This is a genomic window from Sphingomonas sp. ABOLG (assembly GCF_003950435.1).
GTDB lineage: Bacteria > Pseudomonadota > Alphaproteobacteria > Sphingomonadales > Sphingomonadaceae > Sphingomonas > Sphingomonas panaciterrae.
The window spans coordinates 57,672-115,342 of sequence record NZ_QQWW01000003.1 but is presented as its reverse complement, the minus strand read 5'-3'; the positions used below and the strand labels follow the sequence as shown (position 1 = coordinate 115,342).

Here is a 57,671-nt window from a genome sequence, read left to right as displayed (position 1 = left end):
CTGAAGTCATCGCTCCAGGTGGCGGCATCGGGATGGAAGTGGATGTGCCCGCGCGGCGCCATGACAATGTCACGCGGCTGAAGGAACCACCAGCGCCGGCGCCGGACCTCCACGCGATCAAGGTCGATCGCATCGGCAAAGATGGATCGGGCGAGTGCGCGTTCGCCGATCGTCAGGCTGCGGCTGCTCATCGCCTTCAACGTAGGAAGCGGCGCGGCATGATCCAGCCGAAGCGAACGGCTTCTAGCAAGCGGGGGTGTAGAGAACCCAGTCGCTGCGATCCGCGGCCACCGTCCAGCGCTGACCATCCTCGAACGCGCTTCGGTTGAGCGGGTTGACGTAAACGATCACCACCGGATCACCCTGCGCGGCGCGCGTCTCCAGGCGGCTCAACACTTCGCGTAGGATCACAGTGCCGAAGCTGTTGTAGATATAGGCGAAGATCGGGCCGGTCGGGGGTTCGTAGCTGCCCGCGTCGCCGAGGATGAACTCGCAGCGTGTGCTGGATCCGCCCGCGGACTTGAAACGGCGGCCATTTGCGAGTGCGATGTCATGCAATTCGGGCGCGAATTCGACGCCGATCGCGCGCTGGAAGCCCCGCGCGGCGGCGATCATGACGGCCCGGCCCTTGCCCGAGCCATAATCGATGAAGCTGTAGCGCGCCGGATCGATGCCGGCCCTCGTGACGGCTTCGTCCAGTGCCACACCATTGCTGGCCTGGTAGCCGAAGCCGAGCAGCGCCCGGTCCCGCGCGACGCTGAGTGCCGATAGATTGACCGTGCCACTCGTGTCGGTGCCCCAGCGGCGGTCAAAAGCCTGATCGGCGCGGCGCGCGCGTGCAGCGGCCGGGCTGATGCCGCGGGCGGTATGACGCACCGTCTTCAGCGTCAGTGAGACTACTTCGGCCGGCGTACGTCCGTGCAATCGGCGTTTTACATCGTCGATGATCGAGGAGAGCTTGGGCATAGCTTTGCCCATAGACGTTCAAAGGTTACGGAGGCGTGAGTTAAATCTTTCCAATCAATGCTGGCGCTTCATGACTGTGGAAGGTCAGCTCTCCCGTCAGTTTTAGCTGCCGGCAGGCACCGGATCTGCGGGGCCAACGACCCGCGCCTTCTGCTCGACACGGTTGCCGTCCGAGAAGGTGAAGGCAAAGGTCAGCGTCCCGCCCGGCTTAACATTCGGCGATACTTCGAACAGCATTGCGTGCTTTCCGCCAGGCGCGAATACAACACGTTGGCCAGCCGGCACCGGAACGGAGGAGAGCGAATCCATCGCCATGCCGCCACTTTGGGTCATACGGCTTTCGTGCAGTTCGGTACGAGCGGCCTCGGTCGTGGACACGCTGGTCAGCGCCGTATCGTTGCCGCCGCCCTGAATGGTAAAATAGCCTGCGGCAGGACGGCCATCGACAGCAGCCAGGCGAACCCATGCGTCGGTGACCTGCAGCGGCTTCTGCTGCGCGCATCCCGCGATGGCCACCGAAGCGAAAACAAGCGTGGCAGCGACGCGGAACATGGGCCTTCTCTCCAACCGAAACGATGCATGCCCGCTACTTCGGCCGGTGCCTTGCGGCAAGCGGAGCGTCACCTATATCGCGAAGCGTCAACGCTGTTCCGTCGCCGTAACGGGGCGTGACAGCACATCTTTTTGGTTTTTTGTTCAAGCAGGGGCTGGAAGAGCACTCATGGCAAAAGTTATCGGTATCGATCTCGGCACCACCAATAGCTGCGTGGCAGTGATGGAGGGCGGCAAGCCCAAGGTGATCGAGAACTCGGAAGGCGCGCGCACGACGCCGTCGATCGTCGCCTTCGCCAAGGATGGCGAGCGACTGGTGGGGCAGCCGGCGAAGCGTCAGGCCGTCACCAATGGCGATAACACCATCTTCGCGGTGAAGCGTCTGATCGGCCGCCGTTTCGACGATCCGGTGACGAAGAAGGACACCGAGCTGGTCCCCTATCACATCGTGAAGGGCGCCAATGGCGACGCCTGGGTTCAGGCCGGCGGCAAGGATTATTCGCCGTCGCAGATCAGCGCCTTCACCCTGCAGAAGATGAAGGAAACCGCCGAGAGCTATCTCGGTGAGACCGTCACGCAGGCCGTGATCACGGTGCCGGCGTACTTCAACGACGCGCAGCGCCAGGCGACCAAGGACGCCGGCCAGATCGCGGGCCTCGAAGTGCTGCGCATCATCAACGAGCCGACCGCTGCTGCGCTGGCCTATGGCCTGGACAAGCAGGACGGCAAGACGATCGCGGTGTATGACCTTGGCGGCGGCACGTTCGACGTCTCGATCCTCGAGATCGGCGACGGCGTGTTCGAAGTGAAGTCGACCAACGGCGACACGTTCCTCGGCGGCGAAGACTTCGACAACAAGCTGGTCGATTTCCTGGCGGAGAGCTTCAAGAAGGATGAGGGCATCGACCTCACCAAGGACAAGCTCGCGCTGCAGCGCCTGAAGGAAGCCGCCGAGAAGGCGAAGATCGAGCTGTCCTCGGCTGCCTCGACCGAGGTGAACCTGCCGTTCATCACGGCCGACCAGAACGGCCCGAAGCACCTCGTCAAGACGATCAGCCGCGCGGACCTCGAGCGTCTCGTCGACAGCCTCATCCAGCGCACGATCGAGCCGATGAAGAAGGCACTCGCCGATGCCGGCCTCAAGGCCAGCGACATTTCGGAAGTGGTGCTGGTCGGCGGCATGACCCGCATGCCCAAGGTGCGCGAAGCGGTGAAGAACTTCTTCGGCAAGGATCCGCACACCGGCGTGAACCCGGACGAAGTCGTCGCAATGGGCGCAGCGATCCAGGCCGGCGTGCTGCAGGGGGACGTCAAGGACGTGCTGCTGCTCGACGTGACCCCGCTGTCGCTGGGCATCGAGACGCTCGGCGGCGTCTTCACCCGCATGATCGATCGCAACACCACGATCCCGACCAAGAAGTCGCAGACCTATTCGACCGCCGATGACAATCAGCAGGCGGTGACGATCCGCGTCTTCCAGGGCGAGCGCGAGATGGCGGCCGATAACAAGCTGCTCGGTCAGTTCGATCTCGTCGGCATCCCGCCGGCGCCGCGCGGCGTGCCGCAGATCGAGGTGACGTTCGACATCGACGCCAATGGCATCGTCAACGTCTCCGCGAAGGACAAGGGCACCGGCAAGGAGCAGCAGATCCGCATCCAGGCATCGGGCGGTCTGTCCGATACCGATATCGAGAAGATGGTGCAGGAAGCCGAGCAGTTCGCCGAGGAAGACAAGAAGCGCAAGGCAGGCGCCGAGGCGAAGAACAATGCCGAGAGCCTGATCCACACCACGGAGCGCCAACTCGCTGACAATGGCGACAAGGTGGACGAGGCGCTGAAGGGCGAGATCCAGTCCGCGATCGATGCCGCCAAGGCAGCGGTCGAGGGCGGTGACGTCGATCAGATGAACGAGAAGAGCCAGGCGCTGGCACAGGTCGCGATGAAGCTTGGCCAGGCGATCTACGAGAAGCAGCAGCAGGCGGAAGCGTCGCCGGCTGCCGACGCCGGTACGGCGCCGAAGGACGATGATGTGGTCGACGCCGAATTCTCGGAAGTCGACGACAACCACAAGGCGTAAGCGATGATCGAGCCGCCATTTGCTTCGGCGAGTGGCGGCTCGTTCTGTCGTTGCGCGGGGGCGCTGAATGACTGAAGTCGATTTTTACGAACTGCTTGAGGTCGACCGTTCGGCCGATGCCGGCACCATCAAGTCGGCATACCGCAAGCTTGCGATGAAGTATCACCCGGACAAGAACGCCGGGTGCAAGGATTCCGAAGCGAAGTTCAAGGCGGTGAGCGAGGCATATGAATGCCTCAAGGATCCGCAGAAGCGGGCGGCCTACGACCGCTTTGGTCATGCCGCGTTCCGCAATGGCGGCGCCGGGGGCGGCCATTCGCAGGACTTCTCCGGCTTTTCCGATATCTTCGAGAGCGTGTTCGGTGAATTCATGGGCGGCCGCGGTGGCGGGCGCCAGCAGGTGCGCCGCGGCGCGGACCTGCGCTATGATATGGAGATCACGCTGGAGGAGGCCTATCATGGCAAATCAGCGGAAATCACCATCGACGTCACCGCGGTGTGCGATACCTGCGAGGGCAGTGGCGCACGTGCCGGCAGCCATCCGCACACCTGCAACACCTGTGCCGGCCACGGCAAGGTGCGCGCCCAGCAGGGCTTCTTCGTGGTCGAGCGCGCCTGTCCGGTCTGCAACGGCTCGGGTCAGGTGATCGACGATCCGTGCCCGGACTGCCGCGGGGACGGACGGGTCGAGCGCACCAAGACGTTGAGCGTGGAGATACCGCCCGGCGTCGATGAAGGCACGCGGGTGCGCATGACGGGCGAGGGTGAGGCGGGTGCTCGTGGTGCCCCTCCCGGTGACCTCTACATCTTCCTTCACGTGAAGCGGCACAATCTGTTCGAACGTGAAGGCACAACGTTGTTCGCGCGCGCACCGATCAGCTTCACCACCGCTGCGCTTGGAGGATCGCTGACGATCCCGGGCCTTGACGGCCGCAGTCACGAACTTCGCATTCCGGCCGGTATTCAGTCCGGCAAGCAGCTGCGCCAGCGCGGGGCAGGGATGCCGGTACTGCAGGGACGCGGTTTTGGTGACTTGGTGGTCCAGATCGACGTCGAGACGCCGACCCGCCTCAGCACGCGTCAGCGCGCCCTGCTGGAGGAGTTTCGCGAAACCGAGACGGGTGAGGAATGTCCTGAAAGCCAGGGCTTCTTCGCGCGGCTAAAGAACGCGTTCGCAGGAGATTGATCCGGCGCGGAGCCGGGACTGCAAAGGAGAAGGATCATGCGTTTGCTCTTTCCGGCCGCCTTGGCATTGGCAGTGGCGGCAGCTCCAGGGGCGGCGCGCGATCGCAATGCCGTTCCGGCTGCGACCCCGGCGGGGAAGCCGCAATCGTGCATTCCACTCCGCAACATCCGCGAGACGCTGGTGCGCAACGACCAAGTCATCGATTTCCGGATGACGGGTGGCCGCTATTATCGCGTCACCCTCGACCAGCCTTGTCCTCAATTGGGGTTTGAACGGCGCTTCAGCTACGCGACGTCGCTAAGCCAATTGTGCCAGCAGGACATCATCACCGTGTTGGTGGGTACGACGGCAATGCCGGGCGCGAGTTGCGGCCTGGCGCCATTTCAGCCTGTCACGCTGGCAAAGTAGCGCCGCTAACGAAAATCGCTGGCGCCCTCGATCCGCCCCTGCTAGGCGCATCGCTCCCAGCACCCGTAGCTCAGCTGGATAGAGCGCTGCCCTCCGAAGGCAGAGGCCACAGGTTCGAATCCTGTCGGGTGCGCCAGCTTCCCTTGCCGAGATTTCGGCGGTGAATGCCACAGGCTCGGGCAAAACTTTCCTTTCAAAAGTGTGCTAGATAGCCGCCGTCGACGGCTAGGACTTGTCCGGTCACATAGGATGCGGCTGGCGAGGCGAAGAAGAGGACGGCGCCCACAATCTCTTCCGGGCGGCCCCAACGGCCGAGCGATGTGCGGCGCTGTAGATGTTCGGCAATGGCTGGATCGGCAATCATGGCCGCATTGGCTTCGGTGGCGAAGTAGCCGGGCGCGACCGCGTTGACGGTGATCTGGGCGGGGCCGAGTTCGGCGGCGAGCGCACGTGTCAGTGCCTCCAGACCACCTTTCGACATGGTGTAGGCAGCGTCGCCGGACCGGGCTATTTGGCCGGCGATTGAACTGATGTTGATGATGCGTCCGCCGGGTTGCATCCCGGCGCTGAAGCGACGGGCGAGGTCGAAGGGTGCGACGAGATTTGTCTCTAGCAAATCTCTGACCGACGCTCGATCGATCATCTGCAGCGCGCGGCGGTCGCGCTGGCCGGCATTGTTGACCAAAATATCGACCGCGCCGTGGTGAGCGAGCAGCGTCGAGGCCGCATCATCCGCGCGAAGGTCTACCGCCGCAACGGCTGCCGATCCACCCAGCGTCGTCAATGTCTCGCCCAGAGCGGTAAGCCGATCCAGATTGCGTCCTTGGAGGATGACATGGGCGCCCGCCCAGCAGAGGCCGCGCGCGATCTCTGCGCCCAGTCCGCCGCTTGCGCCCGTCACCAATGCGACCTTGCCGTCCAGCTGGAACACGACTCTTCCCGTAATTGCGCCGACCGTCGGCGCCCGGCTGGAGTGGCCGCAATCCACATCCCTTGCAACGCGTCTGCCTGATATCGGGCGCAGCGTTTGTGAGAAGCTCTGCTCGTCGTGATCACCGATGTGCAGGGGAATGGGAGGGGCTGCCCTTCCCAATCCCGTACGCTCGGCGATGCGAGCGTGCGGGATTGAGGGAGCCAGATCAGGCAAGCATCCGGATCGCAGGCTCCCGGTCGTAGAAGCGGCGTTTGGCCGCCGACACGAAGCTGCCGTCCGGCGTGGTCACACCTTCGTCCTTCTGCACGCCAGCCTTGTCCAGCAGTGGCTGCGCCTCCGCGCTGGCGCCGATCGCCTTGAGGTGCCCGAACGCATCCATGACAAACTGAACAGCGGCGGCTTCCTTCAACAGCGCTGCACAGCCGTCTTCCGAGACCACTACCGCAACCGCGTCGAACAATTGGGAGGGCGTTCCGGCCAATTGTCCATCGGCCTTTCTTTTGCTGCCGTCTGACAGGGGGGCGCCATTTACCTTTGGAGAGACCAGTACCGCTTTGCCGCCTTCCGCTTCAACAGCGGCGACCAGGCTATCGAGTGTCGATGCGTCGCTTCCTTCTGCGAAGAGGATGCCGACGGCGCGCCCGTCGAGGGTTTCCTTCATGTTCTTGTGGATCGACAGAGCGCCGGAGGATGGCAGGTCCACTGGCTCACGTGCGGCTGGTGCCTTTTCCGGAAGGTCGATTCCGAGCCCGTCCGCGACACGCCTCGCCAGATCTTCGTCAACGTTGCGAAGGTTGGCGACCATGCGGGGCGGTACCTGATCAAGCAGGCCGACCTTCGACAGTTCGAACACGAATGATGAGGCTATATGCGCCTGCTCGGCTGGCGTCTGCGAGCGGTAGAATAGCCGGGCCTGGCTGTAATGGTCGGCGAACAGCTCGGCCCGGACGCGCAGCTTCTCTCCCTGTTCGTCGCTGCCGGATGGCGCAGTGACGGTGCGAAAGCCACGATCCCGGGATTCGCGAGGACCACCTTCCTCTCCATGCGCTGCCAGGCTGTTTGGCTCGTAATTGGCGCGGCCCCTGGGGACCTGTGTCTGCATCTTTCCGTCCCGCTGGAAATTGCCGAAGGGGCAGCGGGGCGCGTTGATCGGAATTTGATGGAAGTTTGTGGTGCCGAGGCGCGAGTTTTGCGTGTCGAGGTAGCTGAACAGACGTCCTTGGAGCAGCGGATCATTCGTGAAATCGATGCCGGGGACGATGTTCGTTGGCAGGAAAGCCACCTGCTCGGTTTCCGCAAAAAAGTTGTCGGGGTTTCGGTTCAGCGTCAGCGTACCGACGATCCGGACGGGAACATCCTCTTCCGGGATCAGCTTCGTTGCATCAAGAACGTCGTAGGGCTGCGCTTCGGCGAAGGCTTGGTCGAACACCTGGATTCCAAGATCCCATTGCGGGAATGCCCCCGTGTCGATCGCTTCCCACAGATCGCGGCGCTGATAATCATTGTCTGCCGCCTGCAACTTCAAAGCCTCGTCCCAGATCGTCGATTGCAGGCCCAGTCGAGGTTTCCAGTGGAATTTGACGAAGCTGGCGTGTCCGTCGGCGTTGACGAGCTTGAACGTGTGGACGCCGAAGCCCTCCATCATCCGGAAGGAGCGGGGAAGGGTGCGGTCCGACATAGCCCACATCAGCATGTGGGTGGATTCGGGCATCAACGACGCCCAGTCCCAGAATGTATCGTGCGCGCTTCCGGCCTGTGGATAGGCGCGATCGGCCTCCATCTTTACCGCATGCACCAAGTCCGGGAACTTGATGGCATCCTGTATGAAGAAAACGGGTATGTTGTTGCCGACCAGATCCCAATTGCCTTCGGTGGTGTAGAACTTCACCGCAAAGCCACGCACGTCGCGCGGGGTGTCGACCGACCCTGCGCCGCCGGCGACAGTCGAAAAGCGAACGAACACCTCGGTTTTTTCGCCCTTCTTGAACACTGCTGCCTTGCTCAGTTCGCTGATATCGGCAGTGGCCTCGAAGAACCCATGCGCGCCGGAGCCACGAGCGTGTACGATGCGCTCAGGGATGCGTTCGTGATCGAAGTGGAATATCTTCTCCCGAAGGACGAAATCCTCGAGAAGGGTAGGTCCGCGCCGCCCGGACTTCAGACTGTTCTGGTTGTCGCTGACAGGCACGCCATGGTTGGTGGTGAGCACCTGCTCGTCACCGCTAGCCTGCTGGTGCGGCTCGCCACCGGCACCGTGGTTCGTTGCGCCGTTGCTCATTACCGTTTCCTTGCCTCAATTACCTGGATCAAGGCTGCAAACGAATGGGGCCGCGAAACGGTGCTGGCTGACGCGGTTATTCTTTGAAGGAAATGACGTCCAAAGGGCCGTGTGGGCTCCCGCCGCTCAGACAAAAAAATAGCGGCCCGAAAGCCGCTATTTCATCATCCTGAGTCGAGACTCAGTTGCTGTCGGAGTCGTCGTCCGAGTCAGCGATGATCACGATGCCGGCGATCACTGCAGCAGCAGCGAGAACGGCAACGATCACGCCGCCGCCAGCAGCCTTGTCGGCCTTGGCGGTGGAGGTGCTGGCGCGAGCAGCCTTGGCAACCGACAGGCTGGATGCCGAGGTCGGAGCCGCAACAGCAGGAGCTGCAGCCAGCGAAGCAGCGGCAACAGCCGCGAGGTAACCACGAACCTTCATCACGAACTCCCTTTTTTGTCCGTCACGGCCATCTGACAGAGTTTGCAGTGCAGCGCAATCTCATATGTTGGTCAACAGCGCTCAGAACGCTTTCCAATCAAGGCATTTCCGCAACACTTTAGCGGAAATGTGATGAACCTCACGTGCCACTTTCATGATGATCAACAGTATCGATGATCCAACGGTGCTCGCCCTCGATTCCAAGCGCGGTTAGCCGGCCCGTTCGGTAGGCGCCCGTATCTATACCGATTCGGTTGACCCGCTCATCTACCCCATCCGTGATGGTGTGGCCGTGGACGACGTACTTTCCGTGATGACCGCCATGTTCGAGGAAGGGCTGCCTTATCCAGCGCAGGTCGCGGGAGGTCTGCTGTTCCAGCGGTAGCCCCGGGCGTATGCCAGCGTGAACGAACAGATAATCTCCTTCCAGGAGATAGTCGTCGAGAGACCGGAGGAAGGCGATCTGCTCTGCCGGTATGTCTCGGGCCATCATGTCGACGAGTTCGGGTATGGTGGCCTGATCGATGGCAGCTGCTTTCATGCCGTAGCTGAGCAGCGTTTCGTGCCCGCCTGCCCGGAGCAGGAGGCGAACGAGGTCCGGATCCCCGTCATAGGCGCCGAGGAAAATTTCCTCATGATTGCCGCAAAGGCATCGCACGTCCTGTCGACTGGCGCACATCTGCCGAACGCGCTCCACCACACCAGCGGAATCAGGCCCGCGATCCACGAGATCGCCGAGCAGGATGATTCCTGTTTGCGCTCCGCCGCGCGACGCGTCGTCAGCGTCGATGCGCCGTAGTAGTTCGTCAAGAAGATCAAGTCGGCCGTGCACGTCGCCAATCGCATAGAGGCGCCGGCCCGCCGGAAGCTGGGCAGGTGGTGCACTCGGACGACGGCGTGAAAGCAAACGCGATAACATGGCAGGCAGATCTTTGTGCAAAGAGCCGACCAACTAGCCGAGCGGGTCAGCCCCCGCAACAACGCCGATCAGCTTGTCCGTCGTCCTAGTCGAGCGTCCGAACGTAGCGGCGGTTGGTCGGGCCAGATGCCGCGGGTATCCAGAACGCGCTTGTCGGCGCGTTCCTCGAGCGGAATCGATCGGAATACGTCATGGTCGACGAGGACGATCATGATTGGACACGTTTCGATTGCCGCATCCACGTCAATTAGCCGCGCACCGGTTGCCGCGAAGGCGTTCGGCAGACTCCGGGCATAGGGTTCGACAATTTTGATCTGGTCGGGGAATTGCCGCGCCAGCGCCAATGCCACTTTCAGCGCAGGGCTTTCGCGGAAATCGTCGATGTTTGCCTTGAAGGCGAGCCCCATGCACGCGACGGGTACACCGGGGTTGGTGGCTATCATGGCCGCCGCTGCTGCGATCACGTGGTCTGTCTTGCCGTCATTCACCTCGCGCGCCGTCCGGATCAACGGCGTATTCTTCGGGTCCGCTGCGACCAGAAACCACGGATCGACGGCGATGCAATGACCCCCTACGCCCGGTCCGGGCTGAAGGATGTTGACACGCGGGTGACGATTGGCGAGCCGGATGACCTCCCAGACGTCAACGCCCATCGTGTCGGCAACCAGGCTCAGTTCGTTGGCAAAGGCGATATTCACGTCGCGGAACGCGTTTTCGGTGAGCTTCGTCATCTCCGCTGCCCGAGCGCTGGTCGTGATACATGCGCCTCGAACAAAACGGCGGTAGAAGGTGAGCGCCTTGCGCGCACAACGGGGTGTGATCCCGCCGATGACCCGATCATTGTCGATCAATTCGACGAGAATGCGACCAGGCAACACCCGTTCTGGGCAGTAGGCGACCGCATAGTCCGAGCTTTCGCTGATGCCCGGCGCACGTAGCTCGGGGCGCAGCTCAGCGAGCAAATCGCGCACGTGCTCGGTGGTGCCGACGGGGGAGGTTGATTCAAGGATCACCGTGTCTCCAGCCTTCAAGACGGAGGCGACCGCGCGCGCCGCCTCGAGGACAAAGCCCGTGTCGGGTCTGCGATCCTCGGCGAAGGGCGTGGGAACGGCGATGACGAACACGTCCGCCGGCTCCAGCACGGTCGATGCGCGAAGGTAACCGCGTCCGACCACGCCCGAGACAAGCCCGTCCAAGTCCACTTCCTCGATGTGGACCTTGCCCGAGTTGACCGTGTCGACCACGTTCTGATGAACATCAATGCCAAGCACGCTCGCGCCAGTGCGAGCAATCACTGCCGCCGTCGGAAGGCCGATGTACCCGAGCCCGAGAACCGCGACCTTTAGCTCGTTATCTGACAGCATTGGCAATGATCTCCGCGATCCGTTCACTCGCACGGCCGTCGCCAAACGGATTGTGGGCGCGGGCCATTGCTGCGTAGGCGCGCTTGTCGTCGAGAAGCGTGAAAACTTCGGAAACGATCCGCTCCTCGGCAGTGCCCACCAGTTTAGCGGTCCCAGCCACTACACCCTCAGGTCGTTCCGTCGTGTCTCGCATCACCAGCACGGGTTTGCCGAGCGCGGGCGCCTCCTCCTGAACCCCGCCGGAATCGGTGAGCACCAAGGTGCAGGCGTTCAGCGCTCGGATAAAATGGGGGTAATCAAGCGGTTCGATGCGCGCCACTTTATCGCGAGCGCCAAGCGTCTTTTCCATGACGGAGACGACGTTCGGGTTCGGGTGCATCGGGAACAGCACTGCAGCGTCCCGATCCTCGGCGATGCGGGCGATCGCGCGTGCAATCGCCGCCATACCGTCGCCGAAGTTTTCTCGCCGGTGAGTGGTGACCAGCACAATCCGGCGATCAGCAAAGCGGCTCAGGACGGGGTCCAATCCCGCGGCGAGCGAAGGATCATGTGAGATCCGGTCGTTCGTCCAATGAAGGGCGTCGATCACGGTGTTCCCCGTGACATGGACGCCCGACAGGATGTTCTCACGCGCGAGCGCCTCTGCTGCGGTCGCGGTGGGTGCGAAATGAAGATCTGCGATTGGCGCAACGATGCGGCGATTCACTTCTTCTGGCCACGGATGGTAGATGTTGCTCGAGCGAAGGCCCGCCTCCACATGAGCAACGGGAATCTTGCGGTAATAGGCGGCCAGAGCGGCTGTCATCGCGGTCGTGGTGTCGCCCTGCACGATGACGCGGTCGGGCTGCTCGCGATCGAGCACCTCGCCAATACCTGCCAGCAATCGGCCGGTCAGCCGGTCGAGGGTCTGGCCAGGCTCCATGAGGTCGAGATCGATGTCCGGTGAAAGCCCGGCGATCGCCAACACCTGATCGAGTAAGCCGCGATGCTGGGCGGTGACGCAGGTGCGAACCTGAATGCCTTGCTTCGCCTCTAACGCCCGCACCACGGGAAACAATTTGATAGCTTCTGGCCGGGTGCCGAAAATCACCAAGGTCTTCATGGCGACCACCTAGCACATGGCGCGTTAAGAGCAGACTAAATCCAAAATTGCGTCAGCGGCTTTGCCCTTCACCGCAGCCTCGCTAAAGCGCACCGCAACTATCGGGAGAAAACAGCGATGTCCTCTTTCAAGCCGGTGCGTAAGGCCATTTTTCCTGTGGCCGGGCTTGGGACGCGCTTCCTTCCGGCCACCAAGGCGATGCCGAAGGAGATGCTGACCGTCGTCGACAAGCCGCTGATCCAATATGCGGTAGAGGAGGCTCGAGAAGCTGGGATCGAGCAGATCATCTTCGTCACAGGCCGTGGCAAGGGGATGCTCGAGGATCATTTCGATGTGTCCTTCGAGCTAGAGGCGACGATGAAGGACCGCGGCAAGGGACTGGAATTGATCGATAATATCCGGCAGGCGCCGGGTTCTCCCGTCTATGTCCGCCAGCAGGAACCCTTGGGTCTGGGCCACGCCGTCTGGTGTGCGCGTGAGATTGTGGGCGATGAGCCTTTTGCCGTTCTGCTGCCGGACGAACTGATGGTCGGCACCCCGGGCTTTCTGGCGCAGATGGTGGAGGCGTATGAGCGCGTCGGCGGCAATCTGATCGGCGCGCTCGAGGTTTCCCCCAGCGAGACTCACAACTACGGGATTATCACTCCTGGTGCCGTCGACGGGCCCCTGACGGAGGTTCTGGAAGTTATCGAGAAGCCCGCACCGGGAACTGCCAAGTCAAACCTGATGACACCGGGCCGATATATCTTGCAACCGGAAGTGATGAAGATCCTCGATACGCCGGTGAAGGGGGCTGGCGGCGAGATACAGCTGACCGATGCCATGGCGCAATTGATCGGCAAACAGCCATTTCACGGCTACACCTTTTCGGGGCGTCGGTTCGATTGCGGGGGAAAGTCCGGCTTCATCAAGGCGAATCTTGCCTTGGCACTTGAGCGGGACGACATCGGGCCCGAGGTGCGCGCCTTTGCGGAAGCGCTACTCGCCTGAGCGTGGAGAACAGGCAGGGCAGGCCGGATCCTTCGGCACACGGATGGTACGAAAGCGACAGTCCAGCAGGTCGATCAGCGTCAGCCTGCCCGCGGGATCGGCGCCGAAAGGGGTAATGGCGCGGATCGTTTCCAGTGCCGCCATGCTGCCGAGAACACCGGTGACCGGGCCAAGAATGCCCTGTTCTGAGCAGGTTGCCTCGTCGCGATCGGGTGCGCTGCCGACGAGGCAGCGGTAGCAGGGGAGGTCAGCTTCCCAACCGCGGTATACGGCCAATTGCCCCTCGAACTGGCCGACTGCAGCGGAGACGAGGGGGATTCGGAGTTGTAGCGCGGCATCAGCAACGATGAGGCGGGTCGCGAAATTGTCGCAGCCGTCCAGAATGACGTCGGCCCCGCGCAGCAGTTCTTCCGCATTGCCGGCGTTGATCCGGCGAACAATGGCCGCGGCTGTCACGAAGGGGTTGCGGCATTCGGCCGCTTTTGCAGCCTGTTCGGCCTTGAACGCGCCGGTGTCGGCCACGTCGAACAGAATCTGGCGTTGAAGGTTGGAAATGTCGATGCGATCGTCGTCGACGATGCGAATTTCGCCAAGCCCGGCACCCGCGAGATAGGCGATCGCCGGCGCGCCAATCCCGCCAGCGCCGATCACCGCGACCGTAGCCCCCTTCAACCGTCGCTGACCCGAGCCGCCGATTTCGCGCAGGATGATCTGGCGCGCGTAGCGCTCGCGCTCTTCCGGCCCGATTGTTACTGCCACTGGAACAGCAGGGATGTGCGGAACCAGCGGGTCTCGCCGACCGGCAGAAGGTTGGCGCGCGCCATGCTGAGCATCACGCCGGACGCATATTGTTCGACGGTGGGGCAGCCGATCGCTTGCGGATGGATCCGGCGCAACTGGCCGTCCTCCGCGACAAGCACTGCAAGATTGACCCGCAACCTTTTGTCGGCCGCCTCGCAGCGCCGCGCCGCGACCTCATCCCGGACGAAGGAGGAGAGGGCGGGCGGCATCGTGCGCCGGCGACGAAACTTCAGTTCGGGAAGACCGGACAGGTCGCCCGGGACGCTGGCGGCGCTTTCCTGCGTCGCAGCCACAGTCAGCGCCGGCGGGGCCTCCTCGCCCTCTGACCGGGACACGAACGCCGTCACCTGCGCCGCTTGCGCGAGTGCCAGGAGGATGACGCTCACCGCCCCGTCGACCCGAAGCCGCCACCGCCGCGATCCGTCTCGTCCAGGTCCGCGCTTTCGATCAGCGAAGCCCGCGTGACCTGCGCCGGGACAAGCTGCGCGATGCGATCGCCACGTTTGACCTCGAACGGCGAGTCACCAAGGTTGGCGAGGATCACCTTCACCTCGCCCCGATAATCGGAATCGATCGTGCCGGGGGTGTTGAGGCAGGTTATTCCATGCTTGAGCGCAAGGCCGGAGCGGGGGCGCACCTGAACCTCGAAACCTTCCGGAATCGCGATCGCAAACCCCGTCGCCACCGCATGCCGTGCGCCGGATGCAAGGGTGACATCCTCCGCGGCGACCACGTCCATGCCGGCCGCGCCCGAGGTTGCATAAGCAGGAAGGGGGAGGTCGGCACCATGCGGCAAACGGCGAAGGCTGATGGTGATCACGACACATTCTCCAGAGCGTCAGCAATGCGTGCGGCGAGACGATCCGCCACGGCCTGCTTCGGCATATGTTCCCACGTTTCTACTGCGTCCGCGGACACGAGGTGGACCGCATTGGCCTCGCCGCCCATGACGTCTCCCGAGACGTCATTGGCGACGATCCAGTCGGCGCCCTTTCGCGCGAGCTTGGCCTGGGCGTGAGGAACGACATTCTCGGTTTCAGCGGCAAATCCGATCAGGAGACGTGGACGCTGTGAGCCACGACCAAGCCCGGCGAGGATATCGGGATTCTCCACGAGACGCAGATCCGGAAGCGTCCCCGTGCCGTCTTTCTTTATCTTCTGCTCGGCCGCGCCGGCCGAACGCCAGTCCGCGACCGCCGCCACCAGCACCGCGGCATCGGCGGGGAGGGCGGCGTCGACTGCGGCGTGCATCTCGCGCGCGGTCTCGACATCGATACGGCTCACACCAGGTGGGGTCGGCAGTGACACCGGGCCGGCAACGAGCGTCACGCGAGCGCCAAGCGCCGCCAGTGCGCCGGCGATCGCGAAGCCCTGTTTGCCGGAGGAGCGATTGGCGATGTACCGCACCGGATCGATCGGCTCATGTGTCGGACCGGCGGTGACCAGCACATGCTTGCCGGCAAGGCGAGCGCCCGGTGCCGTGATCTGACCGACGGCATCTGCGGGCGCCGGCGCCAGGCCAAGCTGTCGCTCCACCTCGGCGACGATCGCTGCCGGCTCCGGCAGTCTGCCGGGTCCGAATTCGCCGCACGCCATCGCCCCTTCATCGGGGGCCATGATCCGGACTCCGTCGGCGCGCAGCCGCGCGACGTTGCGCTGGGTTGCGGGGTGCTGCCACATGCGCACGTTCATCGCAGGCGCGGCAAGCACGGGCTTGTCCGTGGCGAGCAGGAGCGTGGTGGCGAGATCGTTCGCCAGTCCGCCGGCCATGCGGGCGAGCAGGTCTGCGGTGGCCGGCGCGACGAGCACCAGATCGGCCTGCCGGCTGAGCTGGATATGGCCCATCTCCGCCTCGTCCTTCAGGTCCCACAGCGTGGTGTGGACTTCCTGTTCCGACAAGGCGGCCAGCGTCATGGGCGTGACAAAGTGGCTGCCGCCCTCGGTAAGGACGCAGCGGACACTGTGCCCGCCCTTGCGGAGCAAGCGGATGATCTCACACGCCTTATATGCGGCAATTCCGCCACCGACGATCAGGAGGATGCGGCTCATGAAGCCGTTCTTGTCACGGTGATGCGGCGTCTGTCGAGCGCTGCGCGCAGCAGATCGCGCAGCGCATCGGGGATGAAGATGAGCCCGATCAGCGAAACAGGCGCAACAAGATAGGCAAGGCCCGACAGGTCCGTCGGCGCCACGAGCGACAGGAAGAGGAGATATCCGACGAGCGTCGCCAGCACGCGCGCGGCGAGCGGATCGCGCCAGGCGGACCATCCGGCAATCGCCAGACCCATCGCCATAGCCGCGAGGGACAAGGGCGCGATCGACAGGAGCGTCGCCGTGATAAGCGCGCGAACCGCAAAGCCGAAGCCTAGGATGCCGGGCCACCCGATCCACGGCTGATCCAGCGGTCCGGTGACGGCGCCGACGGCGCGGGCATGGAACCAGAGCGCGGCGGCAAAGACGATGGCCGCGATGGCCCAGCCCAGCATCTCGCGCCCATTGCGTTCCGCCAGCGCGAATGCAGCCATGATGATGGCAAACAGCGCCGCGCCCTCATGAATCAGCATCGCGCACAGGCCGATCGCGACCGACGCCATGGTGCGTCCCGGTAAGCGAGTGGCCAGTGACAGGGCGATCAACAGCCCTGCCCATAGTTCGTGTTCCGTGACCTGCTGCCCGAGCAGCGCCGTCCCCATGCCACCCGCCGCCAACAGCGTCGCGGCGAGGCGGGGGATCGGGCGCGGCAGAATGTCGCGAAGGCGGCGCCACCATGACGCGAGCGTCAGCAGGGCAAGCGCGTAGAGCAGAAGCGCCGCCGCAACGGGGCTGACGCCGGCCTGGATCACCGACAGCGTGGGAAGCCGCACCGCGACCCAGGGCGGGACCGGTTGGTCGCCCGCACGCAGCGCGTCGATGACCGCGGAATAATAATCCGCGCCGTGGCGCAGCGCGTCGACTGTCGAGCCATAAACGATCGCACTCGCCTGATCGTCGACCGGGGCTGCGGCCTGTTGCAGCGACGGCGTGCCGAGCGCCGTCAGCGAGGCGAGCAGAAGCAGCGCCAGGAGCGCCAGGAACAGGCGCGCGCGCGGTCGCGGCAATCCCGCAAAGCGGGACGGCGCGGCGAGCAGGAGAGGGCGGCCGACGGCCGTACGCATGTCAGCCGATCATCGTCCAGGTTGCCGCAATCCCGGCGAGCGCGCTGGCGAGGCCAACCGCGGCATAGCGCCAGCCACCGCCGATACGCACGACCTCAATCTCGCGCAGCGGGGGCGCCGGCGGCGCGCCACCGGGCGGCGGGAAGCGTGCCTCGATGCGGCGGACCAGTTCGGGCAGGCGGTACAGCGTCTTCACGTCCGAGACGATGCGGTCGGCGATCGCCGCCTCCGGGCCCAATTCGGTGCGGATCCACTCCTCCACCAGCGGGCCGGCGGTCTCCCAAAGGTTGATGTCGGGATCGAGCGCGGTGGCGACACCTTCGACCATCACCATCGTCTTCTGCAGCAGCAGAAGATGCGGCTGGGTGACCATGTCGAAGTCGCGGGTGATCGAGAACAGCCCGTCGAGCATCATCCCGATCGACATTTCCTTCACCGGGAGGCCGCGCATCGGCTCCCCGACGGCGCGCAGCGCGGTGGCGAACTCGGCGACGTCATGGTGCGGCGGGACGTAACCCGCCTCAAAGTGAATCTCGGCGACGCGCCGGTAATTGCCGGTAATCAGCCCGTAGAGGATTTCGGCGAGCCAGATTCGCGCCCGCCGATCGATCCGGCCCATGATGCCGAAATCGACCGCCGCGATGCGGTTGCCGGGCAAGGCGAAGAGATTGCCCTGATGCAGGTCGGCGTGGAAGAACCCCTCGGCGATCGCCTGGCGCAAAAAGGCGTGGATCAACGTCTGGGCGAGCAGCGGAAGGTCGAAGCCGGCAGCCGCGAGCGCGTCGCGGTTCGACAGCTTGATGCCATCGATCCATTCGAGCGTGAGCACCTTGCCCGATGTGCGTGCCCAGTCGATCGCCGGCACGTGGAAATTGGGCTCCGAGGCCATGCCCTCGGCCAGTTCGCTGGCGGAGGCGGCTTCGCGGCGGAAATCGAGTTCGCGCGCGGTCCAGCGCTTGAAGGTGGCGATGACGAGTCGCGGCTGGAGCCGGGTGATCTCGCCGCCGCCGTTGCGATCCGCGGCCTCAAGCTGAGCCGCGGCCCATTCATAGGTGTCGATCGCTTCGGCGAAATCAGACTCGACGCCGGGGCGCTGCACTTTGACCGCGACGGAACGACCGTCGATAGTGACGGCGCGGTGGACCTGCGCGATCGACGCGGCGCCGACTGGGGTTTCGTCGAAGCTGGCGAAGAGGGTTTCCAGCGGGCGGCCGAGGCTCTTCTCAATCTGCGGCTTGATGACGCTGAACGGTAGGGGCGGGAGCGCGTCCTGCAGGCGCAGGAGGTCGAGCGCCGCCTCGTCGCCGACGATGTCGGGACGGGTGGCGAGCGTCTGGCCGAGCTTGATCGCGGCGGGGCCGATCGCCTCGAACGCATCGGCATAGCCCGGCTGCGCGGGCACGCGCGCGCCGAAGCGGGCGAGGCGCAGCATCCGCCGCACGCGGGGCGGCGTGTTCGGATCCTGCTCCAGGCCGCGTAGCGCACCGTGACGGGCGAGCGTGCGGCCCCATTTGAGCAGGCGCCAGCTATGGACGATCGAACTGGTCACTTACCTCTCCCGCGCCGGGGAGAGGGGACGGGCAGCGATCATATCTTCCAGCCGCTGTGGATCGCGACCAGCCCGCCGAGCAGCGGCTCCACCTTCGTCTGGGTGAAACCGGCGTCGCGGATCATGCCCTCGAACGTCGGCATGTCGGGGAAACGGCGGATCGATTCGATGAGGTAGCGGTAGCTGTCGGCGTCCTGCGCCAGCAGCTGGCCCAGCTTCGGCACCATCTTGTGCGAATAGGTGTCGTACACCTCCTTGAACCCCGGCCAGGTGGTGGTCGAGAACTCAAGGCAGAAGAAGCGGCCGCCGCGGCGGAGCACGCGACGTGCCTCGCGAAGGGCGGCGGGAATGTCGGTGACGTTCCGGATGCCGAAGGCGATGGTGTAGGCATCGAAGAAACGATCCGGAAAGGTCAGCGATTCGGCGTTCGCCTCCGTCCAGACCAGGCCGTCGATGCCGCGGTCCTGCGCCCGCTTCATGCCGACCTCAAGCATCGCGGGGTTGATGTCAGCGACGGTGATCGATGCGCCGGATGTCGCGAGCCGGAAGGCGATGTCGCCGGTGCCGCCGGCCATGTCGAGGATCTGCTCCCCGGCGCGCGGCTTCACGCGGCGCACGAAGCGGTCCTTCCACAAACGGTGCATGCCGCCTGACATGGCATCGTTCATCAGATCGTAGCGGCTGGCGACGTTGGTGAAGACGCCGCCGACGCGGGCGGTCTTCTCCGTGGCGGGGATGTCCTCGTAGCCGAAGGAGACGGTTTCGCTCATGGTCGCGGCTCTAGCCCGGTGCAGCGCAGCGGGCTAGGGGGCGCAGGTGCCGGAATTACCTGAAGTCGAAACCACGGTGAGAGGGCTGCGCCCCGTGCTGGAAGGCGCGCGGGTCGTCTCGCTGGAGCTGCGCCGGCCCGATCTGCGCCGGCCCTTCCCGGATGACCTGAGGCAGGTAATGACCGGCGCGACGATCACGAGCCTCGGGCGACGGGCGAAATATGGCCTGATCAATACCGATCGCGACCAGGCGATGATCTTTCACCTGGGCATGTCGGGGCGGTGGCGGGTCGATCCGCAGGAGCTGCTGCCGCACGACCACCTGGTGATCGAGACCGACGCAGGGCGCCGTGTCGCGCTGAACGATCCGCGCCGATTTGGCTCGGTGGACCTGTGGCCGAGCTCGGACATCGGGTCGTTTCCGGCGTTCATCGGCCTGGGTCCGGAACCACTTGGCCCCGAACTGACCGCCGCCGGCCTTAAACAGGCGCTGCATGGCCGGCGGGCATCGATCAAGCTGATGCTGCTCGACCAGCGCATCGTCGCGGGCCTCGGCAATATCTATGTCTGCGAGGCGCTGTACCTGGCGCGCATTTCCCCCAAGCGCGCGGCGGGGCGAATATCGCTGGCGCGACTCGAGCGACTCGTCGAGGCGATTCGGGCGGTTCTGCTGTCGGCGATCGAAGCGGGCGGATCGTCGCTGCGCGATTATGCCCGGCCGGACGGCGAACTGGGGTATTTTTCCAAGCAATTCGCGGTTTATGGCCGCGAAGGGCAGCCGTGCGCTTGCGGCGGAACGGTGCAGCGTTATGCAGAGGGCGGACGTTCCACCTTCTGGTGTCCGACGTGCCAGCGCGGTTGACCAAGACGAGCGATATCGTTAAGGGCAGCGGCTTCCAGGGCGATGGGTGTTCCCGCCGCCCTTTTTTCATCGACCGATATTTCGAGGACTGTAAATGGCGAACACGCCGCAAGCGAAGAAGCGCATCCGCCGCAACCAGCGCCGGGCCGAAATCAATGGTGCGCGCGTGAGCCGCATCCGCACCTTCGTGAAGAAGGTCGAGGCAGCGCTCGCAGCGGGTGACAAGACGGCCGCATCGGCAGCCCTTGCAGCGGTTCAGCCGGAACTGCAGCGTGGCGTCGCGCGTGGCGTGCTCCACCGCAACACTGCCAGCCGCAAGTTCTCGCGTCTGACCAAGCGCCTGTCGGCGCTCGCCTGATCCAGCGGGCCTTCCCGGAAAAGGGGAGGCCGAGGATAGCGAAAAGGCCGGGTGGCTTTGGTGCCACCCGGCCTTTTGCCGTGCGCGCTCCTCGCGTCGCGACTCGCCCGATCAGAGGAAGGCGCGGCCGCCGGTGACCGGGATGGTCGCGCCGGTGATGTAGCTGGCCTCATCGCTGGCGAGCCAGACATAGGGCGGCGCCACCTCTGCCGGCTGGCCGGCGCGGCCGATCGGCGTGTCGCTGCCGAAGTTCTTCACCTTTTCGACCGGCATCGTGGACGGGATCAGCGGCGTCCAGATCGGGCCCGGCGCGACCGCGTTCACGCGGATCTTGCGATCGGCCAGCATCTTCCCGAGCCCGGCAGTGAAATTGTAGATCGCGCCCTTCGTCGTCGCATAGGCGAGCAGTTGCTCGCTGGGATCCTCGGCATTGATCGAGCTGGTGTTGATGATCGAACTGCCCGGCTTCATGTGCGCGACGGCGGCCTTCGCCAGATAGAACATAGAATGGATGTTGGTGGCGAAGGTCACCTGCCATTCTTCGTCGGAGATATCCTCCAGCCGGGCGAAGGTGGCCTGATGGGCAGCATTGTTGACGAGGATGTCGATCCGCCCGAACCCCTCTGCCGTCTGGGCGACGATGGCGCGGGCATGGGCGGGATCGCTGATGTCGCCGGGCAGCAGGATTGCGCGACGGCCAGCGTCCTCCACCAGCCGCTTGGTCTCCTCGGCATCCTCATGTTCGTCGAGATAGCTGATCGCCACATCGGCGCCTTCACGCGCATAAGCGATCGCCACCGCGCGGCCGATGCCGCTGTCGGCGCCGGTGATCAGCGCGCGGCGATCCAGCAGTCGGCCGTGACCGACATAGCTGTCCTCGCCATGATCGGGCCGGGGATTCATCGCGGCGGTCCTGCCGGGCATCGGCTGCTGCTGTTCGGGATAGGGCGGTTCGGGGCGGCGGGGCATGGCATTCCTCATGTTGGGGGGTGCCCTCAACAAGTCCCGGCGGCGCCGCGCGTTCCGCCACCAGCGGCCGCTGCAAACACAGATCAGCCCATCCGGTCGCTGCGCATCGGTTGATGCTGGCAGCGACCGGCGGGGCGGGATCGCGCGCTAGCGAATGGACCGGTTGCCGAAGTTGACCCGGGTATAGACCATGAAGCTTTTCAGCCCATCGTCGCCGTAGAAGGGCTTCAGCGCGTCGGGATAGGCATAGGCACTGGCGAGGCCACCGAAGGCGAGGCGCACGTCGCGGGTGACCGGCACTTCGACCTGATAGCCAAGGCTGAGCTTGTTCACCGTGAAGATGTCATGGTGAAGCGGGTTATCCTCCCCGAACAGCTCGCCCTGATCGTTGCGTTCTGCGCGGGCGTAGACGGTGTGCTTGTCGTCCCAGCGAATGAGGCTTTCGGCGAGCCAGGCGTTGAGCACCGGGCCGGGCTGCAGATCCTTGCGGCTCCACGCGACGGTCGTGGCCCAGTTCGCGCCCGGCCCGAGCGGCTTGTTCCACGTCGTCGAGGCGGTGGTGCGCTGCTCGTTTTCGTCAGGGTGCAATTGTTCGGGCGATTTCAGGAAGCCGGTGGACGCCTGGAGCGACAGATTGGCGGTCGGGTTCCAGAACGCACGGACCGACCAGCTGTCGAGCCGTGGTGTTTCGATGTCCCAGCGCTTTTCGTCCGGCTCGCGGCCCTTGAAGGCGCTGGCCTCGATCTTCCAGGTGCGGGTGGAGAAACCCGCCGTGATGACGCCCCAGGTGATGTGGGTCGAATCGAACCAATGGTGGCCGAGCGGCGCCTCCGGATTATCGAGACCGGAGAGGCGGTGCATGAAGGTGGGCGGGCCCAGCGCGGGCTCACCGGGGAGGCCGGCATAAAGGAACGCCGCGCGGCCATCGCCCAGATCGTGGGAATAGCTGACCGCAAGCTCCATGAAGAGATCGTGCGGGTGCTGGCGATCGACCAGCTTGTTCACGCCGTCCGCCGTTTCGCCAACCGCGAACAGCAAGGGATAGCCGCGGCGACCCATCAAGGGATCGAGCGACAACATGCCGCGAAGGCCCAGCCGGCCATGCTCACCGATCGGGCGGTTGGCCATGACCATCGCCATCGATTCGACGAAATTGTGCCGTTCGCCGCGCGGGCCGCCCTGGTCGGAATGAACCAGCGTCGCATTGCCCTGCGCCATGCCCATCCAGTCGCCGGCGTGGAACATGGTGGCGAGCACCGGCGAGCTATCCGGCTGCCACGCCGTTCCCGATGCCTCGCGGCTCATCCCATAGGGGCCAAGCATCGCCGGCATCTGATGATCCGCGCCATGGTTCATCGCGGCGGCGCCATGGGCGGCATGATCCATCATGGGCGCGTCGTGTTGCGGTTGCTGGCCGTGGCTGCTGTGGGCGGCGTGCGCGCCCGCCTGAGGCGTTACGGCCTTGCCCATCTCGTGCCCGGCGTGGGGGGCGCCCTGCGCGGCCGGGGTGGCGGGTGAGGGCGGTGCTGCCGGCGTGGCAGGGCCGGTGTGATGATGGCCATGGCCTTGTGCCGTATGGGCCGCGGCGGCGGCGGCCTGCGCTGGCTCCTGCGCACGGGCGGCCGCCGGGAGGGCGATCGCAGCGCCGGCGACCAACGTCATCATCGTCTTCATCGTACAAGCATCCAGATCGCCATCCCAAGCATGAAGAGGTTTTCGGTAAGAGAGACAAAGCCAAGCGGCACGTTGCTCGACCCGCCGACACAGGCGCATTTCAGCGTGCGCCGATCGATATAGACCGCCTTGAACACCGACACCGCGCCGACGCCGCCGAGCAGCAGCGCGAGCGGGATCGAGATCCAGTCGAGCACGCCCGCCGTCATCAGCACCCCGGCCAGCGCCTCCCCGAAGGGATACAGATAGGCATAGGGCACCCAGCGCCGGGCGAGCAGGTCGTAGGAGAGGAACATGGTCGAGAACCGTTCCACGTCCTGCAGCTTCAGCAGCGCCAGCACGCACATCGACAGGCTGACGAACCACATCGCCGCCTGTTCGGTAAAGGGACTGCCGAAGGCGGCGAGGCTGGCGGCAAGCGCCATCAGTGCCGTCATCGCAAAGACCGCGATCACCGGGCGGTAGCTGGTCTCTCCCGGCGCGGGCATCCGCTCGCCCAGGAAGCGTGTCAGATCGTCGTTGCCGCCGATGCGCTGCCCGTCGATGAAGGTCTGCGGCGTGGTCTGTACGCCGTGCGCCGCCTTGAACGCGTCCACCTCCGCGCGGGTGCGCAGCGGGCGATCCTCGACGACATAGCCATGACGTTCCAGCCGCCATTTCGACTTCAGGCCGGAGGGGCACAGATGGTCGGGCAGCACCATCCGGTATAGAACGGCTGTCTTGTCGCGCCGCATGGTCATTGAAGCTCCTTACGCGCCGGTCCTTGTTCGGTGCGTTCGGAGGCCGATATAGGTTCTGTACTATGGTACGGAGTCAATGGGGTGGCAGGCATGGGATCGATGACGATTGCCGGACTGGCGCGCGAGGGCGGCGTCGGGGTCGAGACGATCCGTTATTATCAGCGCCGCGGACTGCTGAGCGAGCCCGAGCGGCCCGCCAACGGCGTGCGACGCTATGACGGCGAAGATGTGCGGCGATTGCGCTTCATTCGCGCGGCGCAGGGTGCCGGTTTCTCACTGGAGCAGATCGGGGAATTGCTGGCGTTGGACGCTGCACAGGACCGGGCGCGTGCCCGGGCGCTGGCGGAGGAGCGGATTGCCGAGTTGGATCGCCGGATCGCGGACCTGCAGGCGGCGCGCAACTGGCTGAGCGAGTTGGAGCGCGACTGCGCCTCGGGCAATGCCGGGCCGTGCCCGATCCTGAAGGCGTTTGCGGGGTAGCGGGCGCACGTTCTGGTGCGCTCGCCGACAAGGAAATGAAGGGCGCTGACGCGCGCCGCCGGGCGTCAGCGAATGGCGATCAGTGACTTGGTCAGCCCCATAACGCGTTCGCGCTCGATGACGGCATCGGGAAAGAGATGCTGCATTTGTCGTGCGGTCAGGAGGTTGACGGACTGCACGTTCGCGATCGCTGCACCCACGTTGTCCTGGCGGGCGCGAAAGCCAAAGCCGCGGCGCATCAGCAGTTCCATTCGCAACGCCTCCGGCAACCAGTGAAACCCGAGGGTGCGGAAATGCGGCTCCAGCGGGAACCACATGTTCGGGGTTTGAACAAAATAGTGTGGGGCGAGGCGGCGGACTTCCGCAGCCATTGCCGTCATCTCGCGCCAGTGACCGACATGCTCGATCACGCTGTTCGAATGGACGATGTCGAACGTGTTCGCGGGATGATCTGCCATGTGGCAGGCGTCGCCGGGGCGCAGGTGATAACATCCGTCATCCAGTGTCGGGGCGCCTAGGTTGACGATGGTGATATCGAGATCGAGCCGTTCCCAGACTGGTCTGGTCGTCTGCCAATAGGCCTTTGACCCGCCCAGATCGAGCACCCGGATCTGTCGCCCATCCGTCAGACAGTGCCGTTCCATATGATCGACAAAGCGCTGGAGCCGCCTTCGCCGGTAGGATGAGCCATCGATCTCTGCCTCGATCTCCTTGTCGGCGCGGGTCGTGGGCGCAGCGAGACTCACCATCGCCGACTCGCGCATAGACCACGGGCGCCGAGGGCAGCGAACAGCTTGTCGGGGTAGGCGGGATTATTCCTCCCAGTCGTTTCGTCGCGCGCGCCTAGCCACCGCATGAAGTCCCCCCTTGGTCAATCGCCGCCGGGTTGCAGCACGGTCACCTGCGGTCGGCAAGGTTGCAGGTCGGTCTTCTCGTCCGATACGGATGAGAAAATCCGGCGAGCTCTGTTGGATACCGCTTGCGGCGGGAGACGCCGTGATGCGGTTGATCTTGATCGGCGGCGGGAGACGCCTTGCACCGGCAGCGTGGCACGCCCGGAGGCTGTGCGCTGGTGACCCCTACGGGAGGTGGATGCAATTGCTTCATCCTAGCAAAATCAGATACTTAAAAGGCTCGCCCACAATCGATCGTAGTGGTTTCGTAGCACGTTGCCGTTCCACCTCAAAGGCCGAACGTCCTTCGCCAGGACCAGATCGGTGAGGTTGGTGATCATGCAAATTTCTTACGTGCGTGAATTCTCGTCCCTATCAATGTGAGGTGCCTCGCCGCTGCCGATCGCCCAATATGAGCGCAGCTTGACGTCCGCCAGCTGTCACGCCGGACTGCGGGTCTTGGAACTGATCAACCAATGGCCGGCCGATATCCCGTGCTTCTCGCCCATGGATGAACTGGCAAGGTTTTGGAAGAACGGCTATTTCTCGGTGGCCGCAAGCGATGTCTGCAATTTGGTCACTCGGCATGAGAAAGGCAGCCGAGGGGTATCGGCTGCCTTTCCATTTGCCCTGTGACGCGTCAGCAGTGCCGTTTGCGCCTCGCGCGGACGCCAGCGGCTGCTGCATCGCGCGCGATGTCGTCGAGGGCTGTTGCCACCGCAACCGCGCCTGTCTGGTAGCCGAGCAGCACGATCGCACCGATCTGCTCGAAGTTGCGATCGGCGTCGAACCAGGTGCAGAAGCGCTGGCGGGCGGCGGCGGACGTGAAGCGGTGCTGATGCAGCACGTCCTGCCGCGTGCCGTTTGAACCGTCGAGCACCTTGCCGAGCAGGATCTCGCAAGGATCCTCAGCGATATGCACGAACGTCCCGCTAACCGTCTCGAACGGTTCAGCGGCGATGAGCGCCCGCATGTGGCGGTCGAACGTGGCGTGGCCGACAGCCTTTGCAAGGGCGCCCCAAGCCTGCCAGCGGTCGCGGCGCCGGGCGAACCAGCGGACCGCCGCTTCGAGGGTGCGCCGATCCGCCATCTCGCCCACCCAGTGCGGCGTGAACGACCGGCCCAGTCCGACCTCGTGCGTATCGGCGAAGAGAAGGTAGAAGCCGTTGCGATCATCGATGAGCACCTGATGGCGGTCGTGCGCATCGATCGTTTGAAGAAACATGGTAGTATCCTTGGCGTAAGCTCGGCGTTGGCAGCCGCTGCCGAATTTCATCCGTCGAATGACCTTCGAGAGCACCGCTCCAACCGCTTCCGCATCGTCGCCTGCTGGCGACGCGGGCACGTCCCTCGTGCCTGTGAGCCCTATCACGCTGTTAACGACGAACTCGTCTTGACAGCTATCTGGGGCTCGATACAATCGGCCTTCGCCGCTCTTGATTTCATCCTTAGGATTACATTCATTCGAGCGTACGAAGTCCTCTTCAACCGTCGCTTATGCGACGGCCATAGAGCGCTAGCATTCTTGCCTTTCGGATCCGGACAAAGTCTATCGGCACCGGCCATCTATCCGACATGCTAGCACGCCGACATCAGCGGCGTTTTGCGCCCTTACCAGGCCTCCTTGCGCCGGTTCCGAAAACCTTCGTGTACGCCAGCACGATCTCTCCCTGGGAAAGGCTGCGCGGGCCCGAGACATTCTGGTAGAAGGGCGAGAAGTCGAGACTCGCTATTCTGCTGCGGACCCGTCCACGAATGAAGTAATAGCCCTTCGGCTTCGCGAGGTCCTTGTCACACACGCGACCGGCATGAAAGCCGTTGCGCCGGATCGCGAAGTTCGCATTCGCCTGGCCGGTGAAGCAGAAATCCGGATGGGTCTTTGGCAGGATGCGGACCGCGCGGGGCGTCGCTTTGCGCTCCCAGATCTGGAAGACGGTCGGTACATCGTGATCCTGGCCCCGGAAAATGTACGAATTCGCCGGCAGGCGTTGATCGCACACGAGATCGAAGTTGGCGTCGATGCGATTCTGGATTCCAGCCTTGCGGATCGAGAGCGGCAGGATGAATGCGATCACTTCGACGTCGGGGCAGCACGCGGCATGTTGGATGAATTTGAGGGCCATGCTGGCGGCGTGCCCGAATGGCGGGTTACCGATAACCGCGACCGGCTTGCCGGGATCAAGCCGTGAGGACAGATTCCGCTCGAGGAAATCGGCAGCGAAAACACCCGGATACTTCGGGTCGAGATCGATACCAAGCCTGCCGAATGGCATGAGCGAATAGAAAGCTCCATTGCCCGCGCACGGATCGATCATCTGATGCCGCTGGGTGCCGTAGCGGGTGCGAAAGGCGCAGTAGCAAAGCTCCGCGATATCGGCTTTCGTGTAGAATTGATCCAGCTCGTCGCTGCGGTCGACATTGTCGTTGGTCGCGATACGACAGGACGGGCTGAGGTAGCGGTGACGAAAGAAGCCGGGAACAACCAGCTGATCGTTTGCCGCCCACGCAGTGACACGGCAGTCCGCGTAAGCGTGCCGATAGGCGCTGGGCTGGGTGCAGCCATCGACGACCTCCTGCCCCGGGATCGAGACGCTGGTCATCGCATCGGATCGCTCGGGTCGCAGACAGTGGCGTGCGCTGATGTTGCCGGTCGCGGCAGTGGTGTCACCACTATGACCGCGGACACAGGTCCACATCGTCCGACCGTTGCCGGACGTATCGCATTCGCTGATGATGCTCGCTGCCTGCCCCATGGTCTTCCCCGTTCCCCGTCATGATGGATGGGCGATCTGCGCCCTTGCTTTCCGATGCTAGTCCGGGGGGCTTGCACACGGCAGTAGCTTGGGCAAAACTGTCGCATGGCCCACAGAAATAGTTTGACGCCGCGTGCCGCCCGACCGGACGACCTGCACCAGCAGGTGTCCTCCACGCGGAAGGGGCAAGACTTGAGCAAGGCGACACTTGCAACTAGGGCGCGCGTCTCGCTGCGCACGGTACAACGGCTCGAAGCGGGGAAGGCGGTTTCGGCGGACAAGATCCTGCGGATCGAGCAGGCACTAGGACTCGGCCGTGGCACGCTGGTACCGGGATGGGATACCCGAGCGACGGTGCTCTCCGATGCAATCGGGCCACGTGTCCGCGAACTGCGACGTGACCACGGGCAGACGTTGCTGGAGCTGGCCACTATGCTCGGAACCACCGTGTCGACGCTGTCGCGCATCGAAAACGGACTGCTCGGTGACGTCGACCGCTGGCCTCTCCCCATCGCGAAGGAACTGGCGTCCCTGTTCTTCTCGACCCGGCGGCATTTCGATGACTGGGTGGAGGGTCACGGCCCGACCCCGCGACCCCGACGACCGTAAGGTGTGTGGCTTGATACGGGTAGTTGCCCGGAACCATAACCGGGTCAGCGGTCGGAAGGGAACGCGGTGCGGCGACCTGTCCACCCCGGTATTCGATCTCACGCAGCGTCGATCTTCGGCATGTCCGGGCGGTTGGCGCGGCACCAGTCCTGCCATGCCTTCTTGCCGGCACCTTCGTCGCGGGGCGTGCACCATTGATGCCGCAGCGAGTGCCACAGCTGCTCGGAGCGAGGCGTCGGAATACCAAACTGGCAGTTGAGGCTGTCCTGCTCGTTCCTCTCCGCCTTGGTCCGCCGTTCGCGACCTGCCAGGATCATCCGGCCCATCCGGTACTCGACCGGTGCATCGAATAGGTGATCGAAGATCTGAAACGCCGTTCGTTCGGCGACGACTTGCGCTGCGCGCTCGATCGCGTCGCGGTCGCTCTCCGTCGCATGTTCGCGCGCGAGGCTTTCCAGATCGGCGAGGAACGTGTCCCTGTCGACGATGACCATTCGGTAGCCTGCCTCGAGTTCGGTGGCCAGCCGTTGCAGGATGGTGCCGTACCCGCACGTGCCTCTGGCGGTCAGCCTGACCATGGGGCGGAGCTCGAGGCGGAAGCGACCGTCAACCGAGCGGTGGACGACAAGCGCGTCATCGATGGCGCTCAGGTGGCGGCGATAGTCCTTCGCGCCATAGATCGCGAAAATGACGATGAGTTTCGGCGGATGGTTGACCATGGGAATCTGTCCTTGTTGTGGGGTGGCCGGCTCAGCGGCCGAGGTTCTGGGGGAGGGGGCGCGCATAAGGTGAGCCGCCGAAGACGAGCGACTGGAGCAGCGCCTGTCCGGCAGCGATGCCGAGCAAGAGATCGACCTTGTCGCGGTACGGTTTGTGGGTCGCGAGCCGGACGCCCTTATGGTCGATCGCAGTCGCGGGACCTGCGTCGTCCTGCGCTACGAGCCATGCCCCGCGCTTTGGCTGCACCCACAGTCGCCTGGCCTTGTAATGATCGAGCGTGCCGGTGTTGTGCAGGACCGCATCGATCTCGAAGGCGTGGCCGCTCAGCATCCGGTCGGTCCATGTCGCGATCACGCTGAGCCCGTGCTTTGCGGCGAATGGCTTCAGCGCGAAGGGATCGAGCGGGCGACCTTCGTCGCCGGCGGTGATCGCTAGACCGCAGTGCGCCAGCATCAGTGCGGTCGGGACGTTCGGCGGGTAGATCTGCTTCGCTTCGCCGCCGACTAGGTGGAACAGCGCGTTGATCGCGCGCTCGCGGTAGGATCGGGCTTCCCTGATCATCTTGAGGACCTTCCTTCTTGCCGGATCGACCGGCACTTTCCATCGACCCTCATGGGCTCCCCACCGCAGCTACCTCCTCCATCCAGCGCGCCGCGCGCCCGAACCCGGCAGCGCGCTCCCCGGCGAGCACCCAGGGCAGTCCGCCGAGGCGATGCAGCCGGTTGGCCAACTCGAACCCGAGCCGATCGCCATCGTCGCTCGAGGGCACGAGCCACGCCGCACCGCTTTCGGCGAGCCAGAGCGCAAGCGGGCTGGTCCAGACGGTTTCGCTTCGCGCCCACGTCGCCATTGCGAAGACGGGTGCGCACTGGTGGGCACGCGATACGATCAGCGCATCGCTGCGCGTCTCGCGTACGACCGGGTCCAGCTGTCGTCGTGCGAAGGGCGGTCCTGCAGTCGTCGGCACCAGCATCAGCTGCGCTGCCTCGACGTAGAGGAACTGGGTGAACGCCGTCTCCAGCAGTGGGCCGCGGCCGAAATGCCATCCTGCCTTTGCCGCGAGGACGAGCGCCATCTGCAGCGCGCGCGCTTCCGCTGCGGCGCGCTTCTTGTCGGAAGCCATCCGATGTTACCTTTCCGGTAGATTGTTCGGTTGGACGAGCGGGACCTCGCCATCTCGGTGACCGGTTATGGTCGCCATCATTGATGCTCACATCGCCGCGAGCAACGCGTCGAACCTGCTGCGAACCAATGGCCAGACCCGGTCGCCGTTCAGCGCCGCGACATAGCCGCCCCAGCCGATCCCGCTCAGCGACCGGGGTGCAAGCAGCAGGTGGCAATGCGGTGTCGCGGTGTTGGCGACCAGTCCTGGCACATGCTGGATCGCGAGGGCAGGGGCCGAGAACTCCTCGACAAGGTCTGCCGCAAGGCGGTGCGCGACACGCCAGCCATGGTGCAGCCGCGTCGGGGTCCAGGTAAGCGTGACGTAGGTTAGCAGCGCCTTGCCGCCAGGGACATGTGCTGCGTCGATATCGCTGAACAGTGTCCGGGGACAGGAGAGGCGGTCATCGGCGTCGTGCGGTAGGATCACCTCGTGCCGATAGGCACCGGATCGCCAGGGCTGATCCGTCTCGTCTACCTCGATGAGCAACTTTGCTGCGGCGAAGGCGGCGGCGCTATTTGCCCGGCCGCGATGTTCAGGCCGTAGCGTTCCGACCATGCACCGGGGACCGATGCTGCCGGGCGGATCCCCCGACAGCACCAGCCACGTATGCGGATTGCCCTCGCTGAGCGGGATCCCGTCGTTGATCACGACCGGTTTTGCGGCGGCCATCACCGCACCGTCAGTGGCTGGAGGAGCCGCGCAAGGTCGCGCGCCGCCCAAACGACACCCCGATGGCGATCGGCGAGCGTCGGGTAAGGCGGGACGATCTCGAGACAGAAACCATCGCATCCGACCGACACCGCCGGGCCGAATCGTTCGGGCACCAGCCAGACGCCGGCTTGGTCGCGGTACAGCGCATAGGCCGTCTCCGCCCACACCGCGCAAGGCAGCGAGCCGAGTGCGAAGTCCATGCCGACCGGCGCATCGCCGCCCGCAGCGCAGATGCGCAGCAGCACCACGTCGAGCCGATGCTGAACGGCGATGGGCTCGAGCTGGTCGGCAAACATCGGCCATGCCGCCGCCGTCGTCGCGACGAGTGCTTCGCGCTCGGGGACGAGGACCGCGGTGCCGGGCAGTCCCTCGACGCGGACATGGTCGTGGGTGTCGTGGGCACCGAGTGCTTCGAGCAGCAGGCCGGCGGCAATGCTGTGCGCGCTGCAACGTGGCAGAGTCATGGTATCCATGAGAAAGGACTTTCGCTGGCGTGGCCGCCCGCCATCGTGGCGAGCGGCGAGCCCCATCCGATTTCACTTCATCTGGGGGGCTCATCAGCCCGGGCAGTCTCCTTCTGCAGCAACGCTGCCCTGCTTCAGCGCGACAGCGCTGCCGCCTTCCGGAACCGCGTCGAAGCACGGTGGAGGACCTGGCGCGGCCACGCGACACCAGATCCGGTCAGGTCGCTGCGCGAGTTGCCCGGCAGGCGAAAGGGGTGTGGTAGCCCCTATCGCCTCGCGCGCGTGCGCGCGTGAGAGCAAGGTAAAAATGGGTCCCCCACTTTTACGGTATTGCGCCCGATTCCGTGTGAGCCTGTTCGAGGGGCACACGGTTTCGTCCTTGTGAGGCTGCGAGAAGGCGGTTGTTAGCCGAAGCGAAGCGTAGGTTAGCTGTCCGGCGGCCGTTGTTAGGTAGGTTGAAGCTGGAGATGAGGTTTAGGCGATGACGGTCAGGTGACTATTGGCCACCTGACCGTCATCGATAGACGCGCGGATGGCTTAGCCGAAGGTTCGGTGCATTGCGTCGAGGTCGACTGCGGCAAGGCCGCCGTTGAGCGCAGCCCTCATGAGGGGCGCGATGTCGCCGAGCGGTTCAGCCGCCGTCGGCAGCAATCCAGCATCTTGCCACTGTTGGCGTGCCTTCCAGTGCGGATAGTCCGTCATCAACGCCGCCATTGCTGCGGACGCAAAGATCGGTAGATGTTCGAGCGGCGTGCCCGGCGGCGGAGGACCGACGGTCATCGCATGGCTGTCGATGCGATCGGCAATGCCGGTCAGGACGGCGTTGATCCGAGGATCTCCGGTCATGGAAGATTCACCGAGCACGCCTGCTCCAACAGTGATGTTCGCGCTGCGGACGATATGTGCGCCGCGCTCAAGACGCGTCCGGCTCGCCATCAATTCCGGCAGCAGCAGCCGCAGCCGTGCATGATGCTCGGTCAGATCCGCGTCCGGATCGACAGGTGTGTCGAGATAGCCGGTTGCGGCCTCGGCCAGGCGCTGGATGTCGGCTTCCTCGTCCTGGTCCTTCTCCCGCCCGTACCGCTGCCGGGCGACGGCTAGCAGTCGCTCGACCGCTTCGTCGATCCACGGCGAGAAGACATGGCTGCTAGAAGCCGTCTGCTCGGTCGCCGCCACCAGCGCGTCGATCGTGTCGGCGAGCTGACGTTCATCATGGCCGATAAAGAATGTTTCGATATCAGCACCGCGCGGGAGACTGTGCGTCACGTTCTCGGTGGTCCGCTCCGCGAGGTCCGACGTTGCGAACCGCGCGGTCACCTCGGCGACTGCCTGACCAAGGGCTTCGACATACGCCGGATTGTCGGCCATGGCATCCATCTGGCGCTTGGTCTTCGGCTGTAACGGATGTACCGCGAGCCCGACGACCCAGGCAGGGCCGAGTGCCTGCTTGGCGCAGACTGCCTGCTGCAGGTCACGGTACACCATCGATGCCGTCATCATTGCCGCCTCGGTATAAAGGGCGGCGTTGCTGGCGAGGGAAATGCGGACGCGGTTCACCCCGTCGCGGTACTGCGAGACCATCCGCGGCAGGAACACGCCGGCCGAACCGGTCGAGCGTTCCTCATCGCCCTTGCGCTTGGCCCGGTAGAAGGCGATGTCGAAGCCGCCGTTCGCCTTCGCCTCGATCCACGCCTGCGGAAGCGGACGCGGCCCGGTGAGCGCCCGGACAAGGTCTAGCAGAACATCTCCTCGGCCATAGGGCGGCTGCCCGCCGAGGCGACGAGCGACCGACTCCTCGAGCTTGCCGTGCAGGGTGACGAAGCGCTTAATAAGGTCGGTCGCGACCTCATCGGCGGTCTTGAGCAGGTGCCCGTCGGCATCGCGCATCGCCATCAGTTCGCCGAACAGCCGACGTTCCTCGGCCGTGAGCCTCACGAAGAAGTCAGCCATGTCGCTTCCCCCTCCTCGGATGGCGCGGCTTGATGGGGATCGCGGACGCGGGCTGACGCAGGATGATCGCGGCGATGTCGCGGAGCTGTTCGTCGGATAGGCAGGCATAGTGCCGCCGCGTCACCTGATAGTCGTGGTACAGCGCATTGATCGTGTCGATGACCTCGGCATACAAATCGAGTTCCTCGCGCAGGTGATCTGCGTCGCGATACTCCCGGTCCCGCCGGCGTTCCTCGGCCAGTTCGACCTGCGCCAGTTCGACCTTGACGGCGAGCTCGAAGACCTTGGGCAGCAGGTCTGCGAGTCCGTCATTGTAGCGCAGCAGCCGATTGGTGAGCGCGCGGCGGCGCTCGTCGGGGTAGGTTGTCCGCAGGCGCGGATCACCGAGGCGGTTCTCGTCACACACGCCGCTGACGTCCGTCGCAAAGCCGGCGCGACGTTCAAACAGCTTTTCCACCATCTCGGTGGTTTCGTCGATTTCTGCCGCATAGCGCGCGGCAATATCGTCGGCGACTTCGGGTTTGAACCCGAAACGGTCGCCGTGGCGCTCGATCAGGCCGAGCGCGAAGGGTATGATTTTCATATATGCTCCGTTCGTCGAAGGTCGTCGGAAGGGACGATCGACTTACGGAGCTACCCAACCTTGCAGCGGACGATGAACGAGGCCGGCGTGCGGTCGCACGGGTACGCGATCTGCGAAGTCCCGATCTCGCACCCACGCCACTGTCAGCGGCGTATGAACGATGTTCTCCCACAGGATCAGAAGCTCTCCCAGCAGGAAAGCAACGATCTTTCGCAACGAGGATAGCACAGCGCTCACAACACGAAGCTACTCGCTTTCGCGACCGCGAGCAATTACCCCTTTGATTCCGGCCAACTGCGAAATGCGCCAGTGCTTGCTCGGGACCCACCAAGCTCGCTCATGCGATGGCGCTAGATCACCGGGCAAGGCTTGCCCAGCCCGATACGCTGGCTATCCAAACAAACGGCTGACGTAAGCGGGCAGTACGCTGCCGCTACTGTGGGATCCCTCATCAGAAATTTGATCTGGAACTTCGGCAAGACCGTACGTGCGGTCTTTGGGTGGAGGGCGGCCGGTCCGCTTTCGGGCGCCGCGCCGCAGTAACGGCCGTTCGTTCAGGCGCGGGCTAACGTCTGCAGTTGGCCAGTTCGAGACATTCAGCCTCGTTGATGTAAACGTTATATTCTTTCGAAATTCGCCATTTTGTGGCCCAAACCTGTCGGTTGGCTCGCCCGAGATCATGCTTACGTGGTCTCGGCTGGCGCCCAATCACGTTGCGAATCGAGAGCCTCAATTGCGTCGTTGGTCATTGGAACCGCCGATTGCTGGCCGCCTATGTCGAGGCCCAGGCGATCGCGTGTTAGCGACTGTGGCTCGCGGTCGAGAGCAGTCCCGTTGCGGTCGCAGCGTTTGATGCATGGCTCGCCGGCTGACCGCCCAACCTCTCACTGCTTTCCGACACGAGCGACCTAGCCCGGCGGTGTCGCCGCCCGGGACCTTTTGAAATGCAGACTTCAATGAACACTCTTTATGCTTCGCGTCCCTTCAATGTGCGTTACGCGCCAACATAGCGGACGCTATACCCTGGAACTGCTCCGCACCCACCGAACCGCCCAGTCGAGCTGGCTCTATATCAGTCTATCAAACGCCGTCACGGTATCGACGACTTCGGGCCGACGCCCGACTGGTCGCGTCGCGACGACCTCGTCGTCACAGGTCGTTCCGCACCCGCCCGGGCGAACCTGCCGTCATTGGGGGGAATGGGCTGTGGATGCTCACGTTGCTACACTGCGACCCGACGAACCGGCTTGCGCACACGCGGTGGGCTCGCTGCCGCTCGGTGAGGGCGTCGCCGGTTGGCGAAACCTCGTCGCGGGCTATTCAGAGAACCATCTCGTCTCGCAAGGGATGGTCTGCGATTGGGCGATTCACCCTTTCCCGAAGGTGAGGGCCGGCCCGCGATCCTGCCGCAGGTTCACATGATCATCACTACGCGCGTTTACGATTCAACACATGTCGATGCTGGGCGCGTCCGCCAGACATGGGTCAGAATGGACAAGGCAAGAAAGTCTCTGATCGGAAAATGGTGGGCCCAGGTTGGGATGTAACCAGCGTATACGTTGGCTGCTTTATCATTTCGGTAGCGGGCGATTGCTGAGCCATCTTACCAAACAGTTCAGGCAACTCGTGCCTTATAAGATGTCATAACATCAAAAGGTCGTGTAGCTGATAGTCCGTAATCTCCGGAATCCAAGCACTGAATTCGAGTGAAAATGGTTTGTTTGAAAGGTACGCCGATTAAACCATGGGCGCACTCGGCATTGATATGAGCGGGCTCTCTTGATTCACCACTCTTGCTCAAGATGCAGAACAAAACGGCGCGTTGTATTTACCAACATCGAGCCAACCTGCCGGTATGAAGACCGCCGAACGATCTATGTTAGAGGTCGTCGCGTTATTCCTGAATATCCTTTGCCTAGAATCCGCGCGGCAGTTAGCTGCGGCATCGTCTTCGCCGCGGTCAGCGGCAGAACTGCTTGAACCGTTCGGGTCGCGACATCCTCCACAATCGCGTGCCGCTGCCGCCCGCAGGAATAAGAGAAACAAACATCGGGTCGAGCTCGCAGCAGGTCTCCAGTCTGATGCTTCCAGAAGCAGAAAGCCGGGGCGAAGCAAGCTTCTTCAGCGCGCTACCTGTATCATGGCCTCCTGCCCGTTCGAAGTATTAATTCAAGACGGAAAGCCTGAGCGTGCCAAAGCGCGGCAAGGCGAAAGGGGGCAAGGCATGCCGGCCGTTGCCGGCTACCAAAACCGGATAATGGGATGCCCGAGCGAATGAACCACGGGCATCGGCGCGATCAGGACCGGTCATGGATGCGTGACGCCCATGACCGGTCCTGCCCGGCCTTATCCCAGCGCAGCGAGGTCGGCGACGCCCACTGCCGATCCGATTTGGCTGTAGACGAAGTAGCTGACGCCATCGAGCTCGGCCACGCCATCGAATTCCAGCGCCTGCAACGACCGGCCGGTATCGGTCGTCATCGTCACCCGGCTGCCGTCGGTCAGGTCGAGCACCTTGTTGCTGCCAAAGGTGATCGTGCCGTTGCTGTTGTTGTCCCGGATCGCGACGGTCGTTAGCAACAGGTCGTCGGTTCCGAAATCGGTGATGCGGTCGCGACCGGTGGCACCGCTATTGTCGAACACGAACACGTCGCCATCGCCGCCGCCGGTCAGCACGTCGTCGTTGCTGCCACCGTCCGAGACGTCGCGACCCGCGCCACCGTTCAACCGATCCGCACCGGCACCGCCGCGCAGGATATCATTGCCGCCGAACCCGTCGATGGTGTCCGCACCCGCCGTACCCCTCAGCAATTCGCCGAAATTGCGAAAATCGAACTGGGCCATTGCCGGATCGTGATCCGACAGCGCCGGGTTAGTGCCGCCGCGGTTGTTGTACCCGGTGTTGATGTGAACGACGTCATAGGTGGCGACGCCGCCCAGCTGCTGATCTACCAGCACATGGTCGATCGCCTGCGACCGCCCGTCAAAGGCATAGGTATAGCGTTCCGCCTCCGACAGCTTGGTCACGGTCAGGTTGTCGAACCGTGCCCCTCCGACCCGGGCATTGCCGGCCGCATCGACATAACCGGTCGCGGCCTCAAGCGGGCGATAGAAATAGAAGTCGTTGAAGTCGCCGCCGGAAATGATCCGGTTGTCGCCATCGGCCTGCTGGATGCGGTCCATCATAGACCACAGGTCTTCGGCAATCGCGGTCCGCTTTTCCCAACCGGCGTTCTCGGGGCTGCCGGCGGGCAGGTTCTGGTCGATCTGCCAGAACTGCTCGCTGCCGCCCTTGGACGGCAGGTGATTCGCGGTCACATAGACCGCATTGCCGTTGAAGGTGAACTCGGCCAGGAGCGACTTGCGCGTGTTCTGCCAGTCGGCGGCGTTGATCGCGGCCGCGATTTCGCTGTCGTCATGGCCGATGCGATCACCCGCATCGCGCACGCCGTCGCCGATCCGGTCGGTGAACTGGCGCCGCTCGGCGATGGTCGCGTCGGCGGCCAGATCGCCCAGCTGCACCCGGTTGGTGTTGTAGAGGAAACCGACCCGGATGTTGCCACCGGGCTCGCCGCCTTCGGCATTATAGTCGGGGAGTTCGTCGACCCACTGATAATTCTGGCCGGTCGCCGCGTTCAGCGCGTCGGTCAGCATCTGCCACGTCTGCGACGCATCGCTGCCATTTGCCGAAATGCCGTCGCCGCTGCCGGCACCGTTATTGTCCTGAATTTCCTCGATCGACAGGATGTCGGGCGCATTGAGGTTGTTGGCGATGGCATCGGCGATTGCCGCGAACCGCGCGGCACCATCGGTCGGGTCGAGGTTTTCGACGTTGAACGTCGCAAAGGTGAGGGCGCGTTCGTCGGCGACGATCGTCGTCGTCTCGCGCACCGGCGTCGTGTCGGTGACCTCGCCCAGCGGTTGAGTGACGAACAGCTTCAGGTCGGTGAAGTCGAAGTCGAGAATGCCGATCACATCGCCCAGACGGTCGCCCATCGATGCGCCGTTGGTCAGGCCTGCGGGGGCGGGTGTCGCGAAATCGGTGAAGTCGATTTCGATGATGTCGGGATTGACGTCGCCATCGTGCAGGTAGCGCCCGCCCGAATTCACCGTGTCGAGCGTCGTGGCGGTATCGGGCGGCGACAGCGGCGGATCGCCGGCGATGGTATAGCCGCCGCGATCGTTGATCTGGTCCGCATTGGCGTGGACGGTCGAATAGGCCTTGAGGAACGGATCGCCGCCCGAAACGCCGACAAAGCCGTCGGCAACGACCATGTCGGGAATGGTGACGTGCATGCCTTCGATCGTTTCGAAGAAATCGAGCGCGCCCTGATCCGGATCGAAGCCATCGGCCGCATCATCGGCGCTGTCGGTATAGTCGGGCACTTCGTCGGTCAGCACCGCGTTCGGGATGGCGCGGCCGGTGCTGCCGTCGAGGACCAGCGTCGGCACCGCATTGCCGCTCGACGCGATCGAATAGGCGCCCGGCGTGACCAGCATGGTCCGCGGCAGATTCTGGAACGTCTGATATTCGATGACGTTGGCCGTCACCGTGACCAGGTCCCCGACCTTCAGGTCGGCGGCATAGGCGGCCAGCGTCTGACCGACATTGCCATCGGTGCGGGTCATCACGAATATGCCCTCGGACGTCAGGCTGCTCATGTCCCAGTCGGCCGCCTCTTCCATCAGGTAAAAACCCTGACGGGCACCGGTGCCGTCGAGCGCGGCCACGACCGCCTGGACCGTGACCGTGGTGGTCGATGCGGTGTTGAACGCCGAAATCCCCTGAGCGGCGAGGATCGGGCTGAAATGCGCGCTGCCCTGCACGTCGCTGATCAGCAGGAAATCGTCGTTCGCAATGGTGCCGGCGCCCAGGCCGTCGGCGATGATCGCGCCGCCGGTGGCATCGGACAGCGCGACGAAGAACGTCTCGTCGCCTTCGCCCTGCCGGTCACCGTTGACCGCGACGCTGATCGTTGCGCTGTTCTGCCCCGCGGCGAATTCCACGGTGCCGGACGTCGCGACGAAATCGCTGCCGGCGACCGCGGTGTTGCTGACCGTTTCATAGGCGACGGATACCGCGCCGGTGCCGCCGGTGCGCGTGACCGTGAAGGTCGCGAGCGTCTGGCCGGCATTGCCCTCCGCTACCGTCACGTCGCCGATCGACAGGGTAGGGGGCACGTCATCGTCGTTGCGGATCGTCGCAACGCCCTGCGCGCGATCGATCGTCGCGCCGTCGGTGGCGTTGGCAAGGTTGAGCAGGAACGTCTCGTCGGCCTCGGCCACCATATCGGCATTGATCGTCACCGCGACCTTTGCTTCGCGCTGGTCGGCGGCAAAGGTCAGCGTACCGGTGGTGGCGACATAGTCGCTGCCGGCGGTCGCGGTTGCGTCCGCGGTGGCATAATCGACCGAAAACGCGCCATCGGCGCCGTCGCGCAGGACGGTGAACTCGACGGTCTTCGTGCCGTTGTCACCCTCGGCAAAGCTGATGTCGGTCACGGACAGGCGCGGGCCGGCGGCGACGAACTGCTGTCCGTCATTCACCTCGCCCGGCGTGTCGTCGTCGATCAGCGCCCAGGTGAAATCGGCCGCTTCGTCGCCGGTGCCGACCCGGCCGGTGGCGGTATCGCTCTGTAAACCGTCCTCGGCGACCGCGACGTCGACGCTGGTCATGCCTTCGGCAGGGCCGCTGGCGGCGACGAACGACCCTTCGTAGCTGATGAACTCGACGACACTGCCATCGGGGCGGACCAGTGCGATGCCGTCAGGCTCGTTGCCGGACGTGTTGCCATTCTGGATCCCGGCATAGCTGACCGCGACCGTGCCGAAGCCGTTCGCCTGATCGGTGATGATCCCGCTGAGCGCGATCGTGCCATAGACCGACCGCTGTGCCGGATTGCCGTTGTACAGTGCGATCGACCAGTCGGTCAGGTCGGTACCCGCCACGCCCGCGATCTCGATGAACTCGCCGACGTCGCCACCGGCATTGTCGTAATGGAATTCATTGATCCAGGGCGATGTCGCCGGGTTCTCGATGCTGTCGTCGTTGGTGATCGTTCCGGTTGCCGTGTCGCTGGCGATCGTCGCCCCGCCGGTGGCGTTGGCAAGCGTGAGCACGATCGTCTCATCCGCTTCGACAAGGGTGTCGCCGGCGACCTCGATCGTGACCGTCCGAGTGGTTTCGCCATTGGCAAAGCTCAGCGTACCCGACGGCAGCGCACCCGTCAGGTCGGCGGCGTCGGCCGAACCGAATGCGGTCGTGAAATCGACACTGGCGGCGCCGGTGCTCCCCCGGACGCGATCGATCGTGAAGGTCAGCATGGTGGTGCCGGCATCGCCTTCGGCAATGCTGGTGTCGGTGACGGTGAAGCTGCCAGGCGCACCGGTGGTGACCGAAAAATTGCCCGGATAGTCGACACCGGCGGTGTCGTTGGTCGTCCAGTTGGCGGGATCGGCGATCGCCGCCAGGATATCGGCCGGGGTCCCGGTCAACGGACCGCTATAGGCGCCATTGTCGGCGGCAAAGGCCAGGGCGTCGGTGCCTTCCGTCAGCCCGGTCGGCACCGCGCTGGTGTTCGAGTTCGTCGCGTCGCCGGCATAGCTGGTGTTGTTGTCGGCGAAATCGATCGCGAACAGAAAGGTCGGGGCGCTCGCATCGCCGCTATAGGCCAGGATCTGGTCGCCGCCGGCCGCCGGGTTGAACTGACCGGTCAGGCCCGAGACGGTGACGACCGTCCCGATCGGGGTATCGGCGGGAACGACATAGGAAACCGTACCCTCATTGGCACGGAACCCGCCCGCGGCCAGCCAGCCATTGTCGGTGAAATAGATCGTTTGGCCCGACAGATCGGCCAGCAGCACGAATGCGAACGACTTGACCCCGGTATCGGCGCCATAGCCGACGATCGCGATATCCCCACGCTGCGCCATATCATACTTCCCCCATTGTGGCCGGTAACCCGCCGGCCAGTAGAACATCCTGCGGATCGCGGCGGCCGCGATACGCAGATTGAATGGGCGACCGCCTATGCGTTGATCATGACAGTTTTGGTAACAACGAGTTAACCAGGCTGTTTTCGTTAATGAGCCAGCGCAACGCTATCGGTCTGGCGCCGTCATTTCCTGGTTATCGCATCGGACTGCCGGGTCCCTTGCCCCCGAATGTCGGTCATCCCTCAATCATCAGGGGTAATCGCCATTTTTCCCGATCGGTACGCCAAGAGACCTTCTCCTCGCGAAAAGGAGCCGTTCCGGGGCCGAACCAACCGCGTTCCGGCAAAATATGCGTCGTTACGGCACAATCTTGATGAGATCGGCGCGGAACCATATGGTTAAGAAAATGTTAATGCGCTAAGGCCCTGAGCACTGAGGCAGTTGCCGACTCGGGGGGTTTCGCATGTGCGAAACCAGGGCCGTAACGAAGTAAAAAAGGGGCGAGGGGGCCGACGTGGTTGACACCCGGATGGCTGATTTCTCTTCCAACATAGTCGTTAGGCAGCAAACGCATTTTGAAAGGGACGATGATCATGGCATTCCGGGACAACAGCGTACTGATTTCGACCGCCGCAGCGCAGGACGTCGCAGCAGACAATAGCGATGGCATTTTCAATGGTGCTGATGGTGCCAACGCATTTGTCATTGCGAGCGGCAATGTCGGCGACGACACCTTCCTGAACTTCGGCAGCGATGACTCGATCATCACCGGCCGGCAGATTTTTGACGGCAACAACGACGGCTTTATCGCTTTCGGTCCGAACGGCGTGCTCGACGTTAACCGCACGGGCGGCGGCGCTCGCCGCGCCGGAAACGATCAGCTGCAGGTCGTTGGTGAAAATGGTGTCGACATCACCGAGATCCGCTACCTCGGCACCAAGGGCGGCAACTTCGCCTATGCCGACTCCGCGACGCTCCGCCAGCTAAACACCACGTTTGGTGCGGACAATGTCATGGAAGGCGATGTCAGCGACGACGTCATCGACATGTCCGATGGCGCAAAGGTGCTGCTGCATGACAACGGCCTGGGCCTCAACCTGGGCAGCGACGTCGTCAACGGCTTCGGCTCGGACGATCTGTTCGTCACCACCAGCAAGCTGTTCGACCGCACCGGCAACGACATCGTCACCTTCGGTGGCAATGATGTTCTGGACACCTCGGGTGCCGAAGGACCGATGTCGAGCGATCCGTCGACCGGCCCTGGCGGTCAGGTCGATTTCACCGGCATCGACGGCCTGGCATTCCTGGGTGAAACCGTTGGCGCCAACGGCGTAACCTACTACTACTACGGCACGACCGACACAACGGTTGATCCGTTCGCCGGCTAAAACCGTCGGGTCGGGCACGTTGCCGATCCGATTGGACATCAAAGGCCCACCCTGTTCGCAGGGTGGGCCTTTTCATGTTCGACTTTTACAATGCCCGAAGGACATCCCGGCTAACGTCGTTGGATACCGACAGGTCGGGCAGGAATGTTGCAAGCGCCACGCCTCCGGCAACACTCATCGATAGTGCCCAAAGCAGTCTGTATTGCCGGACAAGCGCTTTCTGCGCCCTGCTCACGGGTTGTCGACGTTCGCCACGGCGACGGTCCGTTCCCGATGCCATCGAGATCTGAATACGCCGTCGATCATATTGTTGCCGGCGCTCTGGATGCGACAAGGTTCGATACGCTTCGATCAGTGCCGCAGCATGGTCCCGAAGCTCGGCATCCGCATCACCAGGTTGCGCGCAATCGGGATGCCATTTGCGAATGAGGGTTCGGAACGCCGTGCGGACTGTTGCCGCGTCGGCCGTCGGGGAAACCATTAGAACATCGTAGTAACTGGAACAATTGCTCGACACCCCCAACCCCTTTAATTGCGGTCGAGATCGCGGCTTGCTACAAAGTCATGTATCGAGCGTTGAATTCATTGCTTAACGAGTTGTTGACCATGGAACCGTCCCCCCATTCGATGACGGCACCCGTCCTCTCGCCTCGCAGCCTGATCGGACCGGTCTCGATCGCGGTTATGACCGAAGACGAAGCCATCCTCCGCGTGGAAGCGATGATCGATGCGAACGGCGAACGGATCGTGGCGTTCTGCAACGCCCACAGCGTGAACCTAGCGCGCAGGAATGGAAGATTGCGCGATGCCTTTGATCGGGCACTGGTACTGAACGACGGTATCGGCGTCGATCTGGCGCGCAAATGGCTCGAAGGTGCCCCATTCCCCGCCAATCTCGCCGGGACCGATTTCCTGACCCGGCTGTTGCGCGACCATCGCACGCCGCTGGCGCTCTATCTGCTTGGCAGCAAGCCGGGCGTTGGAAGTTTGACGACGGTCGGATTGGCGACGATCGCCCCCCAGCATCGTGTCGTCGGTATTCAGGACGGCTATTTTCCGGATACGCAATCCGACGCGGTCGTGGCCGATATCATACGGTGCAAGCCCGACATCGTCCTGGTCGGCATGGGTCAGCCCCGGCAGGAAATCTGGGCGGCACGTCATGCAGCCCAGACGGGGGCATTGGTGATCTGTGTCGGTGCCTATCTTGATTTTGTCGCCGGGGTCTTTCCCCGGGCGCCGACGTTGCTGCGCAAGTTGCGAGCCGAATGGCTGTACAGATTGATGCTGGAGCCGCGGCGGCTGTTCAGCCGCTATGTAATCGGCAATCCGAAGTTCCTGCTTGGCATCCTGAACGACCGTCGCCGACAGAAATCGCGGTAAATAGCCAATTAAGCAGCCGTCCTAATAGTTTAGCCAATGCCCGGCCTTATTTCCCAGCCAGAACAAGCGCACAATGCGACTATTGGGGCTGGGCAACCAATATGCTGGGAATCAATCTTTCAGGGGCAGAATTCGGCAAGGGTGACAAATACGGATATGACTATATCTATCCGTCGCTGAAGGATCTCAACTTCTACGCCGACGAGGGATTGACGCTGGTGCGTCTTCCGGTCCGTTGGGAACGTCTGCAACCGGAACCGGGCGGGACACTGGATGCCGCAGAACTGGGGCGGCTGACGACGTTTATGACCAACGCGGCAAAGGCCGGGGCGCAGGTCATCGTCGACGTCCACAATTATGGTCGTCATGACGGCAAGGTGATCGGTTCGCCCGAGGTCCCCATCGCGAGCTTCGCGGACTTCTGGTCGAAACTGGCCGGTGCGATCGGGTCCGAACCGGCGCTGCTCGGCTATGATCTGATGAACGAACCGCACGGCATGCCGTCGAAGACGACCTGGCGGGAAGCCGCGCAGGCCGCAACCGACGCCATCCGCGCGCTGGGCGACACCCACACGATCTTCGTCCAGGGTGAGCATTGGGCCAACGCGACGAACTGGGCGGCCAAGAATCCGTTCCTCGACGTTCAGGACCCGCTGAACAACATCGTTTACGAAGCGCATGTCTATTTCGACAAGGACGGGTCGGGCACCTACAAGGGCAATTACGATCAGGAGGGCGCCACCGCCGATATCGGCGAGCGCCGGATCCAGAGCTTCGTGGGCTGGCTGGAAGAGAAGGGGGCCAAGGGTTTCATCGGCGAGTTCGGTGTGCCGTCGGACGATCCGCGCTGGCAGGTGGTGCTCGACAATTTCCTCGAAACGCTGAACGAATATGGCCTGTCTGGCACCTATTGGGGGGCCGGGTCATGGTTCGACGGCTATCGCCTCGGCCTGCTCGACAAGAAGGGCAACCCGACCGCCGCGCTCGGCACGCTGCTGGAGCATGTCGCCGATGGTGCCGACATAGGTGTCGGATCCGAAGATCGCCCGACCAGCGCGGCCGCGGGCGGCACGCTGACCGTTGCGGCGCCGCCATCGCCGACGGAGGAACCGACCCGTCATATCGGCACGTCGGGCCATGACAAGGTCGATTTCTCCGGCGTCACCGACGGCATCACCGCGACGCTGGACGGCGTTCATTTCGTCTCGATCGAGGAATTGATCGGCGGCAGCGGCGATGATGTTCTGACCGGCGATGCGGCGGTCAACCGGCTTCAAGGGAATGGCGGGAACGATCGCCTGGATGGCGGCGCGGGTGCCGACACTCTGATCGGCGGCATGGGCGACGACATCTATGTCGTCGACAATGTCGGTGACCGGGTGACCGAATATGTCGGCGAAGGCCACGACCATGTGTTCGCCGGCGTAAACTGGACGCTGGGCACTTCGCTCGAGGCGCTGACGATGACCGGCAACGCGATTTCAGGGACCGGCAATTCGCTGGACAACATCCTGACCGGCAATGCCCGCAACAATGTCCTGACCGGCCTTGGCGGTGACGACGTCATCGACGGGCGGGCGGGTGCCGACAGCATGACCGGCGGTACCGGCAACGACACCTATCATGTCGACAATCGTGGCGACATCGTCACCGAACAGGCGGGTGAGGGCACCGACCGCGTGGTCGCGACGATCGACTGGACGCTGGGCGCCAATATCGAAAACCTGACGATGGCGGGGGCCGTCCGGCTGACCGGCCGGGGCAACTCGCTCGACAATCGCATGGACGCGCATGATGCCGGTGCCACGCTGTACGGCGACAAGGGAGAGGACACGCTGACCGGTGCCGGGGGCGACGACGTACTGGTCGGGGGCGCGGGTAGCGACTGGATGACGGGCGGTGCGGGCAGGGACCGGTTCACGCTGCTGACCCGCGACGATTCAAAGGTTTCGGCCATGGACCGGATCCTCGATTTCACGCGCGGCGAGGATGTGATCGACCTGTCGGCGATCGACGCCAATATCAAGGCCGCCGGCAACCAGGCCTTCACCTTCATCGGCTCGGATGCCTTTACCAAGCGCGCCGGGCAGCTGCGCTATGACACGCGCGACGGCCACACCATCATCCAGGGCGACATCAATGGCGACGGCAAGGCCGATATCGGCATCCGGCTAGAGAATTTCACCGGTCGGATGGACGCCCGCGACTTCGCCCTGTCCAGCAGCGGGAACACCGCCAGCACGGCCAGCCTCGCCGGTCCGGCGAGCCCGGTCAGCCCGGCTAACCCAGTCAGTTCGGCCCTTCCGGTCAGCCCGGTCGGCAGCAACGAACGCGCTGTCGAAAACGACATCCCCGATGCGGTGATCCAAAACATGATCGTCACCACCGTCGCGCTGAGCGACGGCAACGGCGATGGCATCATCGGTTTTGGGAAGGACGGCACGCTCAACACCGCGTCCGGGGACATCATGATGCCCGGCGTCAGTGCGGTGCGCTTTCTGGGAGAAGTGGGCAAAGGCCAGTTTGTCTATGCCGATGCCGCTATCCGACCCGATGGCGCGCAGGAAGGCCGCGTCCAGTCCAGCGATATCCTGACCGGCGATGCCGGCGACAAGGTGGCGGATATCTTCTTCTTCGACACCGTGCTGGACATGGCGCTGGGCGCCGACAGGATTGTCCGTTTCGGGGCCAGGGACATCATGGTCGTGACCGAAGCGATTGCCGATGGCAATGGTGATGGCATCATCGGCTTCGGGTCGGACAAGATCCTCGATCTGCCGGGCACGGGCAGCACGCTGTCGATCACCGATGTGGCGAACAAACCCGTATCCACCATCGAATATGACGGATCGATCGAGCGTGATGGCGTGACCTATTATGTCTACAGCTTGGCGGGATCCCCGGCCGGGCTGGAAACGCTGGCCTGACCTCTATCGGATGATCGGGGTGGCGACCGATCGGTTGCAGACCTGTCCCTGGCAAACCGTTCACCATATGCGTTGCCGGTGCGAATACATGGTCGCATGTGGTGTTACGTACCCCAAAGGCCGCAGATATCTCAAGGAGAGCATCCTGATCGGGTGCTCTCCTTTTTAACTTATCAGCCACCATCAGCGTTTTCCGCTGCGTAGCAGCAAAATAAGAACAGCCTTGTCGGCTGTCGATGCTATTGCCTTATTGACAAAACAGGAGGATGGTTAATCCGGCACTAGTGAAGCGACTCACTACCGTGTTCGTTAACATTGTCAGTTGCGTTCCTGCGTTGAGTATTTCCCTCATCGAGAATGGAGGACGTCATGTCTTTGAACGCGAACTATACTTTCGTGGGCAACGGGAACTGGTCGATCGACGGCGTCGGGGGACAGGCGACAGGTGGCGGCATCGTATCGGCGATCGTGCCTGAAGGATCCCGGGTCGAAGCTGCCTTTCTCTATGGTTCGACCTATTTTTCCGGCACCGTTGATTCCGCGACATTGTCTCTGGGCGACGACACGCTGACCGTCAGCGACTTTGATGCGCTTGGCGTCAGCGGCCCAACCAGCCTTCAGGGCTATCGCGCCGACATTACCGCGTTCATCCGCGAGGCGGTGGGCGATGGCGATGAAGATGTCTTTGATTTTAATCTGGACGGTATCAGCGGCCTTAATGTCGACGGCTTTGCGCTCGTCATCGTTTATTCGAACCCCGACGAAAGCCTGCGAACGATCGCGCTGCTCGACGGGTTCAGCAATCCCGACGGCGACGAATTCGCGCTTGGCTTCGACGAACCGGTCGATACCACCCAGGATGGGTTCGAAGCGCTGCTGTCGCTCGGCATAGGGTTCGGATTCCAGGGGGGCGAACAATATTCGCAGGTGACGGTCGACGGCCGCCCGTTGACGACCTCTGCCGGCGGATCGGATGATGGTCAGGCGGCCAATGGCGGATTGCTCACCATCGGCGGTATCGGCGATGATCCCGCCAATCCCGATCCCGGCGCGCTGCCCGACGGCGATCCGCGGATTGATGACGAGCTGTATGATCTGGCGCAGGGCAATTCGGTCAATGCCGCCCCCTTCCTTGCCGATGGCGCGGAAAGCATTTCGGTAACGACGCTGAACCCGTCGGACGACGACAATATCTTCTTTGCCGGGTTCAACATCACTGCGGTCGTTGCGGTCGACACCGACGAAAACGATGCCCCCGTGGCGGCATCGGACATGGTCACCGTGCTCGAAAACGGGATGGTGATAATCGCGCCGCTTGCCAATGATTTTGACCCCGATGACGGCGACAGCTTCACGCTCAGCGGTTTCGACGCAAGCGGCCTGGTCGGGAACCTGAGCGACAATGGCGACGGTACCTTCACCTATGACCCCAATGGCGCCTTCGATGCGCTGAACGAGGGTGAGAGCGCGACCACCAGCTTCAGCTACACGATCACCGACGGTGAATTGTCGAGCAGCGCGACCGTGACCATCACCGTCAACGGCGTCGGCGGCGACACGCCTCCGCCCCCGCCAGGCGATTGCCCGACGATCGACCGGCCAGGCACCGTCGACGGATCGGGCGCAGCCGATCAGATGCTGACCGGCGCCGACTATCACAACAGCTTCTTCTTCGGCGGCGACGACAGCGGCGACGACAGCATCACCAATTTCGCTGCCGACGACATCCTCGTCACCGATGTCGCGCTGCGCGACGGTAACGGCGATGGCATCATCGGTTTTGGCAGGAACGGGATCCTCAACACCGCATCGGGCAGCGTCGCGATCACCGGCACCAGCGCGCTGCGCTTTCTGGGCGAGGCCTGCGAGGGAAGTTTCGTCTATGCCGATGCCGCCGTTCGCCCTGATGGCGCGCAGGAAGGCAAAGTCCTGTCCGACGATGTCCTGTCGGGCGATGCCGGGGATACGGTGGCCGACATCTTCTTCTTCGACACCGCGCTCGACCTGGCGCTGGGCGACGACACGATCGCGAATTTCGGCGCGAACGATATCCTGGTCACCACCACAAAGGTCTTTGATCGCAACAATGACGGGACGGTCGGCTTCGGCTCGGACGGGATCCTCGACCTGCCGGGCGGTGTCGGCGGCCCCGGCGATCCGGGCTCACCGGGTGAAGGGGGCATGGTGACGATCACCAACATGATGGGCGGCGCCGTCTCGGCGCTGGAATATGATGGATCGGTCGAGCGCGATGGCGTGACCTATTATGTCTACAGCCTGTCGGGATCCTCGGCGGGGCTGGATACGCTGGGCTGAATTCGCTCACTCACCACCGGGGGAGGCGGCCGGTCGGCTGCTCCCCCGGCTTTTCGAAGTCGTTCATCACAAACGGTGTATCCCGGCCCTTGCTGGCGAGCACCGCACACCGGGCCCCCCCACAATAGTAGCGCGATCTTAACATAGACCTATCGTTAACCACTCCAAGCCATAACGGTTACGGGAGAATCGCGATGCTAGTCGAAATTGCCAGGCTGATTGCCGATGTCGAGACGATGGGCGGCGACCCGCTCAGCGAAATTCTGGCTCCCAGTGAAATCCGGGCAATCGCCGAGACGATCGTCGCATCGAACCTGCTGGCCGGCGCCGCGGACAAAGCCACGGCCTATCCCCCGCATATCGCGTGGATGGCTTCGCTTCCGCCGCACCTGCACGATTGCTTCAGCGCCTGACACCGGCCTGCCGGGAAGCGGTGCGCGAATGATCGATATCGGCCATGATCGGTGTCAGCGCGCTGGCAAGATAGGGGGCCAGCGTCCGGACGAACGTGTTCGTCATGTGATGCCGGTCCGAATACATGACGATATTGCCCGCGACCACGGGGCACTGGTCATCGGGACACAGATGATCGGTCAGGTCGAGGAAGTGGATCCGGGGGTCGGAGCGGACGTCCCGGAACGGATTTATCGCGGCAAATGCGTCCGATTTGGCCATCGTACACAGGTTGCTGTCGGGGCCGTTGACCTGAACACATTCGGGAATGTCGTTGCGGAACCACGGATTGTCCCGGATCGCAACGACATGAATACCAAGCGGCGTCAGTTTGGCCCATCGCTCGGCAAATTGGGGCACGACGTGCTCGCGTGAACCGTCCTTGCCATGGGCCGCGGTGGTAAACACGATGTCGGGCTTGAGTTCGGTTAGCCTGGCCATCAGGTTTTCATTCCACCGTGCACAGGAACGATCGTTTTTCGACGTACCGGTTCTGGGCGTAGCGAAAACGCAGCCGCTTTTGGTAAAGGTTACCATGCGCCACCCTTGGCCGGTGACGATCGGTTCGAGAGCGGAATAATAATGCGCGCTGTGCGACCCGCCGACCAGCGCCAGCACCCGTCGGGCGCCGGGATCACCGAACGTGCAGCTGATCAGCCCCGCCTTGTCGATGTCCTGATGGCATTTCTTGGCATAGAGCGGCGACACGTCGCGCTTCATCCACAACGGGCCGGGCCTGATCGGCACACGTCCATCGGCGGCGAAGTACCGGCCATCGAACACGGCGGCACCGGGATAGCGGCCAGGATCGGGCTTCATCAGCTTGTCCGCCGACACCGCCTGCGCGGTCTGGATCTTCCATGCGCCATCGCCGAGCGTGGTGGCGGCAACCGCGGCTGCGCCAACCGCGATCGTGCGCCACGGCCGGTCCTCCCGCACCTTCGAGAAGGGCTTTTCGACCAGGCGCGTGGTCAGCCAGGCAAGCAGGACGGACGCCACCAGGATCGCCGATCCGGCCGCGAACGAAGCCTGCGTCTGATAGGTTACGGTCAGGAACGCGATGAGCAGCGGCCAGTGCCACAGGTACAGCGCATAGGAAATGCCGCCCAACCAGTTCAGCGGCTTGATCGACAGCAGGCGGCGCACGCTGAACCGGTGTTCGCCTTGCCCGCATAACAGGATCAGCGCCGCGCCAAGCGTCGGCCACAACGCGGCATAGCCCGGAAATATCGTCGACACCTGCAACAGGATGCCGCAGCTGATCACCAGGAACAGCCCCAGCCATCCGCCGATCAGCTGGACGATCACGGGCAACCGCACGCGCGCCAGCAACACGGCGGTAAGGCCGCCGAGCGCAAACTCCCAAATACGGGCAAAGGTGTTGAAATAGGCGACCGGCTGATTGGTCGCAGTCGCATACACCGAATAGGCGAACGACAAGACGAACACCGCGACCAGGACAATGATCGCTGTGCGTTCGCGCCGTTCCGCGCGGTTGCGCAGCAAAAGGCCGGTAACCGTCATCGTCAGGCACAGCAGGACCAGCGCCTGCACCTGTGCCGACATTGCCCAGTAATGCTGCAGCGGGCTGGCCACTTCGTCCCGGGCCAGATAGTCGACCGCCGACCATGCCAGATACCAGTTCTCGACATAGATGGTCGAGGCCAGGACATGGACGACATGGCTCGACCATCGGGTCTGCGGCATCCAGAACGGTGCGGTTGCCAGGACGACCGCGATCACGAACAGCGACGCCGGCAGCAGTCGTTTTACGAGCCGCCCGACGAACGCGACGAAATCGACCCGGCCAGTGGCGCCAAGTTCGCGAACCATCGATCCGACCAGCAGGAATCCCGACACGACGAAAAACACGTCGACGCCGCCCGAAACCCGTCCCACCCAGATATGAAATGTCGCGACCAGCAGCGCGCCGATCGCCCGCAGGCCTTGAATATCGTCACGCCGATTCTGACGCGGACGGGATACTGTCACCCTGAAGCCCTCTGACCGTGTCTGCAACTACCCAGACGTGACTGATTGCTATCGCTTAAACAACGGCGATCCGATCGCCGACTGCATCGTAACGGTACAAACCGCCGTTTCCGATACGCCACCGAGGCGATGTCCGCTCAACAGTTGACGGGGCCAAAGAATGGCCCCGTGCACCGATGACAGCAAGATGCTGTATATTTCTGTTATTCATCCGTTTGCCACGTCAGCTATAAAGTCCGACGATGAACATCGTGCCAAGCCGACATCCTGTATTGCTGCAAGTTGGATACACCCGCAAAATGAAAGTATATCATAGCGCGATTGTGATTTAAGTTACGGTGTCCGAAGGGATTTTCCGTTGAACAATAAAGATAGCATCGGGGAAGGCGTAACTATATATCGGTGTAAAGCAAGGCAGACTGCATAGGCCATCGGAATAGATACAATATAAACAATAAGCCTATTGACAGTAAAACTGAACAACAGCCAATCAACGCATACCAATACAAAAATATGGAACAGATATACCGTATAAGAACTGTCTGATAGATATCTTACCGCCTTATTTTGTTTAATAACGTACCTAGAGAATACGAAAAACATAATACAGCAAATATAGAATCCGGCAAATTCCTGTGCAAAGTGCCTTACGGCTTCACTCGGCGCAAAACCGATTGTTGTTGATATCGACCTGCCGTTTGACCAAACTGCTGCGAGAAATATCCAAGATACAATTGTTTGAAAGATACTCACGCTATGCATTGCGCTGAATACCTTTTTTGAATTATAGAATACTATTCCTAGCGCAAAAAACGGCGCATAGGTCAGTGTTGCCTGCACAATATAGTTAAACGGCCCTTCTTTGGTAAGATTCTGAAATAACAAAAAGTGCAACGCCCTTCCCACCGCAAATAGCCCGGAGGTAGTCACCGCGAGAATAATCAGTATCAGCCAATTTGGCATTTTTTCCAAAAATGCAACAACATTGTTGAATGGACTTATTTTAATTAATAAAGTAAAACCAGATAGAGCTACGCAGTATACAAGCAGTACTACTAAAAACCATATATGCAAATGCCAGCCAGCCCCATGCGTGTTTAGATACTCTCCTGGCATATTAAATGCATAATAATAGACCTCCGGATACTGGTCTTCTCTGGCATTCCATATATAAATAGTTATAGGATTGAAGATTAACAAAAAGACCATGATGGGTACGCCAAGCCGACGTATTCTATCTTTGGTTACCGCTCTCGAACCAATTTTCGCCGCCTGAAGCGCAAAGAAGTACCCGCCAATTATTATGAATAACTTCATTCTGAAAAGATGCGAAAAAGTCGTCACCGCTTGAGGTGCCCAATGGTGAACACCAGCAGTCAATGAGGCATGCAATACGACACCTATGGACATTACGAATGCCCTTAAGGCATCAAGGTAATGCATCCGTTCAGAAGACTTTAGACTTGAAGGTGTTGGCGACCCCATCGAATGGATCCTTCGGGTGACTATACTCACCAATTAAAAGGCGTTCAATTGCGGCAGACCGCCATACCGATCTTATCATCTTCGGATAGTCCGTGACAACGGCCAGCGGCATGCAGACAGCGTAACGCACGGTTTCGAGGTCACCAAGATCGCACTTGATGACGTTCTGCACCCGCAAATTCGAAACCGGCGGTGGACGGTTCAGCTGCGAACGCGCTGCTTGGCCACCCATGACCGGACGTTTTCTCGACCGAAAACACGATTTAGCACGCGCTTGGCTACCCGGCGCCAACCATGACGTTCGCTCGACATCCGTTCACGCAGGCGCGACGCGCGCCGGCGTAGCCGTTCGGCATGTTCGAGATGGGCGTCAGGCTGAATGACGGTATGGCTTTCAATGCTCAGTACCGGCTTGCCCGAAAGCCGGGCGATCTCGATTGCCTGACGTTCCTCGCTTTCGATGAACAGCTGGGCATCGAGGCCGGCATAGACCTGCGCCTTGAAGGCGCCATGGGCGCCGCGGCGGCGACGCTCCTCGGCCGTCGGGACGTCGAGCATCCACAACTTGCCATATTCGATGCCGCGCGCGGCCAGCCACGCTTCGGTTTCGGGACGATAGCGTTCAAGCCGGCTTGTCACCAGATGCGCCACGCGCCGGCCGGGCACCATCAGCGGCCGGGCATTGGTCAGGAACTCGACGTAGTTAGGCCCATCGTCGTTTTCGTCCCGCGTAGGGTCGAAACACAGCACCCCGTCAATGTCGAGGCACGCGCGTTCCAGAACCTTGTGGTTCATGAAATTCCATTGGAACACGCGTGGACGCGGCACGCGTTCCATGACGAAGTCGACGTCGACCACATCCTCTTCCGGGCCATATACGGTGCAGAAGATGCAGCGATGCGATTGACCCGCACGGGCGATCTTTTCCCGCGCCTCCCGCATTGCCGCGCCCGACAGGATGCTGTCGTCGACGATCAACACACGCTTGAATTGATCCGCTGCGCGGTCGAAACCGGGCCGGCGCCGGGTGGACCCCGCCGACAGGATACGCCCTTCCAGGAATCCGTCGAGATCGGCCAGCGGCAGGTTCAGCGCCAGGCTGATCAGATTGGCCGCCAGCAGCCCGCTGCGAGGAATGCCGACTACCAGATCGATATCACGCGGTAGTAGTCCGACACTCGTCTGAATCGTGCGATTCAGATCATCAATTGATCGATAATGCACATTGCCCCCTGCACCGCGCCAATCAGCCGCCACCATATCAACTCAAGTTAAGGCGCACCCGATGCGGGATGACGATAGCTTGGAGATTCAAGCCAATGCAACGTGTAATCAGAACCGATTCCAATTGATCCCGGACCGGGATGCGTTCGCGCATTTTCAAACGCGCGGCGACCCGCTAGGCGGCTTGGATGGCAAAGGGGGATAACCGGCCCGACGATATCGTTCCCCGTGACAATGCCACAGGGGGGCTGGGCGCGCGCGCCGTGCGCGGGGCAATGATGTCGGGCGCGGCGCAGGGCGTGAAACTGACCGTCCAGATCGCTTCGGTGGTGGTGCTGTCGCGCTTTCTGTCGCCGCGGGACTTCGGTCTGGTGGCAATGGCGTCCCCGCTCATTGCCTTTGCCAGCATGGCTCAGAATCTGGGTCTATCGCAGGCGGTGGTGGTCAGCCGCGAGCTGACCTATCGACAGGCCAGCACGATGTTCTGGATCAACGCGGCGCTGTCGTTCGCGCTGATGCTAATCCTGATGCTGTGTTCTCCGCTGGCTGCCGTCTTCTACGACGCGAACGAGCTGACCCCCATTGTCGCGGCGCTTGCGGTCGCGATCTTCACGACGGGACTGGGCGCCCAGCATCTGGCGATGGCGACGCGGATGATGCGGTTCGGCGGGCTGGCGCTGGTCGATATGGCGACCGCGGTCGTCGGGCTGGCCGCGGCGATCGCCTGGGCATGGTTCGATCCCAGTCCCTGGGCGCTGGTCGCCAGCGCGCTGGCCAGTGCGCTGGCATCGGTGGTGGGGGCATGGATGGTGTCGGGATGGCGTCCCGGCCGGCCCGCCAATATCCGCAGCGTCTGGACGATGCTGCGGTTCGGTGGCGGGCTGACCACGTTCAACCTGACCAACTTCTTTGCCCGCAACCTCGACAACATCCTGATCGGCAGGTTCCACGGGGCAGGGCCGCTTGGCCTGTACGACCGGGCGTACAAGCTGTTGCTGTTCCCGTTGCAGCAGATCACCTGGCCGTTGCAACGCGTAATGGTGCCAACCCTGTCGCGACTGGTGGACGAGCCGGAACGCTATCGTTCCGCCTATTCACGAACGGTGGGGCAAATCCTGTTGCTGACGCTGCCTGGCATCCTGTGCCTGTTGATCTGGGCCGATGTCGCCATTCCACTGATGCTGGGCGCGCAATGGTCGGGCGCGGTCGAAATCTTCCGGTGGTTGGCGCTAGCGTCGTTGCACCAACCGCTGACGGTAACGCTGGGCTGGCTGTTCATCAGCCAGAGCCGCACGGGTCAGTTCGGCCGGTGGGGCATCTTCAACGCCGCCAGTTGTGCAGTCGCGTTCACCGCCGGCTTGCCGTGGGGGGCAGAAGGGGTGGCCGCGGCCTATGCGCTCAGCGATATCTTCATTCGCCTGCCGCTGGTCTGGCGTCTGGCCGGCAGCCGGGGACCGGTATCGGCACGCGACCTGATCCATCTCGCCTTGCCCTTCGTCCTGGCGGGAAGCGTCGCGGGGGCCGCAATGTTCGCCGTCGGCGCCCTGTTGCCGCGCACGTTGATCGGCCTGCTACTTGCCGTCACGCTGGGGTATCTGACCTTTGGCGCAGTGCTGATGACGCGCCCCCTGGGCCGGTGCACGCTGGGCGAGACGCTATCGCTGTTGCGCGGCATTGTTTCACGCCGCACCGCACAACAGCCGGTCCAGCCATCGCCATAAACCGGTTCGGAAGCATTCCTGCGTCGGCGAGCGGTTTCGTCGCGCGGTTTACCGTGCTGCCCGCTTTCTGTATCCGGTACCCATATCCAGGCATCAGGAACTTCAATGCCGGCATTACCGCTCGTTTCCGTGGTCAGCGCCTTCTACAATCGCGCTGGCCGGGTGGCGGAGTCGATCGGCAGCGTGCTGGCGCAGGACTATCCCAACCTGGAGGTCATCGTCGTCGACGACGGATCGCGCGACTACACGCTGGGCGAACTGCGCAAGCTTGACGACCCGCGGCTGAGGATCATTACCCGCGAGAACCGCGGCTTCGTCGCGTCGATGAACGAGGCGATCGCCGCCAGTCGCGGTGAGTTCATCGCCGTTCACGGATCGGGCGACCTGTCGCTGCCGGGACGCATCGCGCGACAGGCAAAGGTGCTGGTCGACAGCCCAAATATCGGGGTGGTGGGCTGCTGGGTCGACAATGACGAGACCGACGGTCCGGGATCGCGACTGTTCAAGGCGCCGCGCGGGCTGGATTTCCATTCGACGCTGCTGTCGCGCGGACTGTTCACCCATGGCGAGGTAATGTTCCGCCGCGCGCCGTTCGATGCGGTTGGCGGCTACCGGGACTTTTTTCGTTTCGCGCAGGATCGCGACCTGTGGCTGCGCATGTCGCGTCTGTGCGGCTACGATATCGTGCCCGAGATACTGTACCGGCGCTACAAGCCCGAAGGCGGTGTCAGCGTGGATCCCGCGAAATTGCTGCTCCAGGCCTATCTGTCCGATTTCGCCGTGCAATGTGCCCGGATCGTGGATGATGGCGGGCGCGATCCGATCGATCAATACGGCGCGCCGGCAGCGTTTCTGCGCCGCCCTTCGCCGATGTTCGGCCGCAAGCTGGCATGGTTCGGCGCGCGGATGATGGTGGAGGGCAAGGTCGAGCAGGGCTGGCCGATCGTCGAACGCGCGCATGCCGAATATCCCGGCCGACAGGTCCGCATGATCCGTGCGCTGGCGGCACTGCACGATCGCCCGGCCATGTGGGCGCGGATCGGTCGCCCGATCCTGGCCCGGCGGTTGCGCCAGTTCCGCGACGGGTAACACCCGCGCGCACCTGCCCGGCGGCATCGCATTGCCGCCGGGTCTTATCGGTTCAGCGGACCAGAACGCTGCCCAATACGGGCACGTCATTGGCGGTCAGACGATCCATCAGCACGCGGACCGACTCCATCGGAGTTTGGCGCCGTTCAGCCAGCAGCAGCACGCCATCGGCACCGCGGGCGATTGCCGCCACGATGTCGGCGGGCTGATTGCCGGCATCGACGATCGCGAAGCGATACCCGCCACGCAGCGCGCGCAGCTGTTCGACCAAGGACACCCGCTCGACGGCTTCGCTCAGGCCGGAAATCGCCGCGCCGGCCGCGATCAGGTCCAGATTGGGCACCGGGGTTT

General features: G+C 63.1%; 49 protein-coding genes and 1 tRNA gene (2 of these 50 cut by a window edge). 16 read left to right on the top strand and 34 right to left on the bottom strand.

Annotated elements, in window-relative coordinates:
* The 3 genes from CA236_RS04315 to CA236_RS04305 all read right to left on the bottom strand — a co-directional run.
* Nucleotides 1-191 carry the beginning of a vgr related protein gene (locus CA236_RS04315; protein WP_125944686.1) on the bottom strand. It extends 265 nt beyond the left edge of the window, so only the first 191 of its 456 coding nucleotides appear in the window; its start codon is at nt 189-191; the stop codon falls past the left edge of the window.
* 52 nt (nt 192-243) lie between these two features.
* Complete coding sequence (locus CA236_RS04310; protein ID WP_164518859.1) at nt 244-966, bottom strand: class I SAM-dependent methyltransferase; 723 nt, start codon at nt 964-966, stop codon at nt 244-246.
* 102 nt (nt 967-1,068) lie between these two features.
* Nucleotides 1,069-1,518 carry a copper chaperone PCu(A)C gene (locus CA236_RS04305; protein ID WP_125944684.1) on the bottom strand — a complete coding sequence of 150 codons (450 nt, stop codon included), beginning with the start codon at nt 1,516-1,518 and terminating at the stop codon, nt 1,069-1,071.
* Nucleotides 1,519-1,687: 169 nt separating this feature from the next.
* Here CA236_RS04305 and dnaK point away from each other — a divergent pair, with 169 nt between their 5' ends.
* The 4 genes from dnaK to CA236_RS04285 all read left to right on the top strand — a co-directional run bounded on the left by dnaK (nt 1,688) and on the right by CA236_RS04285 (nt 5,325).
* Complete coding sequence (gene dnaK, locus CA236_RS04300; protein ID WP_125944683.1) at nt 1,688-3,595, top strand: molecular chaperone DnaK; 1,908 nt, start codon at nt 1,688-1,690, stop codon at nt 3,593-3,595.
* Nucleotides 3,596-3,662: 67 nt separating this feature from the next.
* The gene (gene dnaJ / locus CA236_RS04295) at nt 3,663-4,781 is read left to right on the top strand and encodes a molecular chaperone DnaJ (RefSeq protein ID WP_125944682.1); all 1,119 of its coding nucleotides are present in this window, start codon (nt 3,663-3,665) and stop codon (nt 4,779-4,781) included.
* A 36-nt stretch (nt 4,782-4,817) separates the two neighbouring features.
* The gene (locus CA236_RS04290) at nt 4,818-5,189 is read left to right on the top strand and encodes a hypothetical protein (RefSeq protein WP_046411259.1); all 372 of its coding nucleotides are present in this window, start codon (nt 4,818-4,820) and stop codon (nt 5,187-5,189) included.
* Nucleotides 5,190-5,248: 59 nt separating this feature from the next.
* Nucleotides 5,249-5,325 (top strand) — tRNA-Arg (locus CA236_RS04285).
* Nucleotides 5,326-5,382: 57 nt separating this feature from the next.
* Here CA236_RS04285 and CA236_RS04280 read toward each other — a convergent pair.
* The 6 genes from CA236_RS04280 to wecB form a co-directional block, all read right to left on the bottom strand.
* Nucleotides 5,383-6,120 carry an SDR family oxidoreductase gene (locus CA236_RS04280; RefSeq protein ID WP_125944681.1) on the bottom strand — a complete coding sequence of 246 codons (738 nt, stop codon included), beginning with the start codon at nt 6,118-6,120 and terminating at the stop codon, nt 5,383-5,385.
* Nucleotides 6,121-6,328: 208 nt separating this feature from the next.
* A complete protein-coding gene (locus CA236_RS04275; protein ID WP_125944680.1) occupies nt 6,329-8,401 on the bottom strand; it encodes a catalase in 2,073 nt (690 codons plus the stop codon).
* 181 nt (nt 8,402-8,582) lie between these two features.
* Nucleotides 8,583-8,825 carry a hypothetical protein gene (locus CA236_RS04270; RefSeq protein ID WP_046411243.1) on the bottom strand — a complete coding sequence of 81 codons (243 nt, stop codon included), beginning with the start codon at nt 8,823-8,825 and terminating at the stop codon, nt 8,583-8,585.
* 139 nt (nt 8,826-8,964) lie between these two features.
* Nucleotides 8,965-9,744 carry a metallophosphoesterase gene (locus CA236_RS04265; protein ID WP_125944865.1) on the bottom strand — a complete coding sequence of 260 codons (780 nt, stop codon included), beginning with the start codon at nt 9,742-9,744 and terminating at the stop codon, nt 8,965-8,967.
* Between the two features lie 68 nt (nt 9,745-9,812).
* The gene (gene wecC / locus CA236_RS04260) at nt 9,813-11,108 is read right to left on the bottom strand and encodes a UDP-N-acetyl-D-mannosamine dehydrogenase (protein WP_125944679.1); all 1,296 of its coding nucleotides are present in this window, start codon (nt 11,106-11,108) and stop codon (nt 9,813-9,815) included.
* Nucleotides 11,095-12,210: a UDP-N-acetylglucosamine 2-epimerase (non-hydrolyzing) gene (gene wecB, locus CA236_RS04255; protein ID WP_125944678.1), complete on the bottom strand. Its 1,116-nt coding sequence runs from the start codon at nt 12,208-12,210 to the stop codon at nt 11,095-11,097. Before wecB ends, wecC begins: the two co-directional genes overlap by 14 nt.
* 117 nt (nt 12,211-12,327) lie before the next feature.
* Here wecB and galU point away from each other — a divergent pair, with 117 nt between their 5' ends.
* Complete coding sequence (gene galU, locus CA236_RS04250) at nt 12,328-13,200, top strand: UTP--glucose-1-phosphate uridylyltransferase GalU (RefSeq protein WP_125944677.1); 873 nt, start codon at nt 12,328-12,330, stop codon at nt 13,198-13,200.
* Here galU and CA236_RS04245 read toward each other — a convergent pair.
* The 7 genes from CA236_RS04245 to CA236_RS04215 are packed head-to-tail and all read right to left on the bottom strand — an operon-like array spanning nt 13,189 to nt 19,475.
* The gene (locus CA236_RS04245) at nt 13,189-13,959 is read right to left on the bottom strand and encodes a HesA/MoeB/ThiF family protein (protein ID WP_164518858.1); all 771 of its coding nucleotides are present in this window, start codon (nt 13,957-13,959) and stop codon (nt 13,189-13,191) included. The genes galU and CA236_RS04245 overlap by 12 nt on opposite strands.
* Nucleotides 13,950-14,387 carry a hypothetical protein gene (locus CA236_RS04240; protein ID WP_125944676.1) on the bottom strand — a complete coding sequence of 146 codons (438 nt, stop codon included), beginning with the start codon at nt 14,385-14,387 and terminating at the stop codon, nt 13,950-13,952. The genes CA236_RS04245 and CA236_RS04240 overlap by 10 nt, the downstream gene beginning before the upstream one ends.
* Nucleotides 14,384-14,821: a dUTP diphosphatase gene (dut, locus tag CA236_RS04235; RefSeq protein WP_125944675.1), complete on the bottom strand. Its 438-nt coding sequence runs from the start codon at nt 14,819-14,821 to the stop codon at nt 14,384-14,386. Before dut ends, CA236_RS04240 begins: the two co-directional genes overlap by 4 nt.
* Entirely contained in the window at nt 14,818-16,050 is a 1,233-nt protein-coding gene (coaBC, locus tag CA236_RS04230; protein ID WP_125944674.1) for a bifunctional phosphopantothenoylcysteine decarboxylase/phosphopantothenate--cysteine ligase CoaBC, read from the bottom strand. The genes dut and coaBC overlap by 4 nt, the downstream gene beginning before the upstream one ends.
* Nucleotides 16,047-17,156: a hypothetical protein gene (locus tag CA236_RS04225; protein WP_125944673.1), complete on the bottom strand. Its 1,110-nt coding sequence runs from the start codon at nt 17,154-17,156 to the stop codon at nt 16,047-16,049. The genes coaBC and CA236_RS04225 overlap by 4 nt, the downstream gene beginning before the upstream one ends.
* Nucleotide 17,157: 1 nt before the next feature.
* Nucleotides 17,158-18,705, bottom strand: coding sequence for a 2-polyprenylphenol 6-hydroxylase (gene ubiB / locus CA236_RS04220; protein WP_125944672.1), 1,548 nt, complete (start codon nt 18,703-18,705; stop codon nt 17,158-17,160).
* A 38-nt stretch (nt 18,706-18,743) separates the two neighbouring features.
* Complete coding sequence (locus CA236_RS04215) at nt 18,744-19,475, bottom strand: class I SAM-dependent methyltransferase (protein WP_125944671.1); 732 nt, start codon at nt 19,473-19,475, stop codon at nt 18,744-18,746.
* A 46-nt stretch (nt 19,476-19,521) separates the two neighbouring features.
* Between CA236_RS04215 and mutM the strand changes: the two genes are divergently transcribed.
* Nucleotides 19,522-20,337, top strand: coding sequence for a bifunctional DNA-formamidopyrimidine glycosylase/DNA-(apurinic or apyrimidinic site) lyase (mutM, locus tag CA236_RS04210; protein ID WP_125944670.1), 816 nt, complete (start codon nt 19,522-19,524; stop codon nt 20,335-20,337).
* A gap of 94 nt (nt 20,338-20,431) precedes the next feature.
* The gene (gene rpsT / locus CA236_RS04205; protein ID WP_046411219.1) at nt 20,432-20,695 is read left to right on the top strand and encodes a 30S ribosomal protein S20; all 264 of its coding nucleotides are present in this window, start codon (nt 20,432-20,434) and stop codon (nt 20,693-20,695) included.
* A 111-nt stretch (nt 20,696-20,806) separates the two neighbouring features.
* Here rpsT and CA236_RS04200 read toward each other — a convergent pair whose 3' ends face one another.
* The 3 genes from CA236_RS04200 to CA236_RS04190 form a co-directional block, all read right to left on the bottom strand.
* A complete protein-coding gene (locus tag CA236_RS04200) occupies nt 20,807-21,664 on the bottom strand; it encodes an SDR family oxidoreductase (RefSeq protein ID WP_125944669.1) in 858 nt (285 codons plus the stop codon).
* 147 nt (nt 21,665-21,811) lie between these two features.
* Nucleotides 21,812-23,338 (bottom strand): hypothetical protein, encoded by a 1,527-nt coding sequence (locus CA236_RS04195; protein ID WP_164518857.1) that lies wholly within the window; start codon nt 23,336-23,338, stop codon nt 21,812-21,814.
* The gene (locus tag CA236_RS04190; protein WP_125944667.1) at nt 23,335-24,078 is read right to left on the bottom strand and encodes a MauE/DoxX family redox-associated membrane protein; all 744 of its coding nucleotides are present in this window, start codon (nt 24,076-24,078) and stop codon (nt 23,335-23,337) included. The genes CA236_RS04195 and CA236_RS04190 overlap by 4 nt, the downstream gene beginning before the upstream one ends.
* A 90-nt stretch (nt 24,079-24,168) precedes the next feature.
* Between CA236_RS04190 and CA236_RS04185 the strand changes: the two genes are divergently transcribed.
* The gene (locus CA236_RS04185; protein WP_125944666.1) at nt 24,169-24,558 is read left to right on the top strand and encodes a MerR family transcriptional regulator; all 390 of its coding nucleotides are present in this window, start codon (nt 24,169-24,171) and stop codon (nt 24,556-24,558) included.
* A gap of 65 nt (nt 24,559-24,623) precedes the next feature.
* On the opposite strand, the gene CA236_RS04180 is transcribed toward CA236_RS04185, so the two are convergent.
* The 3 genes from CA236_RS04180 to CA236_RS04170 all read right to left on the bottom strand — a co-directional run bounded on the left by CA236_RS04180 (nt 24,624) and on the right by CA236_RS04170 (nt 28,204).
* Entirely contained in the window at nt 24,624-25,322 is a 699-nt protein-coding gene (locus CA236_RS04180) for a class I SAM-dependent methyltransferase (protein WP_197075579.1), read from the bottom strand.
* 769 nt (nt 25,323-26,091) lie between these two features.
* Entirely contained in the window at nt 26,092-26,751 is a 660-nt protein-coding gene (locus CA236_RS04175; RefSeq protein ID WP_164518856.1) for a hypothetical protein, read from the bottom strand.
* A gap of 292 nt (nt 26,752-27,043) precedes the next feature.
* Nucleotides 27,044-28,204 (bottom strand): hypothetical protein, encoded by a 1,161-nt coding sequence (locus CA236_RS04170; RefSeq protein WP_125944664.1) that lies wholly within the window; start codon nt 28,202-28,204, stop codon nt 27,044-27,046.
* A gap of 105 nt (nt 28,205-28,309) precedes the next feature.
* Here CA236_RS04170 and CA236_RS04165 point away from each other — a divergent pair, with 105 nt between their 5' ends.
* Nucleotides 28,310-28,813, top strand: coding sequence for a helix-turn-helix transcriptional regulator (locus CA236_RS04165; protein ID WP_125944663.1), 504 nt, complete (start codon nt 28,310-28,312; stop codon nt 28,811-28,813).
* A gap of 98 nt (nt 28,814-28,911) precedes the next feature.
* Here CA236_RS04165 and CA236_RS04160 read toward each other — a convergent pair whose 3' ends face one another.
* The 8 genes from CA236_RS04160 to CA236_RS04115 form a co-directional block, all read right to left on the bottom strand.
* The gene (locus CA236_RS04160) at nt 28,912-29,532 is read right to left on the bottom strand and encodes a hypothetical protein (RefSeq protein ID WP_125944662.1); all 621 of its coding nucleotides are present in this window, start codon (nt 29,530-29,532) and stop codon (nt 28,912-28,914) included.
* Between the two features lie 31 nt (nt 29,533-29,563).
* Entirely contained in the window at nt 29,564-30,094 is a 531-nt protein-coding gene (locus CA236_RS04155) for a hypothetical protein (RefSeq protein WP_125944661.1), read from the bottom strand.
* A 49-nt stretch (nt 30,095-30,143) separates the two neighbouring features.
* Nucleotides 30,144-30,656, bottom strand: a complete 513-nt coding sequence (locus CA236_RS04150) for a hypothetical protein (protein WP_125944660.1) — start codon at nt 30,654-30,656, stop codon at nt 30,144-30,146.
* Nucleotides 30,657-30,743: 87 nt separating this feature from the next.
* Entirely contained in the window at nt 30,744-31,370 is a 627-nt protein-coding gene (locus CA236_RS04145) for a hypothetical protein (RefSeq protein WP_125944659.1), read from the bottom strand.
* Nucleotides 31,367-31,939 carry a hypothetical protein gene (locus tag CA236_RS04140; RefSeq protein ID WP_164518854.1) on the bottom strand — a complete coding sequence of 191 codons (573 nt, stop codon included), beginning with the start codon at nt 31,937-31,939 and terminating at the stop codon, nt 31,367-31,369. Before CA236_RS04140 ends, CA236_RS04145 begins: the two co-directional genes overlap by 4 nt.
* A gap of 471 nt (nt 31,940-32,410) precedes the next feature.
* Nucleotides 32,411-33,823, bottom strand: a complete 1,413-nt coding sequence (locus tag CA236_RS04135; protein ID WP_125944657.1) for a hypothetical protein — start codon at nt 33,821-33,823, stop codon at nt 32,411-32,413.
* Nucleotides 33,816-34,406, bottom strand: coding sequence for a hypothetical protein (locus CA236_RS04130; protein ID WP_125944656.1), 591 nt, complete (start codon nt 34,404-34,406; stop codon nt 33,816-33,818). Before CA236_RS04130 ends, CA236_RS04135 begins: the two co-directional genes overlap by 8 nt.
* Before the next feature lie 2,346 nt (nt 34,407-36,752).
* Complete coding sequence (locus tag CA236_RS04115; RefSeq protein WP_164518853.1) at nt 36,753-41,339, bottom strand: Calx-beta domain-containing protein; 4,587 nt, start codon at nt 41,337-41,339, stop codon at nt 36,753-36,755.
* A gap of 590 nt (nt 41,340-41,929) precedes the next feature.
* Between CA236_RS04115 and CA236_RS04110 the strand changes: the two genes are divergently transcribed.
* From CA236_RS04110 to CA236_RS18695, 5 genes are all read left to right on the top strand, one after another.
* Nucleotides 41,930-42,730, top strand: coding sequence for a hypothetical protein (locus tag CA236_RS04110; protein ID WP_164518852.1), 801 nt, complete (start codon nt 41,930-41,932; stop codon nt 42,728-42,730).
* Nucleotides 42,731-43,294: 564 nt separating this feature from the next.
* Entirely contained in the window at nt 43,295-44,113 is an 819-nt protein-coding gene (locus CA236_RS04100) for a WecB/TagA/CpsF family glycosyltransferase (RefSeq protein ID WP_125944652.1), read from the top strand.
* A 101-nt stretch (nt 44,114-44,214) separates the two neighbouring features.
* Nucleotides 44,215-47,040: a cellulase family glycosylhydrolase gene (locus CA236_RS04095; protein ID WP_164518851.1), complete on the top strand. Its 2,826-nt coding sequence runs from the start codon at nt 44,215-44,217 to the stop codon at nt 47,038-47,040.
* Nucleotides 47,041-47,409: 369 nt separating this feature from the next.
* Nucleotides 47,410-49,356 (top strand): Ig-like domain-containing protein, encoded by a 1,947-nt coding sequence (locus CA236_RS04090; protein WP_164518850.1) that lies wholly within the window; start codon nt 47,410-47,412, stop codon nt 49,354-49,356.
* A 194-nt stretch (nt 49,357-49,550) separates the two neighbouring features.
* Entirely contained in the window at nt 49,551-49,769 is a 219-nt protein-coding gene (locus tag CA236_RS18695) for a hypothetical protein (RefSeq protein WP_164518849.1), read from the top strand.
* Here CA236_RS18695 and CA236_RS04085 read toward each other — a convergent pair.
* The 3 genes from CA236_RS04085 to CA236_RS04075 all read right to left on the bottom strand — a co-directional run bounded on the left by CA236_RS04085 (nt 49,759) and on the right by CA236_RS04075 (nt 54,546).
* Entirely contained in the window at nt 49,759-51,801 is a 2,043-nt protein-coding gene (locus tag CA236_RS04085) for an acyltransferase family protein (protein ID WP_164518848.1), read from the bottom strand. The genes CA236_RS18695 and CA236_RS04085 overlap by 11 nt on opposite strands.
* 333 nt (nt 51,802-52,134) lie before the next feature.
* The gene (locus CA236_RS04080; protein WP_277600062.1) at nt 52,135-53,244 is read right to left on the bottom strand and encodes an acyltransferase family protein; all 1,110 of its coding nucleotides are present in this window, start codon (nt 53,242-53,244) and stop codon (nt 52,135-52,137) included.
* Nucleotides 53,245-53,487: 243 nt separating this feature from the next.
* A complete protein-coding gene (locus CA236_RS04075; protein WP_206430506.1) occupies nt 53,488-54,546 on the bottom strand; it encodes a phosphoribosyltransferase family protein in 1,059 nt (352 codons plus the stop codon).
* 152 nt (nt 54,547-54,698) lie between these two features.
* Between CA236_RS04075 and CA236_RS04070 the strand changes: the two genes are divergently transcribed.
* Both CA236_RS04070 and CA236_RS04065 read left to right on the top strand, forming a co-directional pair.
* Nucleotides 54,699-56,231: a lipopolysaccharide biosynthesis protein gene (locus tag CA236_RS04070; RefSeq protein ID WP_125944647.1), complete on the top strand. Its 1,533-nt coding sequence runs from the start codon at nt 54,699-54,701 to the stop codon at nt 56,229-56,231.
* Between the two features lie 105 nt (nt 56,232-56,336).
* A complete protein-coding gene (locus tag CA236_RS04065; RefSeq protein ID WP_125944646.1) occupies nt 56,337-57,320 on the top strand; it encodes a glycosyltransferase in 984 nt (327 codons plus the stop codon).
* A 52-nt stretch (nt 57,321-57,372) separates the two neighbouring features.
* On the opposite strand, the gene CA236_RS04060 is transcribed toward CA236_RS04065, so the two are convergent.
* Nucleotides 57,373-57,671, bottom strand: the 3' portion of a protein-coding gene (locus CA236_RS04060; RefSeq protein WP_125944645.1) for a hypothetical protein. Its footprint extends 592 nt past the window's final position; the window shows 299 of its 891 coding nt (coding positions 593-891); its start codon lies off the right edge, out of view; it ends in the stop codon at nt 57,373-57,375.

Bases quoted from the DNA above. Each gene is read 5' to 3' on its own strand.
- CA236_RS04310 (WP_164518859.1), bottom strand. From the start codon at position 966: ATGCCCAAGCTCTCCTCGATCATCGACGATGTAAAACGCCGATTGCAC.
- CA236_RS04305 (WP_125944684.1), bottom strand. From the start codon at position 1,518: ATGTTCCGCGTCGCTGCCACGCTTGTTTTCGCTTCGGTGGCCATCGCG.
- dnaK (WP_125944683.1), top strand. From the start codon at position 1,688: ATGGCAAAAGTTATCGGTATCGATCTCGGCACCACCAATAGCTGCGTG.
- dnaJ (WP_125944682.1), top strand. From the start codon at position 3,663: ATGACTGAAGTCGATTTTTACGAACTGCTTGAGGTCGACCGTTCGGCC.
- CA236_RS04290 (WP_046411259.1), top strand. From the start codon at position 4,818: ATGCGTTTGCTCTTTCCGGCCGCCTTGGCATTGGCAGTGGCGGCAGCT.
- CA236_RS04275 (WP_125944680.1), bottom strand. From the start codon at position 8,401: ATGAGCAACGGCGCAACGAACCACGGTGCCGGTGGCGAGCCGCACCAG.
- CA236_RS04270 (WP_046411243.1), bottom strand. From the start codon at position 8,825: ATGAAGGTTCGTGGTTACCTCGCGGCTGTTGCCGCTGCTTCGCTGGCT.
- CA236_RS04265 (WP_125944865.1), bottom strand. From the start codon at position 9,744: ATGTTATCGCGTTTGCTTTCACGCCGTCGTCCGAGTGCACCACCTGCC.
- wecC (WP_125944679.1), bottom strand. From the start codon at position 11,108: ATGCTGTCAGATAACGAGCTAAAGGTCGCGGTTCTCGGGCTCGGGTAC.
- wecB (WP_125944678.1), bottom strand. From the start codon at position 12,210: ATGAAGACCTTGGTGATTTTCGGCACCCGGCCAGAAGCTATCAAATTG.
- galU (WP_125944677.1), top strand. From the start codon at position 12,328: ATGTCCTCTTTCAAGCCGGTGCGTAAGGCCATTTTTCCTGTGGCCGGG.
- coaBC (WP_125944674.1), bottom strand. From the start codon at position 16,050: ATGAGCCGCATCCTCCTGATCGTCGGTGGCGGAATTGCCGCATATAAG.
- CA236_RS04225 (WP_125944673.1), bottom strand. From the start codon at position 17,156: ATGCGTACGGCCGTCGGCCGCCCTCTCCTGCTCGCCGCGCCGTCCCGC.
- CA236_RS04215 (WP_125944671.1), bottom strand. From the start codon at position 19,475: ATGAGCGAAACCGTCTCCTTCGGCTACGAGGACATCCCCGCCACGGAG.
- rpsT (WP_046411219.1), top strand. From the start codon at position 20,432: ATGGCGAACACGCCGCAAGCGAAGAAGCGCATCCGCCGCAACCAGCGC.
- CA236_RS04200 (WP_125944669.1), bottom strand. From the start codon at position 21,664: ATGCCCCGCCGCCCCGAACCGCCCTATCCCGAACAGCAGCAGCCGATG.
- CA236_RS04195 (WP_164518857.1), bottom strand. From the start codon at position 23,338: ATGAAGACGATGATGACGTTGGTCGCCGGCGCTGCGATCGCCCTCCCG.
- CA236_RS04190 (WP_125944667.1), bottom strand. From the start codon at position 24,078: ATGACCATGCGGCGCGACAAGACAGCCGTTCTATACCGGATGGTGCTG.
- CA236_RS04185 (WP_125944666.1), top strand. From the start codon at position 24,169: ATGGGATCGATGACGATTGCCGGACTGGCGCGCGAGGGCGGCGTCGGG.
- CA236_RS04180 (WP_197075579.1), bottom strand. From the start codon at position 25,322: ATGCGCGAGTCGGCGATGGTGAGTCTCGCTGCGCCCACGACCCGCGCC.
- CA236_RS04170 (WP_125944664.1), bottom strand. From the start codon at position 28,204: ATGGGGCAGGCAGCGAGCATCATCAGCGAATGCGATACGTCCGGCAAC.
- CA236_RS04165 (WP_125944663.1), top strand. From the start codon at position 28,310: ATGGCCCACAGAAATAGTTTGACGCCGCGTGCCGCCCGACCGGACGAC.
- CA236_RS04160 (WP_125944662.1), bottom strand. From the start codon at position 29,532: ATGGTCAACCATCCGCCGAAACTCATCGTCATTTTCGCGATCTATGGC.
- CA236_RS04155 (WP_125944661.1), bottom strand. From the start codon at position 30,094: ATGATCAGGGAAGCCCGATCCTACCGCGAGCGCGCGATCAACGCGCTG.
- CA236_RS04150 (WP_125944660.1), bottom strand. From the start codon at position 30,656: ATGGCTTCCGACAAGAAGCGCGCCGCAGCGGAAGCGCGCGCGCTGCAG.
- CA236_RS04140 (WP_164518854.1), bottom strand. From the start codon at position 31,939: ATGGGGCTCGCCGCTCGCCACGATGGCGGGCGGCCACGCCAGCGAAAG.
- CA236_RS04135 (WP_125944657.1), bottom strand. From the start codon at position 33,823: ATGGCTGACTTCTTCGTGAGGCTCACGGCCGAGGAACGTCGGCTGTTC.
- CA236_RS04130 (WP_125944656.1), bottom strand. From the start codon at position 34,406: ATGAAAATCATACCCTTCGCGCTCGGCCTGATCGAGCGCCACGGCGAC.
- CA236_RS04115 (WP_164518853.1), bottom strand. From the start codon at position 41,339: ATGGCGCAGCGTGGGGATATCGCGATCGTCGGCTATGGCGCCGATACC.
- CA236_RS04110 (WP_164518852.1), top strand. From the start codon at position 41,930: ATGATCATGGCATTCCGGGACAACAGCGTACTGATTTCGACCGCCGCA.
- CA236_RS04100 (WP_125944652.1), top strand. From the start codon at position 43,295: ATGTATCGAGCGTTGAATTCATTGCTTAACGAGTTGTTGACCATGGAA.
- CA236_RS04095 (WP_164518851.1), top strand. From the start codon at position 44,215: ATGCTGGGAATCAATCTTTCAGGGGCAGAATTCGGCAAGGGTGACAAA.
- CA236_RS04090 (WP_164518850.1), top strand. From the start codon at position 47,410: ATGTCTTTGAACGCGAACTATACTTTCGTGGGCAACGGGAACTGGTCG.
- CA236_RS18695 (WP_164518849.1), top strand. From the start codon at position 49,551: ATGCTAGTCGAAATTGCCAGGCTGATTGCCGATGTCGAGACGATGGGC.
- CA236_RS04080 (WP_277600062.1), bottom strand. From the start codon at position 53,244: ATGCATTACCTTGATGCCTTAAGGGCATTCGTAATGTCCATAGGTGTC.
- CA236_RS04075 (WP_206430506.1), bottom strand. From the start codon at position 54,546: ATGGTGGCGGCTGATTGGCGCGGTGCAGGGGGCAATGTGCATTATCGA.
- CA236_RS04070 (WP_125944647.1), top strand. From the start codon at position 54,699: ATGGCAAAGGGGGATAACCGGCCCGACGATATCGTTCCCCGTGACAAT.
- CA236_RS04065 (WP_125944646.1), top strand. From the start codon at position 56,337: ATGCCGGCATTACCGCTCGTTTCCGTGGTCAGCGCCTTCTACAATCGC.